At 60.1% G+C, this 56,649-nt stretch carries 54 protein-coding genes (1 of these 54 only partly in view); 31 read left to right on the top strand and 23 right to left on the bottom strand.

The genetic code is table 11. From position 1 onward, the window contains the following. Positions 1-334: 334 nt before the first annotated feature. Entirely contained in the window at positions 335-841 is a 507-nt protein-coding gene (locus RAC79_RS12350) for a MarR family winged helix-turn-helix transcriptional regulator (protein ID WP_003520548.1), read from the top strand. Positions 842-1,099: 258 nt separating this feature from the next. Beyond that, positions 1,100-1,363, top strand: a complete 264-nt coding sequence (locus tag RAC79_RS12355; RefSeq protein WP_174036329.1) for a hypothetical protein — start codon at positions 1,100-1,102, stop codon at positions 1,361-1,363. 54 nt (positions 1,364-1,417) lie between these two features. On the opposite strand, the gene RAC79_RS12360 is transcribed toward RAC79_RS12355, so the two are convergent. Both RAC79_RS12360 and RAC79_RS12365 read right to left on the bottom strand, forming a co-directional pair. After that, positions 1,418-1,894: a hypothetical protein gene (locus RAC79_RS12360; RefSeq protein ID WP_065655069.1), complete on the bottom strand. Its 477-nt coding sequence runs from the start codon at positions 1,892-1,894 to the stop codon at positions 1,418-1,420. Positions 1,895-1,965: 71 nt separating this feature from the next. Beyond that, on the bottom strand, positions 1,966-2,970 hold the full coding sequence (locus RAC79_RS12365; RefSeq protein WP_020808912.1) for a LysR family transcriptional regulator: 1,005 nt from the start codon (positions 2,968-2,970) through the stop codon (positions 1,966-1,968). Between the two features lie 255 nt (positions 2,971-3,225). On the opposite strand from RAC79_RS12365, the gene chvE reads away from it, so the two are divergent. The 4 genes from chvE to araD1 all read left to right on the top strand — a co-directional run bounded on the left by chvE (position 3,226) and on the right by araD1 (position 8,228). After that, entirely contained in the window at positions 3,226-4,290 is a 1,065-nt protein-coding gene (gene chvE / locus RAC79_RS12370) for a sugar ABC transporter substrate-binding protein ChvE (RefSeq protein WP_065655068.1), read from the top strand. A 90-nt stretch (positions 4,291-4,380) separates the two neighbouring features. After that, positions 4,381-5,919, top strand: a complete 1,539-nt coding sequence (gene gguA / locus RAC79_RS12375) for a sugar ABC transporter ATP-binding protein GguA (protein WP_003520541.1) — start codon at positions 4,381-4,383, stop codon at positions 5,917-5,919. Beyond that, positions 5,916-7,112 (top strand): sugar ABC transporter permease GguB, encoded by a 1,197-nt coding sequence (gguB, locus tag RAC79_RS12380; RefSeq protein ID WP_065655067.1) that lies wholly within the window; start codon positions 5,916-5,918, stop codon positions 7,110-7,112. The genes gguA and gguB overlap by 4 nt, the downstream gene beginning before the upstream one ends. A gap of 120 nt (positions 7,113-7,232) precedes the next feature. Further along, positions 7,233-8,228 carry a 2-keto-3-deoxy-L-arabinonate dehydratase AraD1 gene (gene araD1 / locus RAC79_RS12385; protein ID WP_149741145.1) on the top strand — a complete coding sequence of 332 codons (996 nt, stop codon included), beginning with the start codon at positions 7,233-7,235 and terminating at the stop codon, positions 8,226-8,228. Between the two features lie 187 nt (positions 8,229-8,415). Here araD1 and RAC79_RS12390 read toward each other — a convergent pair whose 3' ends face one another. From RAC79_RS12390 to RAC79_RS12420, 7 genes are all read right to left on the bottom strand, one after another. Next, a complete protein-coding gene (locus RAC79_RS12390) occupies positions 8,416-9,069 on the bottom strand; it encodes a histidine phosphatase family protein (protein ID WP_080856681.1) in 654 nt (217 codons plus the stop codon). A 23-nt stretch (positions 9,070-9,092) separates the two neighbouring features. After that, complete coding sequence (locus RAC79_RS12395) at positions 9,093-9,503, bottom strand: VOC family protein (protein ID WP_174039563.1); 411 nt, start codon at positions 9,501-9,503, stop codon at positions 9,093-9,095. A 50-nt stretch (positions 9,504-9,553) separates the two neighbouring features. Next, positions 9,554-10,018 (bottom strand): GNAT family N-acetyltransferase, encoded by a 465-nt coding sequence (locus RAC79_RS12400; protein WP_080856679.1) that lies wholly within the window; start codon positions 10,016-10,018, stop codon positions 9,554-9,556. 117 nt (positions 10,019-10,135) lie between these two features. After that, positions 10,136-10,732 carry a bifunctional 2-polyprenyl-6-hydroxyphenol methylase/3-demethylubiquinol 3-O-methyltransferase UbiG gene (locus RAC79_RS12405; protein WP_174039562.1) on the bottom strand — a complete coding sequence of 199 codons (597 nt, stop codon included), beginning with the start codon at positions 10,730-10,732 and terminating at the stop codon, positions 10,136-10,138. A 4-nt stretch (positions 10,733-10,736) separates the two neighbouring features. Continuing rightward, positions 10,737-11,558: a transglutaminase family protein gene (locus tag RAC79_RS12410; protein ID WP_003520534.1), complete on the bottom strand. Its 822-nt coding sequence runs from the start codon at positions 11,556-11,558 to the stop codon at positions 10,737-10,739. Positions 11,559-11,579: 21 nt separating this feature from the next. Continuing rightward, on the bottom strand, positions 11,580-12,521 hold the full coding sequence (locus tag RAC79_RS12415) for an alpha-E domain-containing protein (RefSeq protein WP_065655060.1): 942 nt from the start codon (positions 12,519-12,521) through the stop codon (positions 11,580-11,582). A 3-nt stretch (positions 12,522-12,524) separates the two neighbouring features. Further along, a complete protein-coding gene (locus RAC79_RS12420; RefSeq protein ID WP_065655059.1) occupies positions 12,525-13,934 on the bottom strand; it encodes a circularly permuted type 2 ATP-grasp protein in 1,410 nt (469 codons plus the stop codon). A gap of 443 nt (positions 13,935-14,377) precedes the next feature. Here RAC79_RS12420 and RAC79_RS12425 point away from each other — a divergent pair, with 443 nt between their 5' ends. The 4 genes from RAC79_RS12425 to RAC79_RS12440 all read left to right on the top strand — a co-directional run bounded on the left by RAC79_RS12425 (position 14,378) and on the right by RAC79_RS12440 (position 17,773). Next, positions 14,378-15,274, top strand: a complete 897-nt coding sequence (locus RAC79_RS12425; RefSeq protein WP_174039561.1) for a DMT family transporter — start codon at positions 14,378-14,380, stop codon at positions 15,272-15,274. 180 nt (positions 15,275-15,454) lie between these two features. Next, positions 15,455-16,072 carry a L,D-transpeptidase gene (locus RAC79_RS12430; RefSeq protein ID WP_065655057.1) on the top strand — a complete coding sequence of 206 codons (618 nt, stop codon included), beginning with the start codon at positions 15,455-15,457 and terminating at the stop codon, positions 16,070-16,072. Positions 16,073-16,313: 241 nt separating this feature from the next. Beyond that, positions 16,314-16,703, top strand: coding sequence for a DoxX family protein (locus RAC79_RS12435; RefSeq protein ID WP_003520528.1), 390 nt, complete (start codon positions 16,314-16,316; stop codon positions 16,701-16,703). A 161-nt stretch (positions 16,704-16,864) separates the two neighbouring features. After that, on the top strand, positions 16,865-17,773 hold the full coding sequence (locus RAC79_RS12440; protein WP_174039560.1) for a DMT family transporter: 909 nt from the start codon (positions 16,865-16,867) through the stop codon (positions 17,771-17,773). A gap of 137 nt (positions 17,774-17,910) precedes the next feature. Here RAC79_RS12440 and RAC79_RS12445 read toward each other — a convergent pair whose 3' ends face one another. Next, positions 17,911-19,383, bottom strand: coding sequence for a DEAD/DEAH box helicase (locus RAC79_RS12445; RefSeq protein WP_078051724.1), 1,473 nt, complete (start codon positions 19,381-19,383; stop codon positions 17,911-17,913). 506 nt (positions 19,384-19,889) lie between these two features. On the opposite strand from RAC79_RS12445, the gene RAC79_RS12450 reads away from it, so the two are divergent. Continuing rightward, positions 19,890-23,561 carry a response regulator gene (locus RAC79_RS12450; RefSeq protein WP_174039559.1) on the top strand — a complete coding sequence of 1,224 codons (3,672 nt, stop codon included), beginning with the start codon at positions 19,890-19,892 and terminating at the stop codon, positions 23,559-23,561. A gap of 31 nt (positions 23,562-23,592) precedes the next feature. Here RAC79_RS12450 and mnmD read toward each other — a convergent pair whose 3' ends face one another. Next, a complete protein-coding gene (gene mnmD / locus RAC79_RS12455) occupies positions 23,593-24,348 on the bottom strand; it encodes a tRNA (5-methylaminomethyl-2-thiouridine)(34)-methyltransferase MnmD (RefSeq protein ID WP_174039558.1) in 756 nt (251 codons plus the stop codon). On the opposite strand from mnmD, the gene RAC79_RS12460 reads away from it, so the two are divergent. The 9 genes from RAC79_RS12460 (at position 24,347) to RAC79_RS12500 (ending at position 30,293) form a co-directional block, all read left to right on the top strand. Further along, positions 24,347-25,555 carry an FAD-binding oxidoreductase gene (locus RAC79_RS12460; RefSeq protein WP_174039557.1) on the top strand — a complete coding sequence of 403 codons (1,209 nt, stop codon included), beginning with the start codon at positions 24,347-24,349 and terminating at the stop codon, positions 25,553-25,555. The two genes, mnmD and RAC79_RS12460, sit on opposite strands and share 2 nt — an antisense overlap. Positions 25,556-25,651: 96 nt before the next feature. Continuing rightward, positions 25,652-26,359, top strand: coding sequence for a DUF1045 domain-containing protein (locus tag RAC79_RS12465; protein ID WP_003524263.1), 708 nt, complete (start codon positions 25,652-25,654; stop codon positions 26,357-26,359). Positions 26,360-26,563: 204 nt separating this feature from the next. Further along, positions 26,564-27,487: an allantoinase PuuE gene (puuE, locus tag RAC79_RS12470; RefSeq protein WP_142845470.1), complete on the top strand. Its 924-nt coding sequence runs from the start codon at positions 26,564-26,566 to the stop codon at positions 27,485-27,487. Continuing rightward, entirely contained in the window at positions 27,487-27,984 is a 498-nt protein-coding gene (gene uraD / locus RAC79_RS12475; RefSeq protein WP_142845404.1) for a 2-oxo-4-hydroxy-4-carboxy-5-ureidoimidazoline decarboxylase, read from the top strand. The genes puuE and uraD overlap by 1 nt, the downstream gene beginning before the upstream one ends. A gap of 53 nt (positions 27,985-28,037) precedes the next feature. Continuing rightward, on the top strand, positions 28,038-28,328 hold the full coding sequence (locus RAC79_RS12480) for a nucleotidyltransferase family protein (protein ID WP_035220685.1): 291 nt from the start codon (positions 28,038-28,040) through the stop codon (positions 28,326-28,328). Next, positions 28,325-28,687, top strand: a complete 363-nt coding sequence (locus RAC79_RS12485; RefSeq protein WP_065655051.1) for a DUF86 domain-containing protein — start codon at positions 28,325-28,327, stop codon at positions 28,685-28,687. Before RAC79_RS12480 ends, RAC79_RS12485 begins: the two co-directional genes overlap by 4 nt. A 3-nt stretch (positions 28,688-28,690) precedes the next feature. Continuing rightward, complete coding sequence (locus RAC79_RS12490) at positions 28,691-29,191, top strand: ureidoglycolate lyase (RefSeq protein ID WP_078051730.1); 501 nt, start codon at positions 28,691-28,693, stop codon at positions 29,189-29,191. After that, a complete protein-coding gene (gene uraH, locus RAC79_RS12495; RefSeq protein ID WP_065655049.1) occupies positions 29,188-29,544 on the top strand; it encodes a hydroxyisourate hydrolase in 357 nt (118 codons plus the stop codon). The genes RAC79_RS12490 and uraH overlap by 4 nt, the downstream gene beginning before the upstream one ends. Positions 29,545-29,549: 5 nt before the next feature. Continuing rightward, the gene (locus tag RAC79_RS12500; protein WP_080856667.1) at positions 29,550-30,293 is read left to right on the top strand and encodes a metallophosphoesterase; all 744 of its coding nucleotides are present in this window, start codon (positions 29,550-29,552) and stop codon (positions 30,291-30,293) included. Positions 30,294-30,296: 3 nt separating this feature from the next. On the opposite strand, the gene RAC79_RS12505 is transcribed toward RAC79_RS12500, so the two are convergent. Next, entirely contained in the window at positions 30,297-31,589 is a 1,293-nt protein-coding gene (locus RAC79_RS12505) for a D-alanyl-D-alanine carboxypeptidase family protein (protein WP_174039665.1), read from the bottom strand. A 201-nt stretch (positions 31,590-31,790) separates the two neighbouring features. Here RAC79_RS12505 and RAC79_RS12510 point away from each other — a divergent pair, with 201 nt between their 5' ends. Both RAC79_RS12510 and RAC79_RS12515 read left to right on the top strand, forming a co-directional pair. Next, entirely contained in the window at positions 31,791-32,363 is a 573-nt protein-coding gene (locus tag RAC79_RS12510; protein ID WP_142845406.1) for a TetR/AcrR family transcriptional regulator, read from the top strand. Then, complete coding sequence (locus tag RAC79_RS12515; protein ID WP_065655045.1) at positions 32,360-32,704, top strand: multidrug efflux SMR transporter; 345 nt, start codon at positions 32,360-32,362, stop codon at positions 32,702-32,704. The genes RAC79_RS12510 and RAC79_RS12515 overlap by 4 nt, the downstream gene beginning before the upstream one ends. Before the next feature lie 204 nt (positions 32,705-32,908). On the opposite strand, the gene RAC79_RS12520 is transcribed toward RAC79_RS12515, so the two are convergent. The 4 genes from RAC79_RS12520 to puuD all read right to left on the bottom strand — a co-directional run bounded on the left by RAC79_RS12520 (position 32,909) and on the right by puuD (position 37,618). Further along, positions 32,909-34,042, bottom strand: a complete 1,134-nt coding sequence (locus tag RAC79_RS12520; RefSeq protein ID WP_174039555.1) for an alpha-hydroxy acid oxidase — start codon at positions 34,040-34,042, stop codon at positions 32,909-32,911. Positions 34,043-34,121: 79 nt separating this feature from the next. Next, a complete protein-coding gene (locus RAC79_RS12525; RefSeq protein WP_174039664.1) occupies positions 34,122-34,841 on the bottom strand; it encodes a sulfite exporter TauE/SafE family protein in 720 nt (239 codons plus the stop codon). Positions 34,842-35,048: 207 nt separating this feature from the next. Then, a complete protein-coding gene (gene guaD, locus RAC79_RS12530; protein WP_174039554.1) occupies positions 35,049-36,359 on the bottom strand; it encodes a guanine deaminase in 1,311 nt (436 codons plus the stop codon). Then, positions 36,356-37,618 (bottom strand): urate hydroxylase PuuD, encoded by a 1,263-nt coding sequence (puuD, locus tag RAC79_RS12535; protein ID WP_142779597.1) that lies wholly within the window; start codon positions 37,616-37,618, stop codon positions 36,356-36,358. The genes guaD and puuD overlap by 4 nt, the downstream gene beginning before the upstream one ends. Before the next feature lie 505 nt (positions 37,619-38,123). Here puuD and RAC79_RS12540 point away from each other — a divergent pair. After that, positions 38,124-38,462 carry a hypothetical protein gene (locus RAC79_RS12540; protein WP_174039553.1) on the top strand — a complete coding sequence of 113 codons (339 nt, stop codon included), beginning with the start codon at positions 38,124-38,126 and terminating at the stop codon, positions 38,460-38,462. Here RAC79_RS12540 and RAC79_RS12545 read toward each other — a convergent pair. The 5 genes from RAC79_RS12545 to RAC79_RS12565 form a co-directional block, all read right to left on the bottom strand. Continuing rightward, a complete protein-coding gene (locus RAC79_RS12545; RefSeq protein WP_174039552.1) occupies positions 38,438-39,367 on the bottom strand; it encodes a LysR substrate-binding domain-containing protein in 930 nt (309 codons plus the stop codon). The genes RAC79_RS12540 and RAC79_RS12545 overlap by 25 nt on opposite strands. A 237-nt stretch (positions 39,368-39,604) precedes the next feature. Continuing rightward, positions 39,605-40,459, bottom strand: a complete 855-nt coding sequence (gene xdhC / locus RAC79_RS12550) for a xanthine dehydrogenase accessory protein XdhC (protein WP_174039551.1) — start codon at positions 40,457-40,459, stop codon at positions 39,605-39,607. 14 nt (positions 40,460-40,473) lie between these two features. Continuing rightward, positions 40,474-42,813, bottom strand: a complete 2,340-nt coding sequence (gene xdhB / locus RAC79_RS12555) for a xanthine dehydrogenase molybdopterin binding subunit (protein ID WP_174039550.1) — start codon at positions 42,811-42,813, stop codon at positions 40,474-40,476. A 3-nt stretch (positions 42,814-42,816) separates the two neighbouring features. Next, positions 42,817-44,286 (bottom strand): xanthine dehydrogenase small subunit, encoded by a 1,470-nt coding sequence (xdhA, locus tag RAC79_RS12560; protein ID WP_142845412.1) that lies wholly within the window; start codon positions 44,284-44,286, stop codon positions 42,817-42,819. 138 nt (positions 44,287-44,424) lie between these two features. Next, the gene (locus tag RAC79_RS12565; RefSeq protein WP_003524233.1) at positions 44,425-45,201 is read right to left on the bottom strand and encodes a 3-hydroxybutyrate dehydrogenase; all 777 of its coding nucleotides are present in this window, start codon (positions 45,199-45,201) and stop codon (positions 44,425-44,427) included. Positions 45,202-45,419: 218 nt separating this feature from the next. On the opposite strand from RAC79_RS12565, the gene RAC79_RS12570 reads away from it, so the two are divergent. The 4 genes from RAC79_RS12570 (at position 45,420) to sbmA (ending at position 50,263) form a co-directional block, all read left to right on the top strand. Next, entirely contained in the window at positions 45,420-46,481 is a 1,062-nt protein-coding gene (locus tag RAC79_RS12570) for an LLM class flavin-dependent oxidoreductase (protein ID WP_080856655.1), read from the top strand. A 54-nt stretch (positions 46,482-46,535) separates the two neighbouring features. Further along, entirely contained in the window at positions 46,536-47,288 is a 753-nt protein-coding gene (gene map, locus RAC79_RS12575; protein WP_374997075.1) for a type I methionyl aminopeptidase, read from the top strand. A 332-nt stretch (positions 47,289-47,620) separates the two neighbouring features. Next, positions 47,621-48,811: an MFS transporter gene (locus RAC79_RS12580; RefSeq protein WP_174039549.1), complete on the top strand. Its 1,191-nt coding sequence runs from the start codon at positions 47,621-47,623 to the stop codon at positions 48,809-48,811. A 183-nt stretch (positions 48,812-48,994) separates the two neighbouring features. After that, positions 48,995-50,263 (top strand): peptide antibiotic transporter SbmA, encoded by a 1,269-nt coding sequence (sbmA, locus tag RAC79_RS12585; protein WP_174039548.1) that lies wholly within the window; start codon positions 48,995-48,997, stop codon positions 50,261-50,263. A gap of 262 nt (positions 50,264-50,525) precedes the next feature. Here sbmA and RAC79_RS12590 read toward each other — a convergent pair whose 3' ends face one another. Continuing rightward, a complete protein-coding gene (locus RAC79_RS12590) occupies positions 50,526-51,509 on the bottom strand; it encodes a polysaccharide deacetylase (protein WP_174039547.1) in 984 nt (327 codons plus the stop codon). 150 nt (positions 51,510-51,659) lie between these two features. Here RAC79_RS12590 and RAC79_RS12595 point away from each other — a divergent pair, with 150 nt between their 5' ends. The 4 genes from RAC79_RS12595 (at position 51,660) to RAC79_RS12610 (ending at position 55,443) form a co-directional block, all read left to right on the top strand. Next, the gene (locus RAC79_RS12595; RefSeq protein ID WP_065655660.1) at positions 51,660-52,244 is read left to right on the top strand and encodes an NnrU family protein; all 585 of its coding nucleotides are present in this window, start codon (positions 51,660-51,662) and stop codon (positions 52,242-52,244) included. Positions 52,245-52,400: 156 nt separating this feature from the next. Continuing rightward, positions 52,401-53,072 (top strand): tetratricopeptide repeat protein, encoded by a 672-nt coding sequence (locus tag RAC79_RS12600; RefSeq protein ID WP_174039546.1) that lies wholly within the window; start codon positions 52,401-52,403, stop codon positions 53,070-53,072. A 132-nt stretch (positions 53,073-53,204) separates the two neighbouring features. Then, positions 53,205-54,635, top strand: a complete 1,431-nt coding sequence (gene der, locus RAC79_RS12605; protein ID WP_065113932.1) for a ribosome biogenesis GTPase Der — start codon at positions 53,205-53,207, stop codon at positions 54,633-54,635. Positions 54,636-54,834: 199 nt separating this feature from the next. Then, complete coding sequence (locus RAC79_RS12610) at positions 54,835-55,443, top strand: DUF2026 family protein (RefSeq protein WP_174039545.1); 609 nt, start codon at positions 54,835-54,837, stop codon at positions 55,441-55,443. 419 nt (positions 55,444-55,862) lie between these two features. Here RAC79_RS12610 and RAC79_RS12615 read toward each other — a convergent pair whose 3' ends face one another. Continuing rightward, positions 55,863-56,649, bottom strand: the 3' portion of a protein-coding gene (locus tag RAC79_RS12615) for a bifunctional monoglucosyl/glucuronosyl diacylglycerol synthase (RefSeq protein ID WP_035240305.1). The gene runs 263 nt beyond the window's last position; 787 of the gene's 1,050 nt are visible here — the last part of the coding sequence; its start codon lies off the right edge, out of view; its stop codon occupies positions 55,863-55,865.

Consider the following 56,649-nt stretch of genomic DNA (forward strand, 5'->3'; position numbering starts at 1 on the left):
CTTTTTGCCGGAACGGGTTTTCCCTTATCAGTAGTATGTTATTGCCGGGGCGTGCCGCTGTTTTGCCGCTTTCACGTAGAGGCGGTCGGATGAGGGCAACGCCTTTCAAATGCGGCGCGGGACGCGATTTCATCCCCTCAAAATTGGCGGGTAAATAGTCATACTTTTTTCGTTGGCCGGGTGGCGATCCGGAGTCCGGGTTTGCTTTTCCAGCGATTAACTGTCAAATTATTATACAATATTAGTATCATCTACATTTATTTGGGATACAGTTTCATGACGTTGTCGGTTATGATTTCGACAAGGTAAAGGAACGAATCAGGCGGGGGATCGGATGGCTTTGCGATTGGCACACAGCAACGGGCCGCGGACGGAAAAGGCCGAAAGCGGCAGCGCGGAAGCGGCGCATATCACGGCTATCGACTACGGGTTGCTGACGACTGCGATCAGCTATCATTTGCGGCACTCGCAACTTGCCGTGGCAAACGGTTTTGCCGATGTGCTGGCGGAGCAGGGGTTACGGCCGGCCGATTTTTCCGTTCTCGTCATCGTCGGCGGCAATCCGGGTCTCAAGCAGAGCGATGTGGCCGAAGCGCTCGGCATACAGCGCGCCAATTTCGTCGCCATCGTCGACAGCATGGAAGAAAAGGGACTACTCGTCCGCCGCAAATCGGAAGAGGACAGGCGCGTTCATTTCCTCGACATGACGGAGGAGGGCAGCAGCCTTCTCGACCGGCTTTCCAACACCTGGCGGGATCGTGAGGAAAAGCTGATCGACAGGATCGGCGGCAAGAAGGCCCGCGACCAGCTTCTGGCGCTGCTCGGACGCCTGCGCGACTGAGCTTCGACGAGAGCGGGGCAATCCGGGCGCTGGCCGCCGCAAGGTGCGGCCTGTGCGCTGATATTCCCGTCTTGCCATTGCCTTCGGCACCGGCGACGGTCTTCCTGCGCTAATTTTTCACGCCAGCCTGATCGGTAGCGGGGCTGAATTGCGTTGCAATTTTCCTGTGAAACCGCCAAGACGCATAAGCACCTTCACGCCTTTGGGCGTGGAACCGCAATCATGCGATCGACTGGAAAGGCCCGGGACGGGAATGCCATGCTGAATATCGATACGAGTCATCCGCTTTATCGTCCCCTATGGGTCCGGTTGCTCATCGTCGGCTTTTGCGCCGCGTGGGCCGTCATCGAATTCGTCAATCGCGAGTTTTTCTGGGGAACCATCGTTGCTGGCATCGGCGCTTATGCGGCCTATGAATTGCTGCTGAAGTTCAAACCCGCAAGCGATGCTGCCAAGAGCGGAAATGGCGCGGATGAGCCTGCCGCCGAAAGCGCGCCCACCGACAGGAACGATGCGGGCTGAAGCGCTTCATATCTTTCGTTTCATGTATTTTGCGAGATAAGGCCGTCCGGCGTTTTACCGGAAATGCTCCCGTGCCCGGAGCATCCGTATCGCCTGGTCGATCAGGAGATTGGCCGCGGTCATGCGCAGCGTCGCATTGTGCCGGAACTGCGGTTTCACCCGGTCGGGATGATTGAGGCGGGCAAAGGCGCGGCGCTTTTCCGCAAGCGTTGCGGCCGTGTCGGTGTCGTGGATCGCCAGTTCCGCCGAAACATCGGCAAGCGACGTCTTTTCGAGATGGGCCGGCATCGGTTCCGGTTCGGGCTCCGGCTCGGGCGGTGGCGCGGGGTCGGCCAGGAAGGCGAGATAGGCATCGAGATTGCCGTTCGCGGGGGGCGGCGTTTCAATATGTGTATCGATAACAAAGCCCGAGCTGAAACCGGCAATGCGGTGACCGGCGGGCGGTGGCGGCTCCGCGCCTTCCTCTTCCGTTTCTTTTTCGTGTTTCAGCCTGTCGACGACCGACTGGAAGACGGATTGTCCGAAGAGCATGCGGCTTTTCCCTCGCCGGTCTGACTATCCGGCCTTTATGGATCATGAAGGTGGTGTCTGGCTTGCCGCCGTCACGGGCCGGTCAGCTTGCGGCTTTCATCCAGAACCAGATCGTAGAGCAGGCGGGCGCTGGGCGGCAAAACGCGACCCTTGGTGGTGATGATGCTGTATGGCTTTACGACGAGTTCGAAATCCGTCGGCAATATCCGGGTTCGGCCGATATCGGCCTGCTGGCCGGCAACGAATTCGGCCATGTCCTGCGCGATCGGGGCGATGGCATCCGTGTTGCAGACGAGTGCAAGGGTGAGCACCACGGATGGCGTGTTGATGACGTTGCGCGGCATGGCGACGCCATGGGTGAGGAACACATCCTCCATGGTTCTGCGCAAAAGCGCGCCGGGCGGCTGGAAGACCCAGTCGTAACCGGAGAGATCCTGCAGGGTCACGGGCTCGCCGCGAAGCAGCGGGTGGCCTTCGCGCACCACCAGACAGGCGCGCTCTATGCCGATTTCATGGATGGAAAAGAGGCCGGGATCGAAATCGTCCGGTATCCGGCCGATGATGAAATCGTGCCGGGCCGCCAGCAGTTCGCGGGCCAGCACGTTGCTGCTTTCCACCTGCACGTTGATTTCGATTCCGGGATAGGTGTCCATGGCGCGCCTTATGGCGGGAACCACGAGGCTGATCGCAGGTGCTGTGACGGCGCCGATATAAACCGAGCCGCCGCTGCCGGATTTCATCTGGTTCAGCTCGCGGCTCGCCTCGCGCAGTTCCAGCAATATGGTGCGCGCCCGCCGCGCCAGCGCCTCGCCGAATTTCGTCAGCACCACGCCGCGCGAAGCCCGCTGACAAAGGGGTGATTTGACGATCGCCTCCATTTCCGAGAGCATGCGCGAGGCGGCCGGCTGCGTCATGTTCATGGCGGCGGCGGCCGCGCTGACCTGCCCGTGCTCCTCGATCATGACCAGCATGCGCAGGTGGCTCATCTTCAATCCGGCCCGCAGCAAAGGGTTGTCCTCAAAGACGAAAAGGGCATCCGTTGTTTGCGCCTGCTCATACACTTTTTGGTTGTTCATTCGTGGTTTTATACCCCTCATCGGTTTTTGTATCGATTTAATATATCATAATTGATATATGGAAACTGATTTATTCTATTTGACAGTTATATGGATTCAGAACAATTTGCGGAATGCCGGGGAGGAGCGGCAGCTGTTCCATTTCGCAATTGCGAAATCGGAATAAGCGCAATGCGGCTTCTTCCTCTGACGGCATGAATTTCATGGTGCACCGCAGCATGCGGGTTCCAGAGAAGGGCTCAAGGGAGAGAGTTAATGAAGTCCATTATTTCGCTGATGGCGGCTTGTGCCATCGGTGCTGCTTCTTTCGCAGTGCCGGCTTTCGCACAGGACAAGGGTTCCGTTGGTATCGCCATGCCGACCAAGTCGTCCGCACGCTGGATCGACGACGGCAACAACATCGTAAAGCAGCTTCAGGAAGCCGGTTACACGACCGACCTGCAATATGCCGATGACGATATTCCGAACCAGCTTTCCCAGATCGAAAACATGGTCACCAAGGGCGTCAAGGTCCTCGTGATCGCATCGATCGACGGCACGACGCTGTCGGACGTGCTGAAGCAGGCCGGCGAGCAGGGCATCAAGGTCATCGCTTATGACCGCCTGATCCGTAACAGCGGCGACGTCAGCTACTACGCCACCTTCGACAACTTCCAGGTTGGCGTTCTGCAGGCGACTTCGATCGTCGACAAGCTCGGCCTGAAGGACGGCAAGGGCCCGTTCAACATCGAGCTCTTCGGCGGCTCCCCGGACGACAACAACGCCTTCTTCTTCTATGACGGCGCGATGTCGGTTCTCCAGCCTTACATCGACAGCGGCAAGCTCGTCGTGAAGTCCGGCCAGACCGGCATGGACAAGGTCGGTACGCTGCGTTGGGACCCGGCAACGGCCCAGGCCCGCATGGACAACCTGCTGTCTGCCTATTACACCGACGCCAAGGTTGACGCCGTTCTGTCGCCTTACGACGGTCTCTCCATCGGCATCATCTCCTCGCTGAAGGGCGTTGGTTATGGCACGAAGGACCAGCCGCTGCCGGTCGTTTCCGGTCAGGACGCTGAAGTTCCTTCCGTCAAGTCGATCATTGCCGGCGAACAGTACTCCACCATCTTCAAGGACACCCGCGAACTCGCCAAGGTGACCGTGAACATGGTCAACGCCGTGATGGAAGGCAAGGAGCCTGAGGTAAACGACACCAAGACCTATGAAAATGGCGTCAAGGTCGTTCCGTCCTACCTGCTGAAGCCGGTTGCAGTGACCAAGGAGAACTACAAGCAGGTTCTCGTCGATGGCGGTTACTACAAGGAAGACCAGCTGAAATAAGCTCGACACACATGCGGGGATGACTTGGCGTCATCCCCGTTTTTCCATAAAAATAAAAACGCCGGAATTAATCGGGCGCTGGATTGCGATATGGCCAATACCATTCTCGAAATGCGGAACATCACCAAGACGTTTCCGGGCGTGAAAGCGCTTGAGAACGTCAACCTCAAGGTTAAAGAGGGTGAGATCCACGCACTCGTCGGTGAGAACGGCGCGGGGAAGTCGACCTTGATGAAGGTCCTTTCCGGTGTTTACCCCGCCGGCACCTATGAGGGCGAAATCCACTATGAAGGCGCTGTGCGGAATTTTCGCGCCATCAACGACAGTGAAGATATTGGTATCATCATCATTCACCAGGAGCTGGCGCTCGTGCCGCTTCTGTCGATTGCGGAAAACATCTTCCTTGGCAACGAGGTCGCTTCGAGCGGCGTCATCAGCTGGCAGCAGACCTTCAACCGTACCCGCGAACTTTTAAAGAAGGTGGGTCTGAAGGAATCGCCGGAGACGCTGATCACCGATATCGGCGTGGGCAAGCAGCAGCTCGTCGAAATCGCCAAGGCGCTGTCGAAGAGCGTGAAACTGCTCATCCTCGATGAGCCGACGGCTTCGCTTAACGAAAGCGATTCCGAGGCGCTGCTGAACCTGCTGATGGAATTCCGCAAGCAGGGCATGACCTCGATCATCATCACCCACAAGCTCAACGAAGTGCGCAAGGTGGCCGACCAGATCACCGTTTTGCGCGACGGCATGACGGTGAAGACGCTCGACTGTCATCAGGAAGAAATCAGCGAGGATGTCATCATCCGCAACATGGTGGGGCGCGATCTCGAGGATCGTTATCCGCCGCGCGATGTGCCGATCGGCGAGACCATTCTCGAAGTGAAGAACTGGAACGCCTATCACCAGCAGCACCGCGACCGCCAGGTTCTGCACGATATCAACGTTACCGTGCGCAAGGGCGAAGTCGTCGGCATTGCCGGTCTGATGGGTGCCGGGCGCACCGAATTTGCGATGAGCGTGTTCGGCAAATCCTATGGCCACAAGATCAGCGGCGAAGTGCTGATCGACGGCAAGCCGGTCGATGTCAGCACCGTGCGCAAGGCCATCGATGCGGGTCTCGCCTATGTCACGGAAGACCGCAAGCATCTCGGTCTCGTGCTCAACGACAACATTCTGCACAATACCACGCTTGCCAATCTGGCCGGCGTGTCGAGTGCCAGCATCATCGACGACATCAAGGAAATGAAGGTGGCGAGCGATTTTCGCACGCGCCTGCGCATCCGCTCGTCGGGGATTTTTCAGGAAACGGTCAATCTTTCGGGCGGCAACCAGCAGAAGGTCGTGCTCTCCAAGTGGCTGTTCTCCAATCCCGACGTGCTGATCCTCGATGAACCGACCCGCGGTATCGATGTCGGCGCGAAATATGAAATCTACACCATCATCAACCAGCTCGCTGCCGACGGCAAAGGCGTTCTGATGATCTCATCGGAAATGCCCGAACTGCTCGGCAATTGCGACCGCATCTACGTCATGAACGAAGGCCGCATCGTCGCTGAATTGCCGAAGGGAGAGGCGAGCCAGGAAAGCATCATGCGCGCTATCATGCGCTCAGGGGAGAAGAACTCATGAGTTCGGCAAACACCACAAACGAAGAAAGTAACGTCGTCTCGATCTCGTCCTATATTCGCGCCAATATTCGCGAATACGGTATGCTGATCGCGCTCGTCGCCATCATGGTTTTCTTCCAGTTCTACACCGGCGGCATCCTGTTCCGCCCTGTGAACCTGACCAACCTCATTCTGCAGAACTCGTTCATCGTCATCATGGCGCTGGGCATGCTGCTCGTCATCGTGGCCGGGCATATCGACCTCTCGGTCGGCTCCATCGTCGCCTTTGTCGGCGCGATAGCGGCCATATTGACCGTGCAATGGGGCATGAACCCGTTCCTTGCGGCGCTGATTTGTCTCGTCATCGGCGGCATCATCGGTGCTGCACAGGGTTACTGGATCGCCTATCACCGCATCCCGTCCTTCATCGTGACACTGGCGGGCATGCTGGTGTTCCGCGGCCTGACGCTGTTCGTGCTCGGCGGCAAGAACATCGGTCCGTTCCCGACCGATTTCCAGATCATCAGCACCGGCTTCCTGCCTGATATCGGCGGCATTGAAGGTCTCAACACCACCTCGATGATCCTGACGGTCTTGATTACCGTCGTACTGTTCTATCTCGCATGGCGCCGTCGCGTCGTGAACGTGAAGCACGGTATCGATGTCGAGCCTTTCGGTTTCTTCATCGCCCAGAACCTTTTGATCGCGGCCGCGATCCTGTTCCTCGGCTACCAGCTTTCCACCTATCGCGGCCTGCCGAACGTGCTGATCGTGATGCTTGTTCTCGTAGCGCTCTACAGCTTCGTGACCCGCCGCACCACCATCGGCCGTCGCATCTACGCCATGGGCGGCAATGAAAAGGCGACCAAGCTTTCCGGTATCAACACCGAGCGCCTGAGCTTCCTCACCTTCGTCAACATGGGCGTGCTGGCCGGTCTTGCCGGCATGATCATCGCGACACGCCTCAATTCGGCGACGCCGAAGGCGGGTGTGGGCTTCGAACTTGACGTTATCGCGGCCTGCTTTATCGGCGGCGCTTCGGCATCCGGCGGCGTTGGCAAGATCACCGGTGCGGTCATCGGCGCCTTCATCATGGGCGTCATGAACAACGGCATGTCGATCGTCGGCCTCGGCATCGACTTCCAGCAGATGGTCAAGGGCCTCGTGCTGCTCGCCGCCGTGTTCTTCGACGTTTACAACAAGAACAAGGGCTGATTGCCCAACCCACATAGCAAGTCAAAAAAGTGGCCGGTTTCCGGCCACTTTCATAAGATGCAGGCGTTATGTGCCGCGTAGAAGAGATAAAGGCGCGTTGCGCCGGAGGAAGGAAATCCCGTGCTCATTTCACAGATCAAAGATGCCAGTGGCAAGATCACCGTAGCCGTTCGCGAAGAAGGCGGGCAGGCGCAGGCCGTCAAGGGTGCGGCGTCGGTTTATGCGCTTGCCATGGAAGCCGCCAATGGCGGCAAGAGCCTTGCCGATGTCATTTCCGCCCATGGTCTGGGCGATGCCGTCGATCTCGAAAAGGCCTATGCCGAAGGCCGTTTCCTGCCGCCGATCACCCATCCCGATCCGGCGCATCTGCATCTGACCGGCACGGGCCTCACCCATCTGGGTTCGGCCGCGACCCGCGACAGCATGCACAAGAAGACCACGGAAGCGGCGGAAGAAAGCCTGACGGATTCCATGAAGATGTTCCGCATGGGTCTTGAAAACGGCAAGCCCAAGGCCGGTGAAAAGGGCGTTCAGCCCGAGTGGTTCTACAAGGGCAACGGCCATGTGGCGGCAGCACCGGGTGCGGCTCTCACCTCTCCCTCCTTCGCGCTCGATGGCGGCGAAGAGCCTGAGATGGCTGGCATCTATGTGATCTCCGATAAGGGCGAAGCGGTGCGCATCGGCTTTGCCGTCTCGAACGAGTTTTCCGATCACGTCACCGAGCGGATCAACTATCTCTACCTCGCCCATTCCAAGCTGCGCCCGGCAAGCTTCGGCCCGGAAATCCGCGTCGGCGCCCCGCCGTCGGATATTCGTGGCACCTCGCGCATCCGCCGCGGCGACAAGGTTATCTTCGAAAAGCCGTTCGTTTCGGGTGAGGACAACATGTCTCACACCTTTGCGAACCTCGAATATCACCACTTCAAATACGGCTTGTTCCGCGCGCCCGGCGACGTGCATGTGCACATGTTCGGCACTGCGACGCTCTCCTTCGCAGAAGGCATCAAGCCCGAAGCGGGCGACGTCTTCGAAATCGAAGCCGCCGGCTTCGGCCTGCCGCTGAAGAACCCGCTGGCCGTGGATGCGGAAGAAGAGATCACCGTTCGCCAGATCTGATCTGCGGACTGCGCGTGAAAAATGGTCGGGGGTGGGTCATCCCTCCCTCGACGTCATCCTTGGGCTTGTCCCGAGGACCTGCGACCGATTGATTTTAAGCGACGTGGATAGATCCTCGGGACGAGCCCGAGGATGCGCAAAATGATACCTCTTTCATCCCGTTATCCCTTTGTGTGTCGGGCAACTGTCAGGCGCTTGCCTCACCCGAACCCCCACAGCTTGCCTTCAGGTGGGAAACATCCGCCAAAGCAATAACGGATCGACTTTGCCAATAGTCATCTTGTCTTAGGTGGGTAATGCTTCCAGACCGCGCCGGAAAGCTGACATAGCCGGCGCTTTCTATTGGCATCTTGATCCATGCTGCGATGACGAAGGTAAGGGCAAAGCCATGGGTAACGATGATCTGTGTTGGGCATGGCCGCGAAATAATGGTGTTAACAGAGCGATACACTCTTTCCGCCACCTCACGTCTCGTTTCGGCATCGGCGATTCCGCCTCGGTGATCCATCCGATTGTGGTCCTGAGCGGGGATTTGGCGGGCGTCGAGCCATTCCTGTGGCATGCCGCCAGCCGAACCGTAGCTGATTTCTCGCAGGTCATTTGTGATTTCAAAAGGGCGCTTGAGATGTTCAGCAACGATTGCCGCAGTCTGGGAGGCCCGGAGAAGATCGGAGCTGAAGATTTCGATTGATGCACTGCCAATCAAGGTCATAAGCTTAGCAGCTGTTGCTTCCGCATCTGCCACGCCTTTGGGTGTCAGCTCGGTGTCATACCAACCCCCGACCTTGTTTTCGACATGGTGGATGGACTGAGTGTGCGTGACGACAAAAATGTTCTTCATAGCGTTTCTTCCGGGTATTGGGCTTACTCAATCCCCCACAGCTTGCCTTCCCCAACCTCCACCGAATTACCAGCGGGATCGCGGATATAGACGGAATAGCTGTCATTCGGCCAGCGGTGATAATGTTCGATGGGAATTCCGAGCGCTTCGAAGTGCGCCTTCCAGCCGTCCACCCCCGACTTGTCCCTGGCGTAAAAGCAGAAATGACCTTGCCCCACCGCACCGTGGCGGGGGATGGGATTGTCGGGGTCGGCCCGGCGGGATTGCTCGGGGTCGAAGAGCAGCAGCATCTGCTGCCCGCATCGGAAGAAGATGAATTGCCCCGGCAGCCTGCGTACCACTTCCAGCCCGAAAACATCCCGATAAAAAGCTTCGGCGGCGTCGAGGTCGTCGGTGTAGAGCGCGGTTTCCATAATGGCGGTTGGCGGTTGCATGGTTCCTCCCGGCGGTTCAGGGGTTTCCGGCGGCGGATCGCGGCGGAAACCTATTTACCTGTTGTGTAGGTCAGCACCGTCAGGTCGTGTTTGCCGACGCCACGTTCCAGAACGGTCCAGCCGCAGTTGACATAATAGGCTTCGAGACCCCGCTGGCAGCAGAGATAGCTGGTCTCGTGGCCAAGTTCGGCTGCCCTTTGCGTCGCGGCCTGCATCAAGGCTCGCGCCACGCCCGAGCGCCGGCGGTCTTCTTCCACCCACAGGGCTGCGACCCAGGGCAGATATTGCGGACGTTCTTCCAGATCGCAATGGATGAGGAATGCGGAGCCGACATAATCGCTGCCGTCATGGGCGACGAAGCCGGTGGGCAGCGTATGGGGGTTGGTCATGTCCTTCAGGTGCTCGGCGACGTCGCCCACCTGAAGGCCGCTATCCTGCCACCATGCCGTCCAGACCCGTTCGGCGATGACGGGTCCATGCGACTGGCAGTCGCGATAGTCGGAAATGCTGTACAAAGCCGTCTCCCGGCCGGCTTTCCTCCCGCAGGCTGAAGCCGGATCATGCTTTCAAATCGATGCGGGGATTAAACCGGGTGGGACGGGGTTTCGCAACTGTCAAGTTGTCGCGCGGGGTCAGGGTTTCGTTGCCGTCACATGCAGCCATGCGGTCGGGAGCTTGTCATAACCGCTGCCCTGCCTCGCCTCGATCTCCACCACCGCCCAGTCAAACTGTGCGTAAACGTCCTCCAGCCAGGGCTTCGAAGGGTAATTATAATAACGGCCGAACATGTCGCGGCCTTCCGCTTCTCCCGCCTTGAAGCTGGCATAAAAAACGCCGCCCGGTTTCAGCGCGGTGTGGATGCAGCCGATAATGCCCGGCAGGGCAGGGCGAGGCACATGCAGCAGGCAGGCATTGGCCCAGACGCCGTCATATCGCGCACTCTCATCGATATCCTCGAACAGCAATGTCCGGACGGGAATGCCGAGCCGGGCTTGCGCCGCTTTGGCGATTTCAGGCGTTCCGTCGGTGGGGTGGACATCGTAACCGGCGGCCAGCATGAATTCGCTGTCCTGCCCGCCGCCGCATCCCAGCTCGAGAATGCGTGCCCCCTCGTGCAGCCGCGCCAGGAATGTTTCCAGATGCGGGCGATCCGCCGCCTGCCCGCGCGACGTGTAGGCCGCGGCGTTACCCGTATAAAAGCCGATTGTGTCGTCGTCCCTGCCGGTCATCGTGTCAGCTTTGCGACTGGCTCTGGCCCTGCGATTGCTGCACGGTGACCGACACATTCAGGGTCTCACCGGCGGGGCCGATGCGCATGCCCGATATCGGCGCGCAATCGCGGTAGCAGAGGCCCGATGCGATGCGCACATAGCGGTCGTCGGGGCAGATATTGTTTGCGGCGTCGAAACCCACCCAGCCCAGCCCCTGAAGATGCACTTCGGCCCAGGCATGGGTGGCGGTCTGTTCCTCCACCTCTTCCATCATCAGATAACCGGAAACATAACGGGCCGGCAGGCCCATCAGCCGGGCGGCGGAAATCAGGATATGGGCGTGGTCCTGGCAGACACCCTTGCCCGCTTCCAGCGCCGTTTCCGCCGTAGTTTCGATATCGGTTGCGCCCGGCACATACTCCACCTTGCGGTGAATATTTTCCATCAGGTCATGCAGGCGGGCCAGCTCGCTGTCGCCGGCGCTCACCTTCACCAGTTCGCGCACGAGCTTTCCCGGTTTGGTGCGCGGCGTCTCGCGCAGGAAAAGCCACAGCGGCGCATTGCCGATGTGGTAACCGAACACGCCGGCCTTGTCCTCGGTGTTCACGGTGCCGCTCGCCACCACCTTCACCCGCTGCTGCGGGCCTTCCGTTTCCACCAGCGCAACGCGGTTGCCGAAATGGTCGTCATAGGTCACTTCGACGGTGGCGCCATCGACCGAGACATCCCAGTTCTCCACCGTCTGGCCCGGGCCGGTCTGTGGCGTCAGGCGCAGCCGCTGCAACGCATAGGGCATCGGCTCGTCATAGACATATTCCGTCGTATGGGTGATTTTCAGACGCATAAGCTGTCCCCGTCCACGCGCTTATTGATAGAAGCGGTAGCCTTCCGTGATTTCCTGTCCCAATTGTCCGTTGCGGTTGACAAATCTCTCCAGAAATTCGTGCAAGCCTTCATCCATCACCCGGCTGATGGTGGTCGCGCGCAGGCTGTCGCGAATGCTCTCGGCCGTGTCGTGCGCCTTGTGCCTCTCGCTGTAATCCTCGGCGATGTAATTGAGGTTGCTGGCGATCTTTTCATAACAATAGGCCAGCGAGCGCGGCATGCGGCCATTGAGAATGAGGAAGTCAGCAATGTTGGCGGGCTTGTATTCCGCATCGTAGACCCAGCCATAGGAGCGGTGCGCCGAGACCGAACGCAGGATGGATTCCCACTGCGCATTGTCGAGCGACGACCCCACATGCGCGACCGCCGGCAGCAGCACGTAATATTTGACGTCGAGAATACGGGCCGTGTTGTCGGCGCGCTCGATGAAAGTGCCGATGCGGGAGAAGTTATAGAGATCGTTGCGCAGCATCGAACCGTGGAAGGCGCCGCGCACCAGACCGGCGCGATGTTTGATGACATCGATGGTCTGCGGTAGTTCGGCATGGTTGAGCTTGCGGCCGAGAATGTTCTTCAGCTCGATCCAGAATTCGTTGGTGGCTTCCCATGTCTCGCGCGTCAGCGCCGTGCGCACCATGCGGGCATTGTTGCGGCCCGCCTCGATGCAGGACATGACGCTGGAAGGGTTCGATTTTTCCCGAAGCAGATAATCGATCGCGTCCGCCGCCGTCACCTTCTTGTGCATTTCAAGGAAGGCTTCGCGCACGCCCGCACTTTGCAGCACGCCATCCCAGTCCTCATCGCCGCTGCCCGAGCGCGTCAATGAAACGCGCAGGCCCGCATCGATAAGCCGGGCGATGTTTTCAGCGCGCTCGATGTACCGGAACATCCAGTAGAGCCCGTTTGCCGTTCTGCCCAGCATGGCTTAATCCTCCAGTACCCAGGTATCCTTGGTGCCGCCGCCCTGGCTGGAATTGACCACCAGCGAGCCCTTTTTCAGCGCCACGCGGGTCAGGCCGCCGGGAATGATCTGCACCTTGTCCGAGACGAGCACATAGGGGCGCAGATCGACATGGCGCGGCGCAATGCCGTTCTTCACCATGATCGGCACGGTGGACAGCGACAGCGTCGGCTGCGCGATGTAATTGGCAGGACGGGCTTTGAGCTTTTCCGCAAACAGCGTCCGTTCGCGTTTCGTCGCCGTGGGGCCCACCAGCATGCCGTAACCGCCCGAACCGTGAACTTCCTTGACGACGAGATCGGCGAGGTTGTCCAGCACGTATTTCAGGCTGTCCGGCTCCGAACAGCGCCAGGTCGGCACGTTTTCCAGAAGCGGTTTGCGGCCGGTATAGAACTCGACGATCTCGGGCATGTAGGAATAGATCGCCTTGTCGTCGGAAATGCCGGTGCCCGGGGCATTGGCGATGGTGATGTTGCCGGCGCGGTAGACATCCATGATGCCGGGAACGCCGAGCGCCGAATCCGGCCGGAAGGTCAGCGGGTCGAGGAAGTCGTCATCGACGCGGCGGTAAAGCACGTCGATGGCCTCATAACCGCGGGTGGTGCGCATCTTGACCTTGCCGTCCATGACGCGCAGGTCGGAACCTTCCACCAGTTCCACGCCCATCATGTCGGCGAGGAAGGAATGTTCGTAATAGGCGGAATTATAGATGCCGGGCGTCAAAACCGCCACACGCGGCTTGCCGGAACAGCCGGGCGGTGCGAGCGAAGCTAGCGACTGGCGCAGCAGATAGGGATAATCCTCCACCCGTCGCACGCGGTTTTCGTGGAAGAGTTCCGGGAACATCTGCATCATCGTTTCGCGGTTTTCCAGCATGTAGCTGACGCCGGACGGTGTGCGGGCATTGTCTTCCAGAACGTAGAACTGGTCTTCGCCGGTGCGGACGATATCCGTGCCGACAATATGGGTATAGACGCCGCCGGGTGGGGTGAAGCCGATCATTTCCGGCAGGAAGGCTTCGTTTTTCTCGATGATTTCGCGGGGAATGCGGCCGGCGCGGATGATTTCCTGTTTATGGTAGATATCGTCGAGGAAAGCATTGAGGGCGAGGACGCGTTGTTCGATACCCTGGGCCAGTTTGCGCCACTCGCGGCCGGAGATAATGCGCGGGATAATATCGAAGGGGATCAGTTTTTCTGAACTGTCGGCATGGCCATAGACTGCGAAAGTAATACCGGTTTTTCGAAAGATGTTTTCCGCGTCTTTTGATTTCTGGATCAGGTGCGCCCTGTCCTGTCGGCTGTACCACTCGTTATAGTTTTCATATGGGCTTCGCGGCGTGTCGTCCGCATTTATCATTTCGTCAAATGCCAACTTCGATGTCCCCTTTTTTGCCATATGAATACAACGCTAAATGCAATGCAAGAACTATGCAGGCCTCCCCGAGAAGATTTTTTACCGCCCTAGAGTTTTAAAAAAGAAGCGTTTTTTCGGTTTCAGCCTATAAATGCGGCATTAGAAAATTGGTTGCGCGGGGACGAGGCGCGTATTGGGGTAACGGTACTGTGTGCGCCGTGGGCGAATGCATAAATTTTAGTCGCTCGCTTTCGGTTGATGAATATAGGGCGTCGCATCAGAAAATCTGAAAGATGCGATCACGAAAACGCCTTTGACCTTTCGTCGGGATGCGGATACCGCCTTGCTGAATACCCGGCTCGATCTTTCGCCGGTTTGCGTGAAGCCGCAGAAATATCAATTCGCCGCCTTTCCCGCACCGTGTCCGGTTACGGGCATGGTGCGGCACAGGGGATGTTCCCATGTCGCTCGACCGTCTGGCTCCGGCCATCTTCGTTTTTCTCTGGTCGACCGGCTGGGTCACCGCCAAATATGCGGTCTATTATACCGGACCGCTAACCTTTCTCTGTCTGCGCTATCTGCTGGCGGGGGCGTTGCTGTGGGCGATCTGCCGCTTTTCTTCCATCCAGTGGCCTGAGCGGCGTGCCGATATCTTCCGGGCGATCCTCTCCGGCGTCTTCCTGCACGGTCTTTATCTCGGCATGATCTGGTGGGCGATAGGGCAGGGCGTGCCAGCGGCGATCGGCGGCATCATCGCCGGTCTGCAGCCGCTGATGACGGCGGTGGCCGCCCGCTACATGATCGGTGAAAGGATCTCGCCCTTGCAGCGCGCCGGCCTGCTCATCGGCTTTGCCGGCATTGCCATTGCCGTGCTGCCGAAGGTCATGGCCACCGGTGCTGTCGGCCTGTCGGTGCCGCTCTACGCCGTGGCGGTGAATGTGCTGGGCATGACTTCGGTTACCTATGGCACGCTCTACCAGAAGAAATATGTCCATGGCGGAAACATCATGGCGGTGGCCACACTGCAATATGTCGGTGCGCTGCTGGTCACCGTGCCCTTCGCGCTTTTGCTGGAGGATGGGCATGTGGACTGGAGCCTCGGCCTTGCCGCCACGCTTGCCTGGTCGGTGGGTGCGATCTCCATCGGTGCCGTGGCGTTGCTTCTTTATCTCATCCGACGCGGGCAGGTCTCGCGGGCCGCCTCGCTGATCTATCTCGTCCCGCCGCTTGCGGCGGTGGAAGCAGCACTGCTTTTCGGCGAAACGCTGACACCGGCCATGATTGCCGGCACCGTTCTGGCGGTGACGGGGGTTTATCTCGCCAATCGCAAACCTGCCGCAGCGGTTGTCGCACGTTAGAGCCTTTTCGCTTTTCTTCGAGCAGCGAAAGCGCTCTAACTCTTTGTTTTGCTGCATTTCCGGACGGAAAGCCGGGCTCCACTTTTCCTGGAAATTCTTTAATTACCACAACCTCATATTAGGGCTTTGTTAACCATAAAATTATACCTCTCGTTAATCCAAAGATTTGGCGGGGGTTACATGTCTATTTCACGTCGTGGTGTTCTGTTCGGATTGCCGCTGTTTCTGGCCGGCTGCGCGAATACCGGCATCGGCCAGCAGAGGCTGAATTATGCGGCAAAGCCGGAGGAGAAATTCCCGCTTCCTGCCATGCATCTGGACAAGGTCAAGCCGGAACTGCGCCGGCAGGAAGTCACCTACGATACCATGCACCCGGCCGGAACGGTCGTGGTGGATACGCCGGCGCGGCGGCTTTATTACGTTATGGGCGATGGTCGCGCCATGCGTTACGGCGTCGGTGTCGGCCGGCAGGGTCTTGCGCTGAAGGGCGATGCCTATATCGGCCGCAAGGCGGAATGGCCGTCCTGGACGCCGACCGCGAACATGATGCGCCGCGATCCGCGCAATCTGAAATTCGCCGGCGGCATGGCGGGCGGCCCGAACAATCCGCTCGGCGCACGCGCGCTCTATCTCTATCGCGGCGGCAACGACACCATGTTCCGTCTGCACGGCACCAACCAGCCGCAATCCATCGGCCACGCCATGTCGAGCGGCTGCATCCGCATGCTGAACCACGACATCATCGATCTTTACAGCCGCGTGCCGGTCGGTTCGAAGGTCGTCGTCTTGCAGGCGTGAGGAAGAGGCGGATTTTTCCGCCTTTGCCACGCCAGAAAATGCCTGTATCCTTGAGTTGATTTTTTCGGCAGACGGTCAATTTTATGCTGGAAAATCAACCATGTGTAGAATGCCTCCCTTTCTATATTTAAGGGAGTTCTGCTATATCGGAAACGTGATTTCCGGTGTTCGAGACGTGTATCCATAAAGGCCTAAATGCACTGTATCGAGCGCGGCACCACTTCAACGGGGACACATGAACATGGCAACTTTCGACTCTCTTTCCCGCTATCGCCCGCAGGCACTCGGGGCGCTGCGCATCATGACGGCGCTGCTTTTCATTTCGCATGGAACGCAGAAGCTGTTCGGTTTTCCGGCATCGCAGATGGATGGCTCCCTGCCGACGATGCTGCTGGTGGCGGCGCTGCTGGAACTCGTCGGCGGCATTCTCGTGCTGATCGGCCTGTTCACACGCCCGGTCGCCTTCATCCTGTCCGGCCAGATGGCGGTCGCCTATTTCATGGCGCATGCGCCGAGCAATTTCTTCCCGGCCCTGAACGGTGGCGACGCCGCCATCCTGTTCTGCTTCATCTTCCTCTATCTGTTCGTTGCCGGTCCGGGCGCCTTCTCGGTGGATGAGCGCCGGGCCTGATTGCCCGACCCGTCATCGATCTCTTTTGCAGAAGTTCCGCATGGTCACGCCGTGCGGAGCTTTTTTTTGAGAAGGATTAAAACTTCGGCCGTGGCCGAAGCATAGATGCTTGTTTTCGGGTTAAGAACGGGCCATCCTGAACGCAGTTGGAAAATCGATCCGTGACCTCCCAGAACCCCATCGCCTGCGAATTGCTGTTTCTTGCCTTGCTGTCCACGCTGTGGGCCGCATCCTATACCTTCATCAAGATCGGGGTGGAGACGATACCGCCGATCACCTTCATCGCCTCGAGAACCCTGATCGCCGGTCTGCTGCTCTTTGCGGTGATCCGGTTGCGCGGGCTGCGCCTGCCCACGGATGTGGCGACGTGGCGGCTGTTCTTCATTCAGGCCTGCGTAAACAGCGTTCTGCCCTTCACCTTGATCGCCTGGGCGGAACAGAGCATCGATGCCGGTCTTGCCGTCATTCTCAATGCGACGACGCCGATCTTCACCTTTCTTCTCACCGCACTCGTTATCCGCCATGAGCCGGTCAGCGGGCGCAAGCTGTTCGGCACCATTGCCGGCATGACGGGCGTGTGCCTCATCATCGGTGTCGAAGCGCTGAGCGGCGCGGGCGAGGCGATATGGAGCCAGCTCGCCGTGCTGACGGCGGCTTTTTCCTATGCCTGCGCGGCTATTTTCAGTAAAAATTTCAAGGGGCTCGATCCGATCATGCCGGCAGCGGGTTCGCTTATCTGCGGCGCTGTTTTCCTGTTGCCCGTGAGCCTGATCGTCGACCGGCCCTGGACATTGTCGCCTTCGGCGGCCTCACTGACGGCGCTCCTGTGCCTCAGCGTCTTTTCGACCGCGCTCGCCTTTATGATCTATTTCCGGCTGATGCAGACGCTGGGCTCCGTCGGCACCACCTCCCAGGCCTATCTCAGGGTGCCGGTCGGCGTCGCCATCGGCATGGCGTTCCTGGGGGAAATGCCGACACCTGCCATGTGGGTGGGGCTCGTCTGCGTCATTGCCGGCGTGCTGGCCATGACCCTGCCGTCACGGCGTCGTGCGGTCGCACAGGGCGGGTGAGGGGAAAGCAAAGCCGCGCTGGCTGGCTGTGGCTGCGGGGCTTGATTATTGGCGAGCGCGTGCCGCTTGTTTCTTCTCCCCGGCGGGGAGAAGAAACGCCCGGCAATGCCGGGCGTCCTTAATCCACTCAGAGCAACTTAGCGGTTGCGGCCGCGATGGCCGTTGCCGGAAGCGCGCTTTTCCTGGCCGTTGCCGCCGGCAGGGGCGTGGCGGTTGGCGCCGCTGCCGCCGGGCTTGCGGGCCGGGCGGCGGTGCTTGCGCGGGCCGGCCGGGCGGCCTGCGTCGCCTTCAGCCTGTTTGACGCGCTTGAAGTCGGAGGTGACTTCCAGATCGTTGTCCGCTTCGCGCGGTGCGTGGTGGCGCGACGGGCGGGATTCGCCGTTGTGACGGCCGCCTTCGCGGGGACCGCGCTGATGGCCGCCATTGTTGTTGCGGCCGCCGCGGTTGTTGTTGGGGCGCGTCGGGCTGGCAAGACCGGCCGGGCGTTCGCCGGAGGCGACCGGAATATCGATCTTCATCAGCTTTTCGATGTCGTGCAGCAGGCGGGTTTCGTCGGGGGCGCAAAACGCAATGGCGATGCCGTCGCGGCCGGCGCGGGCGGTACGGCCGATGCGGTGGACATAGGCGTCGGGCACTTCCGGCAGGTCGTAGTTGAAGACGTGGGTGACGGCCGGAATGTCGATGCCGCGGGCAGCGACGTCGGTTGCCACCAGCACCTTGATCTCGCCATCCTTGAAGCCCTTGAGAGCGCGCTCGCGCTGGCCCTGGCTCTTGTTGCCGTGGATGGAGGCGACCTTGAAGCCGATATGTTCGAGATGCTTGTAGAGCTTCTCAGCACCGTGCTTGGTGCGCAGGAACACGATGGCGCGGCCATCCGGGTTTTCGTTGAGCGACTTTTTCAGAAGCTCGGTCTTATCGTTCTTGCCGGCGACGAAGTGAACATATTGCTCCACCTTGTCGGCTGCCTTGCCGGGCGGGGTCACTTCCACCTTGAGCGGATCGGTCAGGTAGCTGTGGGCGAGATCGGCGATCGCCTTCGGCATGGTGGCCGAGAAGAGCAGCGTCTGGCGCTTGGCCGGCACCATCTTCGAAATTTTGCGCAGATCGTGGATGAAGCCGAGATCGAGCATCTGGTCCGCTTCATCGAGCACCAGATAGGTGACCTTGGAAAGCGAGATGGCGTTGCGGGCGATGAGGTCCAGCAGGCGGCCGGGGGTCGCCACCAGAATATCCGTGCCCTTTTCGAGCTGAAGCTGCTGCTTGTTGATCGATGCGCCGCCGACCACCTGGTTGATGCGCAGCGGCGTCTTCTTCACGAAAGAGCGCAGATTCTCGCCGATCTGGTTCACCAGCTCGCGGGTGGGGGCGAGGATGAGGGTGCGGCAGGTGCGGTTTGCCGGGCGGTCCGCCTGCTTCATCAGCATTTCGATGATGGGCAGGCCGAAAGCGGCGGTCTTGCCGGTGCCGGTCTGTGCGAGGCCGATCAGGTCACGGCCTTCGAGCAGCAGCGGAATGGCCTTTGCCTGAATGGGAGTAGGGGTCGTATAGCCAAGCTGGGTAACGCTGGCCACAATCTTTTCGGAGAGGCCGAGTTCGCTAAAACTGGTCAATATAATGCCTTTCGGGGCGCCAAAAACCAATCGTCCTGAACAGGGCTGCTGTCCGGCGGTTTCGGCGTCAAGAACCCCGCGTGAATTGGGAACTTGTGGGTTGGAATAACTTTCTGCGCATCAGTGCGGCACATGCCGTCTTCTGTATTCTTTGCGCTTTTCCTTCATGCGGGCCAGATTCCTTATTTTAAGGACGTCTTTCCGGTCATATGCTGCAGCTCACGCGGCTGCCGAAGGTGAAAGCTTGAGGGCCATGTGGGCGTTTTGTGCGTCAAAGTCAAGCGATAGTTTTGTAACGCCGCCGCTGGAGGGCGCATGGCAGCCATGCGTGGGGTAGCCGGCGATTGCCGGGACGGCGCGGGCGCCAGCGAAGAATTATGGTTAAAAAAGGGTAACGACACCGTCGGATACATAGCAAAGATCGATTTTCTCACATAACGTTTTTTGCGACGGCGTCCGGAAATATTTGATTCGACAGAAATGGACTGCAAGGTGTGGAGTATCGATTGACCGAAGGCTGCGGGTTGCTGGAAAAGGCTTGCAGGGCCGTTGCCGCCCTGGACCTGCCCGCGTGCATCAAGGACAGCGAACTTCGCTATATCGCGGTCAATTCCGCCTATGCCCGGATCATGGGGCGCCCGCCCGGGGCATTCAAGGGACACACCAGCCTTTCCCTTTCCGCCGATATTCGCGATGCCGAGCGCGAGGACAGGGAGCGCCGCTCGTTGGTCTTCGCCACGGATGAGATGATTGCCTGCCATGGTGGGGGGGCGTCCGGGCCATACACGCTTCGCTGCGAACGTTTCACCGGTGACGACGGCAATCTGTTCCTGTTCGAAGCGTTCGAGGATATGCCGTCCGCCGCCGTGGAGGTTTTTCCGCAAGCCGACAGCGCTTCGGAGCTGCTGTTCGGCAGCGGCGTGATCGATCTCGTCGATGCGGGTATCGTGATTTATGACCGCGAAAACCGGCTGGTCTACTGCAATACCCGCTTCAGGGAATTCTACAGCGCGCTCGGTGTCGACCTGAAGGCCGGCGTCCCGCTCGAGACGCTGATGAGGGCGATTTATTTTTCGAGCGGCTACCGCGATGCGAAGGCCGGCGATCCGGCGTTCGAAGGGTGGATGCAGGAGCAACTGCGGGATTTTTCCCTGCCCTATCTCGAAAGGGTGGAGCAGTTTGCCGATGGCCGCTGGGTGCGCATGGTCAACAAGCGGCTGGAAAACGGCATGCTGGTGGGACTGCGGGTGGATGTCACCGAGTTCAAGGCGCATGAGACGCTTCTGAGCACGCAGATCCGCGAGACTTGGCTTCTGCGCGCCGCGCTTGAGCAATTGCCGGTCGGCGTGTTCCTGCGGGATCAGGACAGGCGGCTTACCTTTGCCAATGCGGCCTATGAGAAATTTCTGGGCGGCAGCCTCGCCGACCATATCGGCAAGACCGAATGCGAGATGTTTCCGGAGGAAGGTCCGCAGTTCCAGCGGGAAAACGAGCATATTCTGCGAACCGGGGAAGCCATTGAAAAGACCGGAAGCGTTCCGCTTGCGGATGGCGGCGCCATTCCCGTCATCACAAGGCTCGGCCGGGTCGCGACGCCGGATGACGACTATTATCTGGTGGGCTCGGTCACCGATGCCAGCCTGTTGCAGGACCGGGAAAAGGCGCTGATCGCCGCGCAGGCCGAGGCTGAGGCGCTGCACCGCCAGCTCGAAGCGGTTCTGCATGCCCTGCCGGTGGGCGTGCTGCTGCTCAGCGCCGATCTCGTCATCGAATATGTCAATCCGTTCTTTTATGAGGTCTGGGGCGAGATCGGCGGCGAGAAGTCGCTTGTCGGCAAAAGTTATCGCGAATTCATGGAGATGAATTTCGACAGCGGCCTTTATGACTATGGCGACAGGCCTTTCGATGAGGTCTATGGCGAGCGGGTGCAGCGGCTTCTGAAGGAGGAGGTCTTTGCGCCCCGCGAGGTGCGCAGCAAAAGCGGCAAGGTCACGGTGATTTCGAAAACCCGGCTCGAAGGCGGGAAAATCCTCAGCACCTATGCCGACGTCACCGATGTGCGCATGCGCGATGTTGAGATCAGCAAGGCGAAGGCCGAACTGGAGCGGGTCGGCGAATATATGCAGGGCGCTACCCGCGCCATGGCGCAGGGGCTGGTGCTGGTCGAGCAGGGCACGATCATCATGTCCAACGAGGCGATGGCGCGCATGTTCGACGTGCCGCCGCATCTGCTGGAAAAGGGCTGCAACTGGTCTGGTTTCTTCGCCCATTGCGCCGGGCGCGGCGATTTCGGCACGGCCGGGGAGGCTGCGGAGACGCTGCGCGCCTGGAGGGAGAATATCGCCGCCAACCGGCCGTTTTCCTGGCTCATCCATGTCGCCGGCAAAAGCTGGCTCAATCTGGAGGCCACCAACAGTTCCGGCAATTACTGGCTCATCATCGTCACCGATGTGACCGAGATGAAGCTGCGTGAAGAGGAATTGCAGCGGCTGCTATCGCGTGCGGAAGCGGCGGATCGGGCCAAATCGGAATTCCTCGCCAATATGAGCCATGAAATCCGCACGCCGATGAACGGCGTTCTCGGCATGGCGGAGCTTCTGGCCAAGTCCAATCTCGATACGCGCCAGAAGACCTTTACCGATATCATCGTCAAGTCCGGCAATGCGCTTCTGACGATCATCAACGACATTCTCGATTTCTCGAAGATCGAGGCCGGGCAGATGAGGCTGCGCAGCGTGCCCTTCGATCCGGCGGAGGCGGTCGAGGATGTGGTGTCGCTGCTGTCCTCGGCGGCGCTGGAAAAGGACATAGAGCTGATCGTCCGCATCGATGCTTCTGTCTTCGGCAAGGTTATCGGCGATGCCGGCCGCTTTCGGCAGATCGTCACCAATATCGTTGGAAACGCCGTCAAGTTCACGGAAGTGGGGCATGTGCTGGTCGAGCTTTCGGCGCGTTCGGCGGAAGCCTCCGAGGCCATCCTGTCACTGCGCGTCGAAGACAGCGGCATCGGCATTCCGGCCGACAAGCTCGAAACCATCTTCGACAAGTTCAGTCAGGTCGACGGCTCCGCCACGCGCCGGCACGAGGGAACGGGGCTGGGGCTGGCGATCACGGTCGGTCTCGTTGGCCTGTTCGACGGCGCGATCAAGGTCGTCAGCGATGTCGGCAGGGGATCGACCTTCGAGGTCAATATTCCGTTTCAGGTGACCGAGAGGCAGCGCGACCTCCCGCTTCTTTCCGTGGCGATCGAAGATATCCGCGTGCTCGTCATCGACGATAACGACGTCAATCGCCGCATATTGACGGAGCAGTTGCGCAGTTGGGGCATAGACGGCCACGCGGTGGAAGACGGGCCTTCCGGCATCGCCGTGCTTGAGGAGGCGGCCTCGCTCGGTTTTTCCATCGACGCCATCGTTCTCGATTATCATATGCCTGTCATGAACGGGCTGGATGTGGTGGAGCGGATCCGGGCGGATGCGCGCTTTGACGACATCGCCATTGTTTTCCTGACCTCCATGGATGTCGTCGGCGACGAGACGCTGTTTACCGATCTCAATGTGCAGGCGCATCTGATGAAGCCGGCGCGGGCGCGGCTCCTGCGCTCCACCCTGTTCGACGTGGTGCGGGATGTGCGGCTGAAACGCGCCCGGCAAGCTCCGGTCCCGCGTGAAGGTCTCGGTGATGGCGCCGTCCGGCCGGAAAAAGGCTCCGCCGAAAGAATGCAGCGCGATGCCGCATCGACGGCGGTGCTGGCGCGGCATCGGCCCAGCCTTGTCGATGTGCTGGTGGCCGAGGACAATGACGTCAATCAGATTGTCTTCACCCAGATATTGCAGCAGGCGGGTCTGCGCTTTCTGATCGTCGGCAATGGCAAGAAGGCCGTGCAGGCGTGGCAGGAGAACAATCCCGCCATCATCCTGATGGATGTTTCGATGCCGGTCATGAACGGACATCAGGCGACGCAGGCCATCCGCGCCGCGGAACGGACCGCCGCCGACGGCCGGCATGTGCCGATCATCGGCGTTACCGCCCATACGCAGGAGGCGGATCGGGAACTATGCCTGGAGGCGGGCATGGATGATTATCTGTCGAAGCCCATCAGCCCGGAAACGCTCGAAGACAAGATCGCGCAATGGCTGGGCGAAAACATGCCGCGCCGCGACGTGCCGGGCGTGTGACTTTTCGACCGAAACACTGCTCTGCTTCGCGTCAGCCGAAGGGTTTGGTCCCGCAGAGCATTTCCCGCTTTCCGGCAAAACCTTTCCGGCGCTCCAGCTCAAAACCGGCGGCGATGAGGTTGCGGCGAACGAAGCCGGCGGCAGCATAGGTGGCGAATGTGCCGCCAGGCGCCGTCTTTGCGAAAAGCGCCTGCATGATTTCCAGCGACCACATATCCGGATTGCGCGCGGGTGCGAAGCCATCGAGAAACCAGGCGTCGAAACTTTCCTCGCTTGCGGAAATGCCGGCGAGCGCTTCGCCGCAAACCACTGTCAGCTGCGTTTCGTCATCGAGCTGGATTTCGACCCGTCCTTTAGGCTCGGCGGGCCAGAGGGCGGTGAGCGCCTTGCGTTCGGCATCCACTTCCGGCCAGCGGGAAAGCGCCCGGTCGATTTCCTCCGCCTTCATCGGGTAGAGTTCGAAGGAGATGAAATGCAGTGTGGAGCGGCCGTTGCGCATCTCTTTCCACTGGCGCCATGTCTCGCAGAGGTTAAGCCCGGTGCCGAATCCCAGTTCGCCGATGCGGAAGGCGCCCTCCCGTTCGAGCCAACGCTCTGGCAGGCCGTTTCCGGAGAGGAAGACATGGCCGCATTCCAGCCGGCCATCCGTCTGGCAATAAAAATGGTCGTCAAAGGCCAGTGAATAGGGCATATCCCCGTCACGCCAGTCGAGCGCGGTGGGGGGTTCCCCGGCCGGTGAACCGGCCGCTGCGCCGGTCTCTGTGATATTTTCGTTGGAATGTTTCATGGCTAAAGCCGATAATCCCGCTTTCGAACAGGGTCAATCTCCAAGATTGCCGGCTTCCGTGCCGCTTCTCATCGTCGGCGGCGGCATCATGGGACTGTGGGCCGCCGTCAAGGCGGAGCGGCTCGGCATCGATACATTACTGGTGGAGGCGGATCGCCCCGGCGGCGGCGCCAGCGGCGGGCTGCTGGGCGCGTTGATGCCGCATATGCCGGACCGCTGGTCGGACAAGAAGCAGTTCCAGTTCGATGCCCTCGTTGCGCTGGAAAAAGAGATTGCCTGGCTGGAGGCGGAGACCGGGCTTTCCGCCGGCTATCGCCGCTCAGGCCGTATCATTCCGCTGCCGAAGCCGCATCTGCGCGCCATTGCCGAACGGCACGAACGGGATGCGCTGGAGAACTGGGTGTCGGGCGAGCGCCGGTTCCATTGGCGTGTCGGCGACAGGCCTTCGGTGGCGGGCTGGGTGGATGATGCGGCGGGTGAGGCGGGTTTCGTGTTCGATACGCTGGCGGCGCGGGTCTCGCCACGTGCGATGATCGCCCTTCTTTCGGCTTTTCTCGGCAAGGCGCGGCATGTGCGGCTGGCGGAAGGTTGCCGCGCCATTTCGCTCGATGCGGATGCCGGGCAGGCGGTGCTGTCGTCGGGCGATGAGGTTTCTTTCGGCCATGTCATCGTCGCCAATGGCCATGGTTCCTTCCCCCTGATCCGCGATGCCCTCGGTCTGGAGGCCGGTGTGGCGCTGGGGCAGGCGGTTAAGGGGCAGGCAGCACTTCTCGACGCGGCAGCCGACCCGGCGATGCCGGTTGTGTTCCTGAACGGTCTTTATATCGTGCCGCATGAGGATGGCACGGTCGCGATCGGCAGTACCAGCGAAGATTGTTTTTCCGATCCCTTCAGTACCGATGAAATGCTCGAAAAACTGCTTGCGGAAGCGTCTGCCGTTGTTCCCTCGCTTACTGGCGCGCCGGTGCTGGAACGCTGGGCCGGGCTGCGCCCGAAGGCGGTGGGGAGGGACCCGATGGTGGGCACGGTCCCCGGCCATCCGAAGCTCGTTGCGCTGACCGGCGGCTTCAAGGTCAGCTTCGGGCTTGCGCATTTTCTTGCCGATGCGGCGTTGCAGACCGTGTGCGGTCACACGCCTGTCATCCCCTCGGGCTTTCACCTTCAACAACACGTGAGTATTGCCGTCGCGGACTTTAGAAAGTTCTGATCAGGCCGCCCACGTCGTTAATCTGTCACGCAAATCACTTATTTGCTGGCCTGCAACGAGGCCGGTTTGTCCGCATTTGCGGCGAGGTGACAGTGCATGCGATACGCCATTCATTTCACGCCTTCCCCCAATGACCCCCTGACGCAGGCGGCTGCCGCGTGGTTGGGGCGCGATGCCTATTCCGGTCAGGCGGTGGAGCCGCCGGGCATGATCGATCTCGGCATGCAGGAGATTTCCTACCATACGGCGCTGCCGCGCCGTTACGGTTTCCATGGCACGATCAAGGCTCCCTTCCGTCTTGCGGAGGGCCATTCCGAAGCGGCGCTTCTGCGTGACCTGATGTATTTTTCCGGCAGGCAGGAGCCCTTCACACTGCCGCAACTGGTGGTGGCAAGGCAGGAGAATGTCTTCAGCCTCGTTCCCGAGCGCCCCTGCGAAGTGCTGCATTTCTTTGCCGCCCGCGTGGTGCAGGAATTCGACCGTTACCGGGCGCCGCTCTCCGACGCGGAAATCGAGCGCGCTGATCCGGACCGGCTTTCGGCCTCGCAACTCACCAATCTGCATCGCTGGGGCAGCCCGCATGTGATGGATGAGTTCCGGTTCCAGATGTCCCTGACGGGCGGTGTGGAAGCTTCCAGCAGCCAGAGGATTGAGCGGGCCGTGCGCAAGGTTTTCGAGCCGCTGCTGACCCGATCCCTGCAGTTTTCCAGCCTTGCGCTTTTCATCGAGGATGAACCGGGTGCGCCTTTCCGGGTACACTCGCTTCACCCCATGGGCCGTGTTTCCGCCCGAAAGATAGCCTGAAGAGCGCGCCGGAGTAATCGTATACAAAAAAGCATCGGAATGTCGGCAAGATTGATCTCGACATTCCGGATGCGGATGCTACCGTTCGGATATCGCATATCTGAAGCGTGTGTTGTGCCCCTTCCTGGTCATCGCGCTTCGGAGATCTGTTTTATGTCTCCCGAAATCGGTTTCCGCCTTGGGAGAGATGTTCTGGGTGGCTGCATGATTTCCGAAAATTACTCCCGCAATCTGGTGGGCTATGGCCGCAATGTTCCCGATCCGAAATGGCCGGGCGGTGCGCGCATCGCCGTGCAATTCGTCATCAATTACGAGGAGGGCGGCGAGAGCTGCATTCTCGACAATGACAAGGCTTCGGAATCGCTGCTGTCGGAAATCGTCGGCGCCCAGCCCTGGCCCGGCCAGCGCAACCTGAACATGGAATCGATCTACGAATATGGCTCGCGCGCCGGCTTCTGGCGGCTGTGGCGCATGTTCACCGGTCTCGGCGTCACCACCACCGTGTATGGCGTGACCGCCGCCATGGCCCGCAACCCGGAAGCCGTCGCGGCGATGAAGGAAGCGGGCTGGGAAATCGCAAGCCACGGTTACCGCTGGCTGGAATATAAGGATTTTTCCGAAGAAGAAGAGCGCAAGCATATAGTCGAAGCCGTGCGTCTGCACACGGAGGTTACCGGCGAGCGTCCCTATGGCATGTATCAGGGCAAGCCTTCGGACAATACGCTGCGCCTTGTCATGGAAGAGGGCGGTTTCCTCTATTCGTCGGATTCCTATGCCGACGATTTGCCCTATTGGGTCAAGGGTGCGAAGCACGAGCCTTTCCTGATCATTCCCTATACGCTCGAAACCAACGATATGCGTTTCGCCACGCCGCAGGGCTTCAATTCCGGCGACCAGTTCTTCACCTATCTGAAGGATGCTTTCGATGTGCTTTATCAGGAAGGCGTCGAGGGCGCGCCGAAGATGATGAGCGTCGGCCTGCATTGCCGCCTTGTCGGCCGTCCCGGCCGCGCGGCGGCACTTCGCCGTTTCATCGAATATGTGCTCGGGCATGAGAAAGTGTGGATCCCGCAGCGCATCGAGATTGCCCGTCACTGGCATGAACATCATAAGCCGGAGGTGCTTTGATGGTGACGCGTGAGGACTTTGTCACCCGCTTTGGCGGCGTGTTCGAACATTCGCCCTTCATCGCCGAACGGGCCTATGATGCTGGCGGAGCCGGCCTGGAACTGACGGCGAAGGCGGTTCACGCCGCGCTTAGCGCGCAGTTTCGCGCGGCTTCCGAGGCGGAAAGGCTCGGCGTGTTGCGGGCGCATCCCGATCTTGCCGGCAAGCTGGCGATTGCGGGCGAGTTGACGGCCGACAGCCGTAACGAACAGGCCGGTGCGGGGCTGGACCGGCTTACCTCTGAAGAGCACGCCCGTTTTACCGAATTGAACGGCGCCTATACCGAAAAATTCGGCTTTCCTTTCATCATCGCGGTCAAGGGGCTGAACAGGCATGATATTCTAGCTGCCTTCGAGACGCGCATCGGCAACGGTGCAGCCGAAGAATTTGAGACGGCGACGGCGCAGGTGGAGAAGATCGCCTGGCTGCGCCTTTCCGCGATGTTGCCGGAAGGCTGAATTGGCGAGTGGTGGCCGTTCTGCTAGAATCGCGCTGTCTGGAGATGAAGATCATGAGACCTTCCGAGGTGCTGGAAAAGAACAGGGAAGCGATCCGCGAAGCGACGAAACGCTTCAACGCGGCAAACCCGCGCGTGTTCGGCTCCGTCGCCCGTGGCGAGGACCGGCCGGACAGCGATCTCGACATTCTGGTGGATGCGCTGCCGGGTACGACATTGTTCGATCTCGGCGGTTTGCTGGAGGAATTGAAGGCGCTGCTTGGTGTGGAGGTCGACGTCGTCACCTCGGGCGGCCTGCATTCGGATATACGGGCGCGCGTTTTGAAGGAAGCCAAAGCGGTATGAGCACGGATCGGCTTCTGCTCTATCTGAAGGAGATGGATGTTGCCGCCTCCAGAATACGGGATTTCATTCAGGATATGGATGAGGCCGCTTTTTCTTCCGACACGCGGACGCAGATGGCGGTCATGATGGCCCTTGCCCTGATTGGCGAGGCGGTCGCCAAGCTCGACAGGCATTACCCCGCATTTTTACAGCAGCACCCGGAAATTCCCTGGATCAAGATGAAGGGTATGCGCAATCTGATCGTGCATGATTATTTCCGGGCGGAGCTCTCGGTCGTCTGGAAAACGATAACGCAGAGCATTCCGGATTTGCAGGCGCGTCTCTCCCTCCTCCGAAACTGGCATGCCCAAGGTGAATGACATTTGACTGATTTTCTCGACATAAAACCTCTCACCAAAGAGGCTTTTGCATCCTTCGGCGATGTGATCGAAACGACACCCTCTTCCATGCGGCATATCAATGGCGGCCAGACCGAGCGGCATCATGCGCTTGCAGCGCCTGAGGCTGCGGGTGAGGGTGCGCGTGTCATCCTCAATATTTTCCGCGGGCAGCCGCGCGCCTTTCCGCATCAAATCGAGATGATGGAACGGCATCCGCTTGGCAGCCAGAGTTTTTCGCCGCTTTCCGGCCGACCCTTCCTCGTGGTCGTCGCCGATGACGACGGCGGCCGGCCCGGCCGGCCGCAGGTGTTTCTGGCGCGGGGCGATCAGGGCGTGAATTACCGCCGCAATGTCTGGCACTATCCGCTGATGCCGTTGCAGGCGGTTTCGGATTTTCTGGTTGCCGACCGTGATGGGCCGGGTAACAATCTGGAAGAGTATTTTTTCGACAAGCCCTATATGATCGCGGAGCCCAAGCCATGACCGGTTTGACCACCCATGTCCTCGATGCCGCCCATGGCACGCCCGCAGAAGGACTGACGATCGAGCTCTACCGGCTCTCCGGCGATTGCCGCGAGAAGCTGAAGACAGTGAAGACCAATAGCGACGGCCGTGTCGATGGCGGGCCTCTGCTCGTCGGCGACAGTTTCAGGGCCGGGGAATATGAGCTGGTTTTCCATGCCGGCGATTATCTGCGCGGCAAGGGTGTTGTGCTGCCGGAGCCGGCCTTTCTCGATATTATCCCGATCCGCTTCGGCATTGCCGATGAGAGCGGCCATTACCATGTGCCGCTTCTGCTTTCGCCCTATAGCTATTCCACCTATCGAGGAAGCTGATTGCCATGATCTTTGCCGCGATTGCCGATATTCATGGAAACTGCGCCGCGCTTGAAGCCGTGCTGGAGGATATCGCGAGGCTTGGCATCAAGGACATCGTCAATCTCGGCGATTGTTTCAGCGGCCCGCTGGAAGCGGGGTTTACCGGCGATGTGCTTGTTGGCAACTGGATTCCCAGCATTCGCGGCAATCATGACCGGGAACTGATCGACCGCGCGCCGGAGGAGATGGGGAGCTGGGAGAGGCCGGCGCATGCGCAGCTGAGCGCCGCCCATCTGGACTGGCTGCAAACCCTGCCGTTCAGCATGGTGTTCAAGGATGTCGCCTATTGCTGCCATGGTTCGCCGCGTGACGATCTGGAATATTGGCTGGAAACGCTGTCGCCGGACGGCGTTCTGAAATTGCGGCCGCTGGCCGAAATCGAAGCCATGGCGGAAGGCATCACCCAGCCGCTGATGCTGTGTGGCCATACCCATATTCCCCGCACCGTGCAGCTTTCCGACGGCCGGCTGATCGTCAATCCCGGCAGCGTCGGCTGCCCCGGCTGGAAGGACGACACGCCGTTCGACCATCACGTCGAGGCCGGCCACCCGCTTGCCACCTATGCCGTGCTGGAAGAGACCGGGCGCGGCTGGCAGGTCTATTTCCGCAACATCCGTTACGACAATATGGCCATGGCCGAGATGGCGAAGGTCAACGGCATGTCGCATCTGGCCGAAGCCTTGGCCGGTGGCTGGCTCAAGCGCTGATCCTCACCCCTCGCTGATCATCACCACGCAGGAATAAGATTGCGCCTTCAGTTCCTTGCAGGCGGAAACCGCTGAAGACTGGTCTTCGAAGCCGGTGAAACGGGCGCGGTAGAGGGTTGCCGATCCGCTTTGCACGGCTTCTGTGTAGGGGGCGATCCCAGCATAATTTCCGGCGATGTTGGAGCGGGCATTGGCGAGCAGCGAGCGGGCGGCGGCTTCGCTGTCGGTGGCGGCGATCTGCACTTCCCAGCGGCTTCTCTGGCCGGCGGAGACGGCAGCGGGGGCCGGCCGCGGGATGGCCGAAACCTGCATCATGTCGGCCATCTGGTTATTCGCCGTGGCGATCTGCATGGCGACCGGATCCTGGCGGCGTTCGGCGAACATCGGCAATGGTACGGAAGCGGGGGGTACGGAAGCGGTGGGCGCGGCTGCGGGCGTCACAGCAAAGGTGCGGCTGACATTGGCGCTGGCGACGAGCTGTTCGGTGTTGCGGCTTCTCGATGCCTGCGGCACGGCCTTGTCGAGAAGGGCGGCCATCTGCGCATCGCGGCTGCGCGCGGTCTTGCCGCCCAGCACGACGCCGACGACGCGGCGACCATTGTGATTGACGGCGCTGACGAGGTTAAAGCCGGAAGCATTGGTATAACCGGTCTTGATGCCGTCCATGCCCTGATAGCGATACATCAGATTGTTATGACCGCGAATGCGTTTTCCACGGAAGCTGAAGGATTCCATGGCGAAGAGGCCGTATTCCTTGGGAAAGTCGCGCTGCAGCGCAAGGCCGAGCCTGGCCATGTCACGCGCCGTCGTCACCTGCGATTTGCTGGGCAGGCCGGAAGCGTTGCGGAACACCGTTTTCGTCATGCCGAGCTGGCGGGCCTTGCGGGTCATCATCTCGGCGAACCTTGCCTCGGAGCCGCCGAGATGATCGCCCATGCCTTCCGCCATGTCGTTGGCGGATTTGACGATCATGCCGTAGACCGCCTCGCGCACGGTGAAGGTCTGCCCCTGGCGCACATAAAGCTTCGAGGGGATGACGGCTGCGCCGTTCTTGGACATCTTTATCTTCTGGTCCCAGCGAAGCCGGCCGGAATGCAGCGCCTCGAAGGTCATGTAAAGCGTCATCATCTTGGTGAGCGAAGCGGGGTGGTTCAGCACATCGGCATTGCGCGCGGCCAGAACCTTGCCGGTATTGGCGTCCATGATGAAATGGGCGTAACCGGCCTGCGCAGGCGATGCCTGCAATGAGAGGATCGCGCAAAAGAAGGCGAGTGCGAAGACCCATGCGCCCGCCATTCCCCGTTTGATCGTTCCCGACATAATTCACCCCTTTTGTTCGTCCGCCGCGATGAGCGAAGTTTTACTGACACTTTCCGGCAACAAAACCGCTAAAACTTTAGAGATCGCTTTCATGCTTAATTAAGTATGAATTTCAAGCCGGCGGCAGGCCTCACAATTTCCTTGAAAAGAAACCAACCGTCCGGTATGTTCTGAGACATGAAAAATGCACATGAACGGAAAAAGCAGCCTGAGATCGTTCGCCGCAGTCTTCTCGATTGCGCGGCGAAACTCGCTGCCGAGCAGGGTGTTGCAGCACTTTCCGTGCAGGCGGTGGCGGATGCCGCCGGGGTGACGAAGGGCGGGTTGTTTCATCATTTTCCCTCCAAGCAGGCGCTGCTGGAAGCGGTGATGACTGACCTTCTGGCGGCTCTGGACGCTGAGATCGATGACCTCGTCTCACAGGATTGTGAAGCTTTTGGGAGCTTCACAAGGGCCTATGTGAACGCGGTTTTCTCGGATCGGGGCAGGGATTCGGGCAGGCAATGGGCAGCGATCTCGGTTTCCATGGTCGGTGAACCGTCGCTTCGGCGCATGTGGAACAGCTGGATTGAGGGACGTCTTGCCCGTCATAAAGAAACGGATGACGGGGTGGTACTGGAGATGGTGCGGCTTGCGGCTGACGGCATCTGGTTTGCCGATCTACTGGCCGACGATGGCAAAGCGGGTGGCGACAGGGCGGCTCTGAGGGCCCGGATGATCGCCCAGACGAAAAAGGAAGTGGAACGATGAACGCGGCTGTTTTGACCTATGGGGCGCTTGTCGCGGCCATCGTCTGTGAGGTCATCGCAACTTCCTTTCTGCAGCAGTCGCAGCAATTCACCCGGCTTTTGCCGACGGTGCTGATGGCGCTGTTTTACGGTGCGGCCTTTTATCTGCTGTCGTTCACGCTGCGGGCGCTGCCTGTCGGCGTAGCCTATGCCATCTGGAGCGGGCTCGGCATCGTGCTGATTTCCGGCATCGGCTATTTCGTGTTCCGCCAGGCGCTGGATATCGCCGCCGTTGTCGGCCTCGGGTTTATCGTGACGGGGGTGGTGATCGTGAACGTGTTTTCGAAGACGGTGGGGCATTGAGGGGCTGGGTGGTCTAGCGCGAAGGCGATACCGACCGCCGTCATCCCGGCCTTGAGCCGGGATCCAGCGCGATCAAGTCTTTGATCGCGAGAGACTCTTTCGCGGCGCAGACGCGCCGCGGCTTGATGCCGGATCTAGTCCGGCATGACGGTAGAGAGGTCTGCGAGCTCTCGTTGCCATGCCGGAAGTTCTGCCCTTCTGATATCACGCCAGAATGCTGCGATCCACATCCGTAATCAGCCTTTTGCCGCAAAGCGCCATGCTGACATCCATTTCCTTGCGGATGATCTCCAGCGCCGTCGTCACGCCCTGTTTGCCATCGGCACCGAGGCCATAGAGGAAGGGACGGCCGATATAGGTGCCTTTGGCGCCGAGCGCCACGGCCTTCAGCACATCCTGACCGGAGCGGATGCCGCCATCCATATGCACCTCAACCTTGTCATCAACTGCGTCGACGATTTTCGGCAGCATGGCGATGGAGGAGTGCGCACCGTCGAGCTGGCGGCCGCCATGGTTGGAGACGATGATGGCGTCGGCGCCGGTATCGAGCGAGGCGCGGGCATCTTCCTCATCAAGGATGCCCTTGAGGATAAGCTTGCCGCCCCAACGTTGCTTGATCCATTCGACATCCTTCCACGACAGGCGCGAATCGAATTGCTCCGCCGTCCAGGAGGAGAGCGATGACAGGTCGGAGACGTTTTTGGCGTGGCCGACGATATTGCCGAAGCTGCGGCGCTTGGTGCGGGCCATGTCCAGGCACCATTTCGGCCGGGTCGCCATCTGCCAGATATGTTTCGGGGTGAATTTCGGCGGTGCGGAGAGGCCGTTGCGCAAATCCTTGTGGCGCTGGCCGAGAATTTGCAGGTCGAGTGTCAGCACCAGTGCCGAGCATCCGGCGGCCTTGGCGCGGTCGATGAGATTGTTGACGAAATCCCGGTCCTTCATCACGTAGAGCTGAAACCAGAAGGGTTTTGAGGTGACGGAGGCGACATCCTCGATGGAGCAGATGCTCATGGTGGAAAGCGTGAAGGGCACGCCGAATTCTTCCGCCGCTTTTGCGGCCAGCATCTCGCCATCGGCGTGCTGCATGCCCGTTAGCCCGGTGGGGGAGAGGGCTACCGGCATCGAAACCTTCTCGCCGACCATTTCTGTGGCAAGCGACCGATCGGTCATATCCACCAGCACGCGCTGGCGCAGCTTTATCTTGGAAAAATCATCCTCATTGGCGCGGTAGGTGCCTTCCGTCCATGCGCCGCTATCGGCGTAGTCGAAAAACATTTTTGGCACACGGCGCTGAGCCTGTTGCTTCAGGTCCGCTATGGTCAGGATTTTGCCCATGGATAAAGCCTTCACATTTGAATGATGGCTTCACATAACATGAATGGGATGGCTGCGACATTAAAATCGACGGGGTCCATCACCAGAAAGCCCGCAAAAACAGCTCGGCTCCCAATAAAAGCAGGCAGATGAGGAACCAGCGCCGGAATGTGGCCGGGCTGACGATGTTACGGATTTTCTGGCCGAGCCACATGCCGAGAAGCGCGGGCATCACGGCGAGTGCGGAAAGCGACAGGTGCTCAACGCGGAAGGCGTTCTGAGAGGCAAGGCCGGCGGCAAGCGCAATGGTCGAAACGGTGAAGGAAAGGCCGAGCGCCTGAACGAGATCGTCGCGGTTGAAACCGAGCGACTGTATATAGGGCACGGCGGGCACGACGAAAATTCCGGTGCCGCCGGTCAGCAGGCCGGTTGTCAGCCCTATGGCCGGTGAGAGCCTGGATTCCAGCCGCGCCGGAACTGAGAGGGGTTTGGCGAAGAGGCTGTAGGCCGCGTAAGCAGCAAGGCATAATCCGAGAGCCGAGGTGGTCCAGACGCCGGTACCTGCCGTCATCAGCCGGATGCCGATGAGGGTGCCGGCGGCGATGGCGATCATCATCGGCCATAGCCGCGCGACGATAGCCCTGAAATCCGGCCCGGCCAGCAATTGCCAGATATTGGTGACGAAGGAGGGCAGGATCAGCAGCCCTGCGGCAAGGACGGGCGGCATGAACAGGCCGAGCACGCCCATGGCGACGGTGGGCAGCCCCATGCCGGTCACGCCCTTGACGATGCCCGCGACGGTGAAGGTGGCAAAAACCATCAGCATGGTGGTTGTGTCTAAATCCGGCACGGCGCACTCCAGAGGTCATTCGCGTTTCGGCCGCGATGGCGTCAGCTTGTCATTAGAAGCGAGCGGGTGCGGCCACGGTTTCTTCCCCGCCGGGGAGAAGAAAGACGCGGCACCCGCTCGATTCAATATGTGATTGTGTAAAGGAGTTTGTGGCTAAGTGCTTCGGCCCCAGCCGAACTATGCCAGCACGCTCTTCATTGCCCTGCCGGCCACATAGGTCTCAACCACCGTGCGGTCGTCCCCCATGGTCAGCATCAGGAAGAGTTCTTCCGTAAGGCTGTTCACCACTTCCATCTTCAGCGCCATGGCGGGGGTGGAAGAGGCGTTGAGCACGGTGATGTCTGCCTCCGTGCCGGCCTCCAGCGTGCCGATGCGGTCGACCATGGAAAGCGCCTCGGCATTGCCGCGGGTCATCAGGTACCAGCTTTCCAGCGGGTTGAGGCGTTCGCCCAGCAATTGCTGGATTTTGTAGGCCTCGTCCATGGTACGCAGCATGGAATAGCTCGATCCGCCGCCGATATCGGTCGCAACCGCGATCCGCACCGGCTTTTCGCGCCGCTGCAGCTTTTTCATCGGGAAGAGGCCGGAGCCGATGAAGAGGTTCGAGGTGGGGCAATGCACGGCCACTGCGCCGGTTTCCGACAGCACATCCGCCTCGCGGTCAGAGAGGTGGATGGCGTGGCCGAGCAGGGTCTTTTTGCCCATCAGGCCGTAGCGCACATAGATGTCGGTATAGTCGGTCGCTTCGGGGTAGAGCTCGCAGGTATATTTGATCTCGTCGAGATTTTCCGAAAGATGCGTCTGGATGAAGAGATCGGGAAATTCCTGCGCCAGCGCCTGCGCGGCTTCCATCTGTTTCGGGGTGGAGGTGATAGCAAAGCGGGGGGTGATGGCGACGTGGTTGCGGCCTTTTCCGTGCCAGTCGGCGATGACTTGGCGCGTCTCGTCATAGGAGGTTTCCGGCGTGTCCAGCAGGCCCTGCGGGGCGTTGCGGTCCATCATCACCTTGCCACCCACCATCAGCATGTTGCGATTCATGGCTTCAGCAAAGAAGGCGTCGGCGGAGGTCTTGTGCACGGAGCAATAAGCGGCGGCCGTGGTGGTGCCGTGGCGCAGCAGTTCGTCATAGAAATGCGTGGCGATGCGCTCAGCATGGGCGCTTTCGACGAAACGGCATTCTTCCGGGAAAGTATAGGTGTTCAGCCATTCCAGCAGGTTGGCGGCATAGGAGCCGATGACCTGCATCTGCGGGAAATGCAGGTGCATGTCGATGAGGCCCGGCACGATGAGATGCGGGCGGTGGTCCTTTTCCTCGATGTCTTCGGGGGCTTGCTTGCGGATATTGGCGTAGTCGCCGATGGCGGCGATCCGGCCGTCTTCGATCAGCAGGCCACCGTCTTCGATATAGAGATAGCTTTGCGTATCGTCGATTGCGAGCGGCGCGCGGCGGAAGCTCAGCAGGCGGCCACGCAGCAGAACCATGCTCATTCAGTCTTTCCTTCGGCTTTTCCTGCCCCGGAAACCGCGCTTTCGTACCAAGCGGTCAGCAGCTTGCGCTCATCCGGGGTGATGGCGGTGATGTTGCCGGGAGGCATGGCATGGCTTCGGCCGGCTTGCAAATAGATTTCTCGCGCGTGGGCGGCGATCTGTTCGTCGGTTTCGAGCTTTACGGATTTTGGCGTGAAGGGCACGCCTTCCCACACCGGCTCGGCCGCATGGCACATGGAACAGCGGCCCTGGACCACATCGCGCGCCTTGGCAAAATGGGTGTCGGCGACGAATTGCTGCTGCATCGGCGAAAGCGTCGCTGCTTTCTGTTCTTCCTCGCCGGTCAGCACTTTCGGCACGGTGGAGAGCCACATGATGACGATGAAGATGAGGGCGGTCAGCAGCCAGGTCCATGTGGGTTTTCCCTTGCGGGCATGGGTGGTGTTGAACCAGTGGCGGATGGTGACGCCCATCAGGAAGACGAGTGCCGCGATGATCCAGTTAAACTGCGTGGCAAAGGCCAGCGGATAATGGTTCGACAGCATGAAGAAGATGACGGGCAGCGTCAGATAGTTGTTGTGCAGTGAGCGCTGTTTGGCGATGCGGCCATATTTCGGGTCCGGCGTGCGCCCGGCGATCAGGTCTGCGACGACGATCTTCTGGTTGGGGATGATGATGAAGAACACATTCGCCGACATGATGGTGGCAGTGAAGGCACCGAGATGCAGGAAGGCGGCGCGGCCGGTGAAAACCTGTGTGTAACCCCATGCCATCGCCACCAGCGCGACATAGAGCACGATCATCAGGCCCCAGGTATTGTTGCCGAGCGGCGATTTGCAGAGGAAATCGTAAAACAGCCAGCCTATGGCAAGCGAGGCGAGCGACAGACAGATGGCCTGGAACTGGGTGAGCGCCAGCACGGAATGATCGATGAGGAAGAGATCGGCACCGCCGTAATAAACGATGCAGAGCATGGCGAAGCCGGACAGCCAGGTGACGTAGCTTTCCCATTTGAACCATGTCAGGTGCTCGGGCATCTGGGCCGGCGCGACCAGATATTTCTGGATGTGGTAAAAGCCGCCGCCATGCACCTGCCATTCCTCGCCATAGGCCCCCGGCGGCAGATGCGGCCGTTTGACCAACCCGAGATCGAGCGCGATGAAATAAAAGGATGAGCCGATCCAGGCGATGGCGGTGATGACGTGGAGCCAGCGGACGGCAAAGGCCATCCATTCCCACGCAATGGCATATTCGTACATGCGGTTCCCCTGATCCTTGTGCAGCGCACCTTGCGAGAAATTTGACCTTTAGGAAAGGGAAAAGCAGAGGGCAGGCGGTGATTGTTCACAATCTGACGCCTATGTGTCCGCAATTTCTATTGAGTTCGCCCGTGTAGGTTGGTTGGCCCGGTAAAGTTGCAGCCGCTCATTCCTGTCGCGTAGTTTGTGCTTAGCTGGCTAACGCGACTCAGCTATTATCCTTTGTGCAGTCTGCCGATGTGCTAAAATATAAGGCTGCGGAGTCCTGCGGGGCGCCTTGCCGGAAATCCATTCCGGTTTTACGCCGATGCGCAGGGCTTCCATGATATGTTTCGCTGGCGGTTCTTCCGAAAGCGGGCGTTGCGAACCCTGGGTGGGGGCAGATCAGGGGCAGGTATCGCAGTTCCCGGTGCCGTTGTGTCCGGGTGGGTGTTGATGTGAAATTTGAATAAAGGGACGCAATGATCTTCCGGCAGCCGCCGTTGTTTCAACGGAGACCATGCCGATGCGCCTTGTTCTGACGGTCCTCTTCTTATCTCTGGCGTTCAGCGCCACCGCGCTTGCCCATGAATCCCACAAGGGGTTCAAATATGAAAGCTATTGCTGCAATGGCGACGCCCAAACCGGCGACTGCCAGATGATTCCCACGCGCAGTGTTCGTGTTACGCCTGACGGTTACGAGGTCTCGCTCGCACCCGGCGATCACCGCATGGTCACCCGACGCCATGTCTTCAACTGGTCGCAGCGCGAGGCAAGACGATCCGAGGACGGCGAATATCATCTCTGTCTGTTTCCGGATGAGGACACGCCGCGCTGTTTTTATGCGCCGGACATGGGGTTTTGAGGCAGTTGCTGCGGCCGGCTTACCTCGATCCGCTTCAATATCCAGTCGCGAAACAGCCTTATCTTGCGAATGTTCCTGCGGTTTTCGGGGTAGACCAGCCAATAGTTCTTTCCTTCGCTGCTGAGGTGCTCGAAGGGCTGATAAAGGCGGCCGAGCGCAATCTCATCGGCATAGAGTTCAGGGGTGAGCATGGCCACCCCCTGGCTGGCGATTGCGGCGGCGGCTTCGAAGGCCTGCACATTGAGGCGGCTGCGGGGATAACGGTCAAGGCCGGGATTTTCAACACCCACTTCCCGAAACCATTGGCTCCACCAGATGTCGCCGGGGTCGATGATGCGCAGGCGCAGCAGGTCTTCCGGCTTGTGCAATCCGCCGATGCTTTCGGCAAGGCCCGGATGCAGCATCGGCGTGTAAACGCCGCGCAGCAGTTGATGGTAGATCAGCCCTTTGCCGCTATCTTTGCTCCAGCGAATGGCGACATCGCAATCCGACTGGGAAAAATCGATCAAAGCGCTTGATGTGTCGAGCCGCACGGCAATCGAGGGATGTTCGAGCTGGAAAGCACCCAGATGCCGCGAAAGCCAGCGTGAGGCGAAGGTAGCGGTGGAATGGATTGTCAGGGTCGCATCGGACGTGTCACGCACATTGTCGACGGCCTCCCGCAGATTGTTGAAGGCTTCCGCGACTTTCGGCGCAAGTTTCTGCCCCGCCTCTGTCAGCGAGACCTGCCTCGCCTTTCTGATGAAGAGCGGCTCGCCGATATTCTCCTCCAGCAGTTTCACCTGATAGCTCACCGCCGTCTGGGTCATGCCCAGCTCTTCGCCGGCCTTGGTGAAGCTCAGATGCCTTGCGGCAGCTTCGAACACCCGCAGGGCGTTCAAGGGAAACTGGCGGGACATTTTCATGGATAAGTTCTCTTTATGCCAATTGCCGAAGGTTTCATTGGTTTTTCTCCGGAAAACAGAGCATTTTTAGCTCAATTCATCAACTGAGCTTCTGACATTTTTGAATGGAGACGGACATGCGCACAGCACTCTTGCGCGCGTGGTCCCGCCTGCGTGCGGGTCTGCGGACAGCGGAACGGTTTACTCTTGAAAGCCTTCAACCCGACAATCTGGCGGATGAAAGCCTGCCGGATGGGCTCAGGCGTGATCTTGGCCTTGAGGATGGCCGTGTCGATTTTCGCTGCGACGGATTTCGGCAGCGGAAAATGCTTGCAACAACTCGGTTGCCACAAGGGCCGCTATGATCGCAGGCCGCTTATCCCTGACGCTGTTGCCGCCGATGGGCAGGATGAGCTTTGCAAGGCGGGACATGGGCTCTCCCTCCCGCTCCAGCCAATGGGCGAAGGTGGCGCGTTTGGTCTTCGAACCAATCATGCCGACATAAGCGAGATCGTCGCGGGCAAGCGCTTCCTTCGCGATGAGGAAATCGAGCGCGTGATCGTGGGTGACGATGATGGCCGCGCCATTTGCCGGAATTTTCGCGACGAGCGCCTCCGGCACGGGGGTCAGCACGGATGCGACGTTCACTGGAAGATCGTGCAGTTCGTTTTCCCGCGTTTCCACGATTGTCAGGGTCAAGGGCAGGAGGGACAGCGCCTCGGCCAGCGCCTTGCCGACATGGCCCGCCCCGAAAATGAAGACGGCCGGCTGCTGCTCGGCCTCGCCCTTTACTCTCGCTTCCAGCGCTGCCGCGATTTCCGGAGTTATCAGCCGGAACCGGAGCAGGGTGCGGCCGCCGCAGCACTGGCCGATTTCTGGGCCAAGCGGAATATCCATGCGGTCTTCGGCAGCACCTGTTCGCAGCATGGCGCGGGCGTGGTCTATCGCCATATATTCAAACTGCCCGCCGCCGATGGTTTCCCACAAGTCAGCCTGTGAGACCAACATGAAGGTGCCGGCCTCGCGTGGGGACGAGCCTTTTACGGCCTCGATTTCCACGAGGATTGCGGGAGCAGGGCGTGCGAGGAAGGCGGAGAGGGGGCGAGGCCGCATGGGTACGTCCTCCCTCACACCTTCTTCAGCCGTTCCACCGCCATCAGAACCCGCTCGGGCGTTGCCGGTGCATCGAGGCGCGGGCAGACCTTGTAATCGGCGACGGAGGCGACGGCCATGGAGAGGGCTTCGAGAACCGAGATCGCCAGCATGAAGGGCGGTTCGCCCACGGCTTTTGAGCGGCCAATGGTGGGTTCGGCATTTTCCGCCCATTCCGCCAGCCTGACGTTAAAGCTCTTCGGCCGGTCGGAGGCGAGCGGGATCTTGTAGGTGGAGGGCGCATGGGTGCGCAGCCGCCCCTTGCCATCCCACCATAATTCCTCGGTCGTCAGCCAGCCCATGCCCTGCACGAAGGCACCCTCGATCTGGCCGATATCGATGGCCGGGTTCAGCGATTTGCCGACATCGTGGAGGATATCGGTGCGCTCCATCATATATTCGCCGGTCAGCGTATCGATCGACACTTCCGAGCAGGCCGCGCCATAGGCGAAATAATAAAACGGCGTGCCGCGGCCGGCGGCGCGGTCCCAGTGGATTTTCGGCGTCTTGTAAAAACCGGCGGCGGAAAGCTGCACGCGGGCGAAATAGGCCTTTTTGATGAAATCGTTGAAGGCGATTTCCTCAAGGCCGATGCGCACCCGGTTCGGCAGGAAGACGACTTCTTCTTCGGGGACGTTCCAGTTCTCGGCGGCGAATTTGACGAGCCTTTCGCGGATCTGGCGGGCGGCGTCATAGGCGGCCATGCCGTTCAGGTCCGTACCGGAGGAGGCGGCGGTGGCCGAGGTGTTCGGCACCTTGCCTGTGGTCGTTGCGGTGATTTTCACCCGGCCGATATCCACCTGGAAGGCATCGGCCACCACCTGTGCCACCTTGGTATAAAGGCCCTGGCCCATTTCGGTGCCGCCATGGTTCAGGTGGATGGAGCCGTCATTATAGATATGCACCAGTGCGCCCGCCTGATTGAAGGCGGTCATGGTGAAGGAGATGCCGAATTTGACGGGGGTGAGCGCGATACCCTTGCGGATGATCGGGCTCGTTTTGTTGAACTCGATGATCGCCTCACGTCGCGCGCGATAGTCGCTGGAGGTTTCCAGCTCCTCGACGATGCGGGCGATGATGTTGTCCTCGACCTCCTGATGATAGGGCGTCGTGGTGCGGCCCGAGCCGGTCTCGCCGTAGAAATTCAGCTTGCGGATATCGAGCGGGTCCTTGCCCACCGCATAGGCGATTTCCTCGATGAAACGTTCCGCGCCCAGCATGCCCTGCGGGCCACCGAAACCACGAAAGGCGGTGTTGGAGACGGTGTGGGTTTTCAGCGGCCGCGAGGTGAGATGCACATGCGGGTAGAAATAGCTGGAATCGGCGTGGAAAAGCGCACGGTCCGTGACCGGGCCGGAGAGATCGGAGGAAAAGCCGCAGCGGGCGGCATAGGTGGCGTCGACGGCGTGGATGCGGCCTTCCTCATCGAAACCAAGCTCGTAGTCGACGCGGAAATCGTGGCGTTTGCCAGTCGCTGTCATGTCCTCGTCGCGGTCGGGGCGGATTTTCACGGCCCGGTTCAGCTTCTTGGCGGCGATGGCGCAGAGGGCGGCGAACTGGTTGCCCTGGGTTTCCTTGCCGCCGAAACCGCCGCCCATGCGGCGCACCTGCACGGTGACGGCGTTGGACGGCACCTGAAGCATATGGCTGACAATGTGCTGGATTTCGCTCGGATGCTGGGTGGAGCTCCACAGCGTCACCTCGTCATCCTCGCCCGGCACGGCCATGGCGATGTGGCTTTCGAGATAAAAATGCTCCTGTCCGCCGATCCGCATGGTGCCGGTGAGGCGGCGCGGTGCGACATCCATTTCGATCTTGGCATCGCCGCGCTTGAGTGTCATCGGATCGATGACCAGCGCGCCGCCATTTTCAATCGCCGTGTCGATATCGGTGAAATGCGGCAGGTCCTTATAGGTGACCTTCGCCTTGCGGGCCGCCTTTCTGGCGATATCGCGGGTTTCGGCAAAAACCGCGAAGATCGGCTGGCCGTGGAATTCCACCTTGGTTTCGGCCAGCAGCGGTTCGTCGTGACGGCCGCCGGAAGAGATGTCGTTTTCGCCGGGCACGTCTTTGCCAACCATGACCCACAGGACGCCCGGTGTTTTTTCCACTTCCGAGAGGTCCATCGAGACGATTTCGGCATGCGCCCGGTCGGAAAGGCCGAGAGCGCCATGGATCAGTCCGGCGGGTTCGGGAATATCGTCGATATATTCGGCGCTGCCGGTCACATGCTTATGGGCGGAATCGTGCCGGAGCGAAGCGTGCATCGGGCCGTCGATTTCGGTCTTGGTCTTGTCGAAGCTTGTGGTGTCCATGGTTCAAGCCTCCTCCAGTGCAAAACGCATAAGTTCCTGCTTTTGCCCCGAAGTCTCGAGGAAAAATCGCGTCAGCAGGTTCTTGGCCGTCAGTTGCCGATATTCGGCAGTCGCGCGCCAGTCGGTCAGCGGAGTGAAATCCTCGTCCAGCAAATCGCGCGCCGCATCGATCGTTTCCTGGCGCCAGGGCTTGCCGAGAAGGGCTGCCTCCAGATGCGCGGCGCGTTTGGGCGTACCGGCCATGCCACCGAAGGCGATGCGGATGTCTTCGACCGCGCCATCGGCATCGAGCGTCAGGTTGAAAGCGCCGCAGAGCGCGGAAATATCCTCGTCGCGGCGCTTGGAAATCTTGTAGACGGCGTAGAGGCTTTCCGGCTTCCGGAACGGGATGAAGAACTTTTCGACGAATTCGCCGCTCAACCGGTCCTGTTTGCCATAGTCGATGAAATAGCTTTCCAGCGGCAGGCTGCGGTTGCCGGAGGAGGATCGCAAGGTCAGCGTCGCCCCGAGCGCGATCAGCGCCGGAGGCGTATCGCCGATGGGCGAACCGTTGGCGATATTGCCGCCGATGGTGCCCATATTGCGTACCTGCTCGCCGCCGAGGCGGTCGAACAGCCGGGCAATCGGCGGGAAGTGTTTCGCAACGGTCTTGAAGGCCTGGCTATAGGTGACGCCGGCGCCGAGTGTTACGCCGTCCGCATCTACGGTGATGGTTTGCAGATCCCCGAGATTGTTGATGAAGATGACCGGGTTCAGCGCCCGCATCTGCTTCGTCACCCACAGGCCGACATCGGTGGAGCCGGCCACGATGGTCGCTTTCGGCTCAGCGGCGTAAATCTCGGTCAGTTCGGCCAGTGTCGCCGGAACGATGGTGCGGTCCTCGCCGTGGGTGACGATGATTGTTTCATTGGCGCGGATCGCCCAGAGCCTTGCCATGATATCCGTGCGGTCCCGTTGCAGCGGGTCGAAGAGCGCGCTCGGGCGGGCAGCGGCGATCTTTTCGGCGGCGCGGACGATCGGCTCATAACCCGTGCATCGACAGAGATTGCCTTGCAGCGCCTTTTCGATATCGGCGCGGCCGGGGCTTTCACTGGCAAGCCAGAGACCGTAAAGCGACATGATGAAGCCCGGCGTGCAGAAACCGCATTGCGAGCCGTGGAAATCCACCATCGCCTGCTGCACGGGGTGTAGCGTACCGTCGCGCGCGGCCAGATGCTCGACCGTCACGATATGGCTGCCCTGCAGCGAGCCTAAAAAGCGGATGCAGGCATTGACGCTTTCATAACGCAGCGAGCCATCCAGCAGCCGCCCGACCAGCACCGTGCAGGCGCCGCAATCGCCTTCGGCGCAGCCTTCCTTGGTCCCGGTCAACCGCTTGCTGATGCGGAGATAATCGAGAAGCGTGTCTGTCGGTCCGAAATCCTTCAGCGAGATGGTTTCGCTGTTGAGGATGAAGCTGATCGCGTCGTTCATGCAATGCCCTGCTTTTTTGACCGGCTGCCGAGCCGGTTTCTTGTCATTGTCCCTGCGCATCATATGCACGCCCGCAGGCGTATATCGATTTCCGTTTTGGCAATTCATTGTTTCCAAAACGGAAAGAAAGTTCGGCAATTATTGCGCCGTCCAGCCGCCATCCACGGAAATATGGGTGCCGGTGATGTTGCTTGCGGCGTCGCTTGCCAGAAACAGCGCAGCGGCGGCCACGTCATCGACGGTGACGAACTGCTTGGTTGCCTGCAGTTCCAGCATCACGTCGTTCTTCACCGCCTCTTCGCTGATGCCGCGCACCTTCGCCATTTCCGGTATCTGCTTTTCGACGAGCGGTGTGAGCACATAACCCGGACAGATGGCGTTGACGGTAACCCCGGTCTGCGCAAGCTCGAGCGCCGCCGTCTTCGTCAGGCCCATGATGCCGTGCTTGGCCGCCACATAGGCCGATTTGAACGGCGAGGCGACGAGACCGTGGGCGGATGCGATGTTGATGATACGGCCTTTTCCGGCCTTCTTCATCAGCGGTATCGCAGCCCGCATGGTATGGAAGGAACTGGTCAGATTGATGGCGATGATCCAGTCCCATTTCTCCGGCGGAAATTCCTCGATGGGCGCGATATGCTGGATGCCGGCATTGTTGACGAGCACATCCACCGAGCCGAGTTTTTCGTGCGAGGATTGAATGAGATCGGCGATCTCGTCCGGTTTCGTCATATCTGCGGGGTGATAGAGCACGCGCCCGCCGCTTTCCGCTTCCAGCAAAAGGCGCAGTTTTTCGATCTCGTCCTCATCGCCGAAACCGTTCAGTACAATATTGGCGCCCTCCCGCGCAAATCGCTGCGCAATCGCAAGGCCGATACCGCTTGTAGAGCCCGTCACGATAACTGTCCGATGCATGCTTTCCCCTTTTTGCATTACTTCGCACATGTTTAAGCAAGGTATGCCCAAAGGGGGCGGGCTGGCAATCGCCATTTGGCACCATTTAAGGGGAGCTCGGTAGCGCGGTGAAACAGGCCGCGCCCATCCATTTTTTCGAAGCTAAGCATCCAGATTCTGCATTTGCCTGCGGGAGCTTCCGTCCCTATCTCTGAGGCAAGCAAACAGAGGTATCATCTATGGAACTCGGTCTTTACACATTCGCGGATGTCAATCCCAACCCCGCCGATGGCCGTGGGCCGGAAGGCGCGCGTCGGCTGCGGGAACTCATCGAAGAGATCGAGCTTGCCGATCAGGTCGGGCTCGATGTCTTTGGCCTCGGGGAGCATCACCGTCCGGATTATGTCGTCTCCTCGCCCTCCACCGTTCTCGCGGCGGCGGCGGTGAAGACGAAGAATATTCGCCTGACGAGCGCCGTTTCGGTGCTGAGTTCGGACGATCCGGTGCGGGTGTTCCAGCAGTTTTCGACCGTCGATCTCCTGTCGAACGGCCGCGCCGAAATCATGGCCGGGCGCGGTTCCTTCATCGAATCCTACCCGCTGTTCGGTTACGATCTCGAGGATTACGATGTGCTCTTCGCCGAAAAGCTCGATCTGCTGCTGGCGTTGCGGGAGCAGGAAATCGTCACCTGGTCCGGCACCAAGCATCCCGCCATTAACGGGCGTGGCGTTTATCCGCGGCCGTTGCAGGAGCGTCTGCCGGTCTGGATCGCGGTTGGCGGCACGCCGCAATCGGTGGCGCGGGCAGGCGCCATGGGTCTGCCGGTGGCGCTTGCCATCATCGGCGGCGAATATCGCCGCTTCGCGCCTCTGTTCGATCTTTACCACGAGGCCGCGCGCCGCGCGGGGCAGGAGAAGACGAAGCTGCGCACCAGCATCAATGTGCACGGCTTCATTGCCGACACCACCGCCAAGGCGGCGGACCAGTTTTATGGACCGCAGGCGGAGGTGATGAACCGCATCGGCCGCGAGCGCGGCTGGGGGCCGACGAACCGCGCGCATTTCGACGCCGCGCGCGGGCCGGAGGGCAATCTCTTCCTCGGTGAGCCGGAACTGGTGGCGGAAAAGATCATCAAGGCGCATGGCGTTTTCAGGAACGATCGCTTCCTGCTGCAGATGGCCATCGGCCTGATGCCGCACGATCAGATCATGCGCGGCATCGAGCTTTATGGTACGAAAGTCGCCCCGATCGTCAGAAAAGAATTGACGGGGAGCGCCGATCCGGTGAAAGCCACGGCCTGATGATTGCCAAGGCGGGCGTTTTGAGACCCGCCATACAGAACGACGGACAGAGACATGGTCATTTCCACCGAAGAAGAACTGGTTCTGCTGAAGGACATCGGCCGTTTGTGCGCCGTCGCGATGCAGACCATGGCGGACGCGCTGGAACCCGGCATCACCACGGCCGAGCTGGATGCCATCGGCCGCAAGGTGCTGGAGGATAATGGTGCGCAATCGGCGCCGGAATTCTGCTACAAGTTTCCCGGCGCGACCTGCATCAGCGTCAACGAGGAAGTGGCCCACGGCATTCCGGGACCGCGCATCATCAAGGCGGGCGATCTCGTCAATATCGATGTCTCGGCGGTGAAGAACGGCTTTTTCGGCGATACCGGCTCGTCTTTCGCCGTGCCGCCGGTGAAGAAGGACATCGAGCGGCTGTGCCGCGATGGCAAACGCGCCATGTGGACGGGCCTGCAGCAGGTGAAAACCGGCCGGCCTTTCGCCGATATCGGCAATGCCATCGGCGCCTTTGCCAAGAAGAACCGCTATACGCTCATCACCAATCTCGCCAGCCACGGCATCGGCCGCTCGCTGCACGAGGAGCCAAAGGAACTGGCGACCTGGCCGGACAAGGACGAGCGTCGCATCATGCAGGAAGGCATGGTGTTTACCGTCGAGCCGTTCCTCTCGACCGGCGCCTATTGGGCCGAGGACGGCGATGACGATTCATGGACGCTCTACAGCGATCCGAGCGCGCCGACGGTCCAGTATGAGCACACCGTGGTTGCGACCAAGAACGGGCCGCTGGTGCTGACGCTGGCTGAGTGAGGGGCGGGGACTGGCTTCCGTTCATCAAGGCCAAATTACAAAGGTCCATTGTCTCGTCTTGGCCCCTGAGTGAGGCGAGCGGGTGCCCCTTGTTTCTTCTCCCCGAGGGGGAGAAGTCCGCGGCAGCGGGATGAGGGGGCGCCATCACCGGATTTCGGAGAGCTTGCCCCCCTCATCCGACCCTTCGGGCCACCTTCTCCCCGGCGGGGAGAAGAAATACGCGGCACCCTCGGAACGCATCGATGCTCGCCGCATGACAGATAACGACCGCTTATAACGCCGATCAAAATAACTCGCTTGTCCCTTATCCGCCCCGTTGCGATAAGCCATGCATGAGCATCGACAAGCCACTTTCCGCCAAACATCTGACTGCACTCGGATTTTCCGGGGCGCTGATGATGGCCTCCGCCATGGGTTTCGGCCGCTTTTCCTTCACCCCCATTCTGCCCGGCATGATGGCGGATGTTCCGCTTTCGGCGGGGGATGCGGGGATCGTGGCGGCGGGTAACTTCGCCGGTTATCTGGCCGGGGCGGTTCTGGCGGCCTATTCGTGGGGTTCGGGGCGGGAACGGCTGGTGGCGCTTTGCGGCCTGTTTTCCACCGGGGCATTGTTGCTTGCAATGGCGGCTTTCAACTCCGTCGCGGCCTTCACCGTCATCCGGTTTCTGGCTGGTGTCGCCAGCGCGCTCACCATGATCTTCACCTCGCAGATCGTTATCGGCCATGCTGTCAAGGCGGGCAGGGACAGCGTTCAGGCGCTGCATTATGGCGGCGTCGGTGCGGGCATCGCGATCTCCTCGCTTGCGGTCTATCTGATCGGCGTCGTTTTTGACGGCGGCGGCTCCTCATGGCGGGAGGAGTGGATTGCAGGTGCTGTCTTTTCCTTCATCACATTCATTCTCGTCTGGCGGGTGCTGCCCGCAGGCCCGCCGCGACATGCATCCTCGGTGGCGGAGCCGCCGCTCCACTGGACGCGGCCGCTCTTCCTGACGACGCTGGCCTATGGGCTTTTCGGTTTCGGTTACGTCATCACCGCCACCTTCATCGTGGCGATTGCCCGCATGGCCGCTGCCGGCGCCTTCGTGGAGTTTCTGGCCTGGTTCATCACCGGCTGCGCCGCCGCCATGTCGCTTTTCCTCTGGAAACCGGTCTTGAAATCGCAGGGGCTGAAACGCGCCTTCGTCATCGTTCTTGCTGTCGAAGCCATCGGTGTTTTCGCTTCCGTCATGCTGCCGCCGGTGCCGGGCGTTCTGGCCGGAGGCCTGCTTCTCGGGCTGACCTTCATGGTCATCACCGCCTATGGCCTGCAGCTCGGCCGGGAATTTGCCGGGCCGAGCCCGCGTCGCGCCTTTGCGCTGATGACGGCCGCTTTCGGCACGGGCCAGATTGTCGGGCCGCTTGCCGCCGGCTGGATTGCCGAAGTGACAGGAAGTTTCACCGCGCCCAGCATTCTCGCTTCCGCCGTGCTCGTCGTCAGCATGCTGCTGATGCTGCCGGTGCTGGCCACGGAGCGGCGGCGCTAGGCTGCGGGCCGTCTTTTCCTGTCTCTAATTCGGTGTTTCCGGCGGGCATCGCCCGCAATCTGCGCCTTACATCTTGTTAAGGTCAGCGCTTCTTCATTGCTGTGCACAAATTTCTGCCCTAGGTTCGGGCCATCTAGTGCTTCGCCAATAATGGCTGATTTCAAACGCGCGTGAGTTCGAAACGTGTTTCATTCCTTCTTTCCCAAACCGAAAATGTTCTTCACGTCGGCCATTATATGGGCTTTTTTCGCCATTCTCGGATGGTACTTCATCGTTGAAGGGTTAGGTCGGTCCTGGGGCTATGTCATGCCTGAACAGGAACCCTACGATCTCAGCTACTTTCTGGTCCCGGCCAACCTGTTCTTTTACGCCTATCTCGCCTTGTGTCTGGCGGCGTTCGGTGGGGTATGGACCGTTATCGCCAAGGATCACCCCTGGAAGTACTGGTCCATCTGGGGATCGCTGCTGATTATCGCGGTGACCTATTTCGGCGTTCAGATTTCGGTCGTTATCAATAATTTCCGCCGGCCTTTCGGCGATCTTCTGCAAAATGCCCTTTCGAAACAGCCGGGTATCGAGGTCTGGGATTTCTACAGTCTTCAGATCGTCTTCGCCAAGATCGCCTTTCTCAGCATGGCCGTTTCGATCCTGACGGATTTCTTCACCAGCCATTATATCTTCCGCTGGCGCACCGCGATGAACGACTTCTACATGTCCAAGTGGGAAAAGCTGCGCCACATCGAAGGTGCTTCCCAGCGTGTTCAGGAAGATACGATGCGGTTCTCCTCCACGCTCGAAGGGTTGGGCATCACGCTCATCAATTCGGTGATGACGCTCGTCGTGTTCCTGCCGATCCTGTTTGCGCTGTCGTCTTATGTCTCTGAATTGCCGATCCTCGGCGAAGTGCCGCATGCGCTGTTCTGGCTGGCGATAGTCTGGTCCATATTCGGCACCGTGCTTCTGGCGACGGTCGGCATCAAGCTGCCCGGCCTGAACTTCCGCAATCAGCGTGTGGAAGCCGCCTATCGTAAGGAACTGGTTTATGGCGAGGATCACGCCGACCGCGCCCAGCCGCCGACAGTCAAGGAACTCTACTCCAATGTGCGGAAGAATTATTTCCGTATGTATTGGCACTATCTCTATTTCAACGTCGCACGGTATTTCTACATTCAGGCCGATGCGGTGTTCCTGCTTCTGATGCTCGTTCCGACCATCGTGGCGGGCAAGATCACCTATGGTATCTACCAGCAAATCGCCACGGCCTTCGGTCAGGTCAGCAATTCGTTCCAGTATCTGGTCAATTCCTGGACAACGATCATCGAGCTGCTGTCCATCCACAAACGTCTTGTGGCCTTCGAGGCCGCGATCGACGACAAGCCCCTGCCGGATATCGACGAGCGCTATCTTCAGCGGGAAGCGGAAGCCGGAGAGCTGGCGGCCAACAAGCCTTGAAAAAAGGCGGTCGATTGGCCGCCTTCAGGTCTTGAGCACGTCCTACGAAGACGATGTGTTTGGTGAACTGCCTCATTCGCACCCGTCACCCCGGACTAGATCCGGGGTCCAGCGCGATCAAGTCCTTGATCGCAAAAGACTCTTCTCATGGCGCAGACGCGCCGTAGCTGGATGCCGGGTCATCCTCGGGCTTGTTCCGGGGACCGGCATGACGGAGGAGGGGTGTTCGACCTTTGTCAAGAACAGGAGAGCATGAGGAAGTTCACCCCTCGGTCTTCTGTTTCTTCCGCGCCTCGATCATCGGCATCGCCTCGGCATAGCTCACGCAGGCGACATCCTGCCTGCCGCAGACTTCGCGCAGCAGCCGCTCGTAGGCGTTCCAATAGGCGCCGCCATTCATCTTCACGAAGTGAAAGCCCATCTGTAGCGGAATGCGCTCGCCATTATATTGCCTGTCGAATGCATTGCGGAAGGCGGTATAGGCGCGCTCCTCGAATTCCTTCGAACGATCCGGCGTCTCGACGCCGATGGAGTGGCGGATGAAGAGATTGTAGTCCATGGCGATGATCGGGCGGTTGCCCGGGCCTTCCGGAATGAGCGGCAGGCCGAAATGCTCTATGCCGTCGCGCTCCACCGGCCATTCCGGTCCCTTGGTGATGCTGGTGGCGTCATAAACGAAACGGTGCTTTTTCTGCGCTTCGGTCAGCGCCGGCCCCTGCGAGAGATAGGGCGCGCGGAAACCATTGATCTTTTTCACCATCTCGCGCCAGCCTTCGGGTTCCTCGCCCTTTTTGCCGATCATCTGCCAGGCGTTTTCCAGCGTGCTGGTGAAAGTGGTGAATTCGCCGTCCCATTGTTCGGCGGTCCATTGCCCGCCATCGAAATGGCCGCAGGTGTGGTTGCCGATTTCGTGGCCTTCGCGATAAGCGGCCCAGATGTTTCTGAGCCTTGCCTCCACCTCTTCCGGCGACTGGCCGAAACCGACATTGGAACGTCCGGACTTCTGGCCAGGTCCCTGATAGGTCTTGGCGCTGGTTTTCCTGTCCATCACCAGCGTGCAGGCAAGGAAATAGGTGAAATGCGCGCCGACTTGCTTGCCCGTCGCCCGGCTTCTTTCCCACAGCGTATTGTCGCCCGCACCGTCGAAGGACACGATGACGAGCTGCTTCGGCTTCTCAGCCTCTTGCGCAAAAGCGGGAAGGGCGGCGAGAAGCGACAGGGAAAAGGCGGCAAATGGGCGAAACATCAGTTATCCGTCATATGAAACACCGTGGCCTTTTGCGGGTGGAATAAGGCGAAGCTTTGAATAGTCTGGCGTTTTCATGACTTTCGGCCTAATTCCTGTTGCAGCTTGCGGTGATAGGGCCGCTTCGTTCCACCCGGGGGACCGTGTTTCATGCTTTTTCTCGCACTTTGTCTTGCCTTGTTCCTGCTGACGCATCTTTTGAAGGTGGTCGCACCGCAATTTCGCGCGCGGATGATCGCGTCGATGGGCGAAGGCCCTTTCAAGGGCGTCTATTCGCTCGTCAGCCTCATCACGCTCGGCCTTGTCATTTATGCCTTCGGTGAAGCGCGGCAGGAAACCGGAATGTTGTGGTATCCGCCGGTCTGGATGAGCCATATTGCCGTGACCCTGATGCTGCCGGCGATGATCTGTCTTATCGCCAGCCTCATCCCGGCTGGCCACATCGCGACGAAGACGAAACATCCGCTCATTCTTTCGGTCAAGATATGGGCGCTCGCGCATCTTCTGGCCAATGGCGAGACGTCTTCCATTCTTCTTTTCGTATCGTTCCTCGCCTGGGGCGTGGTGATGCGGATTTCGCTGAAGCGCCGGGAACGGGCAGGCGAAAAAGTGGTCCGGGACTTCGTTTCAGGCCGTTACGATCTGGTGGCCGTTGTCGGCGGCATCGTCCTGTGGGGTGCTTTCATCCTGAAACTGCACGAATGGTTGATCGGCGTTCAGCCCATCGTCCTGTAGGAAATCAACGTTTCCCCCTTACATATCAGGCAAAATAGGCTAGAAGGCCGACCATGACCCGGTTGGCCTTACTTTTGCCGATCCGGGTAAGCGGCTTGGTATGTCCGCGGACGGATGGATCGGGACACGATCTCCGCGCGGGTAACGGAGAATTTGATGGCAAACGAGAATGATACCTTTATCCGCGAAGTGAACGAGCAGATCCGCTCCGAGCAGCTGTCGCGCTTCTGGGGCCGTTACGGTATCGTGGTCGTGGGTGCGGCCGTTCTCGTGGTTCTGGGCGCCGCCGGCGCCGGTATCTACGAATACTGGAACACCAGCCGCGCTTCCAATTCCGGTGATCAGTTCCTTGCGGCGCTGAAGCTCGCTTCGGACAACAAGACGGATGAGGCGCTGAAGGCCTTCGCCGATCTCGAAACCTCCGGTCATGGCAATTATCCGGTTCTGGCAAAGTTCCGCTCGGCCACGCTGCTGTCGCAGAAGGGTGATGCGGCCGGCGCCATCGCCGCCTTCACCGCCATCGGCAACGACACATCCGCACCGCAGGTCTTCCGCGACACCGCCAAGGTGCGCGCCGCCTGGCTGCTGGTGGATAACGGCACCTATGATCAGGTCGTCGCATTGGCCGAGCCGCTGAGCGCCGAGGGCCAGACCATGCGCGCTTCCGCCCGCGAAGCTCTGGGTCTTGCCGCCTACAAGGCCGGCGATTTCGCCAAGGCCAAACAATGGTTCGAGCAGATCGTCAGCGACGCGCAGGCGCCACGCAACGTGACGAACCGCGCGCAGATCATGCTCGACAATATCACCGCTTCGGGCAAGGCTGCCTAACGCCGCTGCGCCACGCAGGATCGCGCCGGCATTCTGTGCATTGCCAAAGCGATCCAACTCATTATTTTACGCATGTCCTTTGCCCAAAACAGGTAACGTTTTGGGCAGACGTGCTTTAAGGAACCAGGATCAATGAGCTTCACCGTCGCCATAGTCGGGCGCCCCAATGTCGGCAAGTCCACGCTTTTTAACCGTCTCGTCGGAAAGAAGCTGGCGCTGGTGGACGATACGCCGGGTGTGACCCGCGACCGCCGCCCCGGCGAGGCGAAGCTGGTCGACCTGCGTTTCACCATCATCGATACCGCCGGTCTGGAGCAATCCGGGCCGGAAACGCTTCAGGGCCGCATGTGGGCGCAGACCGAAGCGGCAATCGACGATGCCGATGTGACGCTGTTCGTTGTGGACGCCAAGGCTGGTCTGACGCCGGCCGACGAGACGCTCGCCGAAATGCTGCGCCGTCGGGGCAAGCCGGTGGTGCTGGTGGCCAACAAGTCCGAAGCGCGCGGCTCGGATGCCGGTTTCTATGATGCCTTCACGCTTGGCCTCGGTGACCCTTGCCCAATTTCGGCCGAACACGGTCAGGGCATGATCGACCTGCGCGACGCCATCGTCGAGGCGATCGGTGAAGACGTCGCCTTCCCGCCTGAGGTGGACGAGGCGGAGACGGATATCGTTTTGCCGCGCGGCGAGCCGGGCAGCGAGGATGAAGAAGACGAAGAGCCGGTTTATGACGAGACCAAGCCGCTGCGCGTCGCCATTATCGGCCGGCCGAATGCGGGCAAGTCGACGCTGATCAACCGCTTTCTCGGTGAAGACCGCCTGTTGACCGGCCCGGAAGCGGGCATTACCCGCGACAGTATTTCGGTCGAATGGGACTGGCGCGGCCGCACCATCAAGATGTTTGACACGGCCGGCATGCGCCGCAAGGCCAAGGTGACGGAGAAGCTGGAAAAGCTCTCGGTCGCGGATTCGCTGCGCTCCATTCGTTTTGCCGAAACCGTGGTGATCGTGTTCGACAGCACCATTCCCTTCGAGAAGCAGGATTTGCAGCTCGTCGATCTCGTCATCCGCGAAGGCCGCGCCGCCGTGCTCGCCTTCAACAAATGGGACCTGGTGGAAGACCCGCAGGCCTATCTGGCCGATCTGCGCGAGAAAACCGAGCGGCTTCTGCCGCAGGCGCGCGGCATTCGCGCCGTGCCGATTTCCGGCCAGACGGGTTATGGCCTCGACCGGCTGATGCAGAACATCATCGACACCGACAAGGTCTGGAACCGCCGCATCTCCACCGCCCGCCTTAACCGCTGGCTGGATTCGCAGACGACCCAGCATCCGCCGCCGGCCGTTTCCGGCCGCCGCCTGAAGCTGAAATATATGACGCAGGTCAAGGCCCGCCCGCCGGCCTTCATGATTTCCTGCACGCGGCCGGAAGCTATTCCGGAAAGCTATACACGTTATCTGGTGAACGGTCTGCGCAAGGATTTCGACATGCCGGGCGTGCCGATCCGTGTGCATTATCGTGGGTCTGACAATCCGTTCGAGAGCAAGGCTAAGAAGCGGCGTTGATTTTGATGTGAAGGGTCGCCGCGTATTTCTTCTCCCCATCGGGGAGAAGGTGGCCCGAAGGGTCGGATGAGGGGGCACCCTCTCCGTATATCTCGACCGTCGCCCCCTCATCCCGCTGCCGCGGACTTCTCCCCGGCGGGGAGAAGAAACAAGGGGCACCCGCTCGCTCCAATTTCACGGTTTTGAAGAGTAAAAGACCATGCTGATCAAGCAGACCGATTATCACCGGATTTACCGCGTCATCAACAGCCTGCTCATCAGCCAGAATGCCGATCCCGCCTCGGCCTCCATGTATTTCAGCACCTTCGGCGCCTTCATCCTGCAGCAGCATTACAAGGTGAAGGCGGTGCCGAAGGGCGGGCTTGCGGCCTATAATCTCGGTGGAACCGTGCTGCTATTCGCCGATCACCGTGAAGACGGTTATGTGACGGGCGCGGGCGAGAACTTCCACTGCTGGATCGAGGCGGATGGCTGGGCGATCGATTTCATGGCGCCGGCATTTTCGGAGGGTGCCAATGGGCTTTCCGTGCCGGCGAAAATGTTCCAGCGGCCGCTTGCCGCCATGGCGGCATCCATCAACGATCTCGGACAATCCGGCGATTTCTTCTATCGTTCCGAACCCGAAGCCACGGCCAAGCGCTTTGCCGACTGGCACAGGCAGGCGATGATCGGCGATATGGCGAGCGTTGCCGCCAACTGGTTCCGCAAGTCGCCGAAACAGATGGCCGCATCGCTTTCGGTAACGGATCGCGACGGCAAGGCGCGGACCGTGCCGCTTTCCGGCCAGATGCTTACCGGAGCATGGTGAAGGCGGGTTACGCCGCGCAGTGTCGATCCTCAAGGTTTTGTCAGCAAAAGGCCTTTTGAGGCAATGTTGCTACGCAGGCTGGGCTTCACCATCTCGCACTCACGCCGCCCGATAGTCTGGTGCTGGTTTTCCACGGGACGGTGGCCGTCATACCCAACAGCGCCCTGCCGATTGCTGCAAAGGACATCATCGAGAAAATCAATCACTGGTGCGCAGCCCAACGGAAAGAGCTTCTTCCCTTAGCCTGAGGCGGTATCATCCGGAAACAGAGGACGGCCAGCGTGTTCTCGCGGCAGCCGCCTGACGTCAATCAGCAGCCCGACCCCGTTCTAAAGATAACGGCAGTCGCGTCCTGATTGCCTTGTGGCATTCCCGCTTCGTTTCGTCCACCGTTCCCGAACAGAATCTCGGGGATCGCCTCATGCAAGTTGAGAACGCGACAGCAGCGGCAGGGATTTTCCCGCCGCGTGAATGACATTGTCGAGGAATTGCCGCGAGGCTTTTTCCCAGCTGTAGCTTCTGGAAAGCGCCAGCGCCTCCTGTGGCGAACAATGAAGCGCCGCGAGACAGGCATCGCGAAGATTGTCGTCCAGCGCACCGGCTGCCGGGTTGCCGCCGAGAATATCGATCGGCCCGGTGACGGGGAAGGCGGCCACGGGCACGCCGCTTGCCAGCGCTTCCAGAATGGTGTTGCCGAACGTGTCGGTCTTGGAGGGGAAAACGAAGACATCGGCCTGCGCATAGGCATCGGCCAGCTCCTCACCGGTCTTGACGCCGGTGAACAAAACGTCCGGATATTTCTCCTGCAATTCATGGCGGGCAGGGCCGTCGCCGATAACGACCTTCGAACCCGGCAGGTCCAGTTCCAGAAATTCCGGCAGGTTCTTCTCCACCGCCACACGTCCCACCGTCATGAAGATTGGGCGCGGCAGGTCGAAAGGCAGCTTTGCTTTCGGGCGGGGATGGAAAAGCTCGGCGTCGATGCCGCGGCTCCAGCGCTTCAGATTGCGCACGCCGCGCGCTTCCAGTTCGGTCTCAAGGCTCGGCGTCGCCACCATGCAGGTGTTGCCGCCATTGTGGAACCAGCGCACGAAAGCGTAAAGCCAGCTTTCCGGCACAGGGAAGCGCGCCGCCACATATTCGGGAAAGCGGGTGTGATAGCTGGTGGAAAAACGCATGCGGTTCTTCACGCACCAGCGCCGCGCC

Origin of the sequence: Agrobacterium sp. LR_9 (assembly GCF_041954855.1) — a bacterium.
Taxonomy (GTDB): domain Bacteria; phylum Pseudomonadota; class Alphaproteobacteria; order Rhizobiales; family Rhizobiaceae; genus Agrobacterium; species Agrobacterium leguminum.

Bases quoted from the DNA above. Each gene is read 5' to 3' on its own strand.
- RAC79_RS12350 (WP_003520548.1), top strand. From the start codon at position 335: ATGGCTTTGCGATTGGCACACAGCAACGGGCCGCGGACGGAAAAGGCC.
- RAC79_RS12355 (WP_174036329.1), top strand. From the start codon at position 1,100: ATGCTGAATATCGATACGAGTCATCCGCTTTATCGTCCCCTATGGGTC.
- RAC79_RS12360 (WP_065655069.1), bottom strand. From the start codon at position 1,894: ATGCTCTTCGGACAATCCGTCTTCCAGTCGGTCGTCGACAGGCTGAAA.
- RAC79_RS12365 (WP_020808912.1), bottom strand. From the start codon at position 2,970: ATGAACAACCAAAAAGTGTATGAGCAGGCGCAAACAACGGATGCCCTT.
- chvE (WP_065655068.1), top strand. From the start codon at position 3,226: ATGAAGTCCATTATTTCGCTGATGGCGGCTTGTGCCATCGGTGCTGCT.
- gguA (WP_003520541.1), top strand. From the start codon at position 4,381: ATGGCCAATACCATTCTCGAAATGCGGAACATCACCAAGACGTTTCCG.
- gguB (WP_065655067.1), top strand. From the start codon at position 5,916: ATGAGTTCGGCAAACACCACAAACGAAGAAAGTAACGTCGTCTCGATC.
- RAC79_RS12390 (WP_080856681.1), bottom strand. From the start codon at position 9,069: ATGAAGAACATTTTTGTCGTCACGCACACTCAGTCCATCCACCATGTC.
- RAC79_RS12395 (WP_174039563.1), bottom strand. From the start codon at position 9,503: ATGCAACCGCCAACCGCCATTATGGAAACCGCGCTCTACACCGACGAC.
- RAC79_RS12405 (WP_174039562.1), bottom strand. From the start codon at position 10,732: ATGACCGGCAGGGACGACGACACAATCGGCTTTTATACGGGTAACGCC.
- RAC79_RS12410 (WP_003520534.1), bottom strand. From the start codon at position 11,558: ATGCGTCTGAAAATCACCCATACGACGGAATATGTCTATGACGAGCCG.
- RAC79_RS12415 (WP_065655060.1), bottom strand. From the start codon at position 12,521: ATGCTGGGCAGAACGGCAAACGGGCTCTACTGGATGTTCCGGTACATC.
- RAC79_RS12425 (WP_174039561.1), top strand. From the start codon at position 14,378: ATGTCGCTCGACCGTCTGGCTCCGGCCATCTTCGTTTTTCTCTGGTCG.
- RAC79_RS12430 (WP_065655057.1), top strand. From the start codon at position 15,455: ATGTCTATTTCACGTCGTGGTGTTCTGTTCGGATTGCCGCTGTTTCTG.
- RAC79_RS12435 (WP_003520528.1), top strand. From the start codon at position 16,314: ATGGCAACTTTCGACTCTCTTTCCCGCTATCGCCCGCAGGCACTCGGG.
- RAC79_RS12460 (WP_174039557.1), top strand. From the start codon at position 24,347: ATGGCTAAAGCCGATAATCCCGCTTTCGAACAGGGTCAATCTCCAAGA.
- mnmD (WP_174039558.1), bottom strand. From the start codon at position 24,348: ATGAAACATTCCAACGAAAATATCACAGAGACCGGCGCAGCGGCCGGT.
- RAC79_RS12465 (WP_003524263.1), top strand. From the start codon at position 25,652: ATGCGATACGCCATTCATTTCACGCCTTCCCCCAATGACCCCCTGACG.
- puuE (WP_142845470.1), top strand. From the start codon at position 26,564: ATGATTTCCGAAAATTACTCCCGCAATCTGGTGGGCTATGGCCGCAAT.
- uraD (WP_142845404.1), top strand. From the start codon at position 27,487: ATGGTGACGCGTGAGGACTTTGTCACCCGCTTTGGCGGCGTGTTCGAA.
- RAC79_RS12480 (WP_035220685.1), top strand. From the start codon at position 28,038: ATGAGACCTTCCGAGGTGCTGGAAAAGAACAGGGAAGCGATCCGCGAA.
- RAC79_RS12485 (WP_065655051.1), top strand. From the start codon at position 28,325: ATGAGCACGGATCGGCTTCTGCTCTATCTGAAGGAGATGGATGTTGCC.
- uraH (WP_065655049.1), top strand. From the start codon at position 29,188: ATGACCGGTTTGACCACCCATGTCCTCGATGCCGCCCATGGCACGCCC.
- RAC79_RS12500 (WP_080856667.1), top strand. From the start codon at position 29,550: ATGATCTTTGCCGCGATTGCCGATATTCATGGAAACTGCGCCGCGCTT.
- RAC79_RS12505 (WP_174039665.1), bottom strand. From the start codon at position 31,589: ATGGCGGGCGCATGGGTCTTCGCACTCGCCTTCTTTTGCGCGATCCTC.
- RAC79_RS12510 (WP_142845406.1), top strand. From the start codon at position 31,791: ATGAAAAATGCACATGAACGGAAAAAGCAGCCTGAGATCGTTCGCCGC.
- RAC79_RS12515 (WP_065655045.1), top strand. From the start codon at position 32,360: ATGAACGCGGCTGTTTTGACCTATGGGGCGCTTGTCGCGGCCATCGTC.
- RAC79_RS12520 (WP_174039555.1), bottom strand. From the start codon at position 34,042: ATGGGCAAAATCCTGACCATAGCGGACCTGAAGCAACAGGCTCAGCGC.
- RAC79_RS12525 (WP_174039664.1), bottom strand. From the start codon at position 34,841: ATGGTTTTTGCCACCTTCACCGTCGCGGGCATCGTCAAGGGCGTGACC.
- guaD (WP_174039554.1), bottom strand. From the start codon at position 36,359: ATGAGCATGGTTCTGCTGCGTGGCCGCCTGCTGAGCTTCCGCCGCGCG.
- puuD (WP_142779597.1), bottom strand. From the start codon at position 37,618: ATGTACGAATATGCCATTGCGTGGGAATGGATGGCCTTTGCCGTCCGC.
- RAC79_RS12540 (WP_174039553.1), top strand. From the start codon at position 38,124: ATGCGCCTTGTTCTGACGGTCCTCTTCTTATCTCTGGCGTTCAGCGCC.
- RAC79_RS12545 (WP_174039552.1), bottom strand. From the start codon at position 39,367: ATGAAAATGTCCCGCCAGTTTCCCTTGAACGCCCTGCGGGTGTTCGAA.
- xdhC (WP_174039551.1), bottom strand. From the start codon at position 40,459: ATGCGGCCTCGCCCCCTCTCCGCCTTCCTCGCACGCCCTGCTCCCGCA.
- xdhB (WP_174039550.1), bottom strand. From the start codon at position 42,813: ATGGACACCACAAGCTTCGACAAGACCAAGACCGAAATCGACGGCCCG.
- xdhA (WP_142845412.1), bottom strand. From the start codon at position 44,286: ATGAACGACGCGATCAGCTTCATCCTCAACAGCGAAACCATCTCGCTG.
- RAC79_RS12565 (WP_003524233.1), bottom strand. From the start codon at position 45,201: ATGCATCGGACAGTTATCGTGACGGGCTCTACAAGCGGTATCGGCCTT.
- RAC79_RS12570 (WP_080856655.1), top strand. From the start codon at position 45,420: ATGGAACTCGGTCTTTACACATTCGCGGATGTCAATCCCAACCCCGCC.
- map (WP_374997075.1), top strand. From the start codon at position 46,536: ATGGTCATTTCCACCGAAGAAGAACTGGTTCTGCTGAAGGACATCGGC.
- RAC79_RS12580 (WP_174039549.1), top strand. From the start codon at position 47,621: ATGAGCATCGACAAGCCACTTTCCGCCAAACATCTGACTGCACTCGGA.
- RAC79_RS12590 (WP_174039547.1), bottom strand. From the start codon at position 51,509: ATGTTTCGCCCATTTGCCGCCTTTTCCCTGTCGCTTCTCGCCGCCCTT.
- RAC79_RS12595 (WP_065655660.1), top strand. From the start codon at position 51,660: ATGCTTTTTCTCGCACTTTGTCTTGCCTTGTTCCTGCTGACGCATCTT.
- RAC79_RS12600 (WP_174039546.1), top strand. From the start codon at position 52,401: ATGGCAAACGAGAATGATACCTTTATCCGCGAAGTGAACGAGCAGATC.
- der (WP_065113932.1), top strand. From the start codon at position 53,205: ATGAGCTTCACCGTCGCCATAGTCGGGCGCCCCAATGTCGGCAAGTCC.
- RAC79_RS12610 (WP_174039545.1), top strand. From the start codon at position 54,835: ATGCTGATCAAGCAGACCGATTATCACCGGATTTACCGCGTCATCAAC.